At 45.5% G+C, this 42370-nt stretch carries 36 protein-coding genes and 1 pseudogene; 8 read left to right on the top strand and 29 right to left on the bottom strand.

Annotation, left to right across the window (positions count from 1 at the left end; translation table 11 throughout):
* Positions 1 to 149: 149 nt before the first annotated feature.
* Both J2T20_RS23715 and J2T20_RS23710 read left to right on the top strand, forming a co-directional pair.
* Positions 150 to 1082, top strand: coding sequence for a glycosyltransferase family 2 protein (locus tag J2T20_RS23715; protein ID WP_307592179.1), 933 nt, complete (start codon positions 150 to 152; stop codon positions 1080 to 1082).
* 159 nt (positions 1083 to 1241) lie between these two features.
* Positions 1242 to 2360, top strand: coding sequence for an FAD:protein FMN transferase (locus J2T20_RS23710; protein ID WP_307592177.1), 1119 nt, complete (start codon positions 1242 to 1244; stop codon positions 2358 to 2360).
* Between the two features lie 98 nt (positions 2361 to 2458).
* On the opposite strand, the gene J2T20_RS23705 is transcribed toward J2T20_RS23710, so the two are convergent.
* The 9 genes from J2T20_RS23705 to J2T20_RS23665 form a co-directional block, all read right to left on the bottom strand.
* A complete protein-coding gene (locus J2T20_RS23705; RefSeq protein WP_307592175.1) occupies positions 2459 to 3169 on the bottom strand; it encodes an HAD family hydrolase in 711 nt (236 codons plus the stop codon).
* A gap of 18 nt (positions 3170 to 3187) precedes the next feature.
* Positions 3188 to 3649 carry a GNAT family N-acetyltransferase gene (locus tag J2T20_RS23700; protein WP_307592173.1) on the bottom strand — a complete coding sequence of 154 codons (462 nt, stop codon included), beginning with the start codon at positions 3647 to 3649 and terminating at the stop codon, positions 3188 to 3190.
* A gap of 18 nt (positions 3650 to 3667) precedes the next feature.
* Positions 3668 to 4174, bottom strand: a complete 507-nt coding sequence (locus tag J2T20_RS23695) for a metallophosphoesterase family protein (RefSeq protein ID WP_307592171.1) — start codon at positions 4172 to 4174, stop codon at positions 3668 to 3670.
* Between the two features lie 22 nt (positions 4175 to 4196).
* On the bottom strand, positions 4197 to 4457 hold the full coding sequence (locus J2T20_RS23690; RefSeq protein WP_307592170.1) for a YqkE family protein: 261 nt from the start codon (positions 4455 to 4457) through the stop codon (positions 4197 to 4199).
* 29 nt (positions 4458 to 4486) lie between these two features.
* On the bottom strand, positions 4487 to 4990 hold the full coding sequence (locus J2T20_RS23685) for a GNAT family N-acetyltransferase (RefSeq protein ID WP_307592168.1): 504 nt from the start codon (positions 4988 to 4990) through the stop codon (positions 4487 to 4489).
* 110 nt (positions 4991 to 5100) lie between these two features.
* The gene (locus J2T20_RS23680) at positions 5101 to 5943 is read right to left on the bottom strand and encodes an SDR family oxidoreductase (RefSeq protein ID WP_307592166.1); all 843 of its coding nucleotides are present in this window, start codon (positions 5941 to 5943) and stop codon (positions 5101 to 5103) included.
* 183 nt (positions 5944 to 6126) lie between these two features.
* Complete coding sequence (locus J2T20_RS23675) at positions 6127 to 6261, bottom strand: hypothetical protein (RefSeq protein ID WP_307592164.1); 135 nt, start codon at positions 6259 to 6261, stop codon at positions 6127 to 6129.
* A 110-nt stretch (positions 6262 to 6371) separates the two neighbouring features.
* Entirely contained in the window at positions 6372 to 6755 is a 384-nt protein-coding gene (locus J2T20_RS23670; protein WP_307592162.1) for a hypothetical protein, read from the bottom strand.
* Between the two features lie 43 nt (positions 6756 to 6798).
* The gene (locus J2T20_RS23665; RefSeq protein ID WP_307592160.1) at positions 6799 to 10710 is read right to left on the bottom strand and encodes an S-layer homology domain-containing protein; all 3912 of its coding nucleotides are present in this window, start codon (positions 10708 to 10710) and stop codon (positions 6799 to 6801) included.
* A gap of 1485 nt (positions 10711 to 12195) precedes the next feature.
* Here J2T20_RS23665 and J2T20_RS23660 point away from each other — a divergent pair.
* Together J2T20_RS23660 and J2T20_RS23655 are read left to right on the top strand one after the other, a co-directional pair.
* Positions 12196 to 13290 carry a M24 family metallopeptidase gene (locus J2T20_RS23660; protein ID WP_307592159.1) on the top strand — a complete coding sequence of 365 codons (1095 nt, stop codon included), beginning with the start codon at positions 12196 to 12198 and terminating at the stop codon, positions 13288 to 13290.
* Positions 13291 to 13601: 311 nt separating this feature from the next.
* Entirely contained in the window at positions 13602 to 15290 is a 1689-nt protein-coding gene (locus tag J2T20_RS23655; RefSeq protein ID WP_307592157.1) for a methyl-accepting chemotaxis protein, read from the top strand.
* Between the two features lie 77 nt (positions 15291 to 15367).
* Here J2T20_RS23655 and cobS read toward each other — a convergent pair whose 3' ends face one another.
* The 13 genes from cobS to J2T20_RS23595 form a co-directional block, all read right to left on the bottom strand.
* Positions 15368 to 16177: an adenosylcobinamide-GDP ribazoletransferase gene (gene cobS, locus J2T20_RS23650; RefSeq protein ID WP_307592155.1), complete on the bottom strand. Its 810-nt coding sequence runs from the start codon at positions 16175 to 16177 to the stop codon at positions 15368 to 15370.
* The gene (cobU, locus tag J2T20_RS23645) at positions 16174 to 16722 is read right to left on the bottom strand and encodes a bifunctional adenosylcobinamide kinase/adenosylcobinamide-phosphate guanylyltransferase (protein ID WP_307592153.1); all 549 of its coding nucleotides are present in this window, start codon (positions 16720 to 16722) and stop codon (positions 16174 to 16176) included. Before cobU ends, cobS begins: the two co-directional genes overlap by 4 nt.
* A complete protein-coding gene (gene cobT, locus J2T20_RS23640) occupies positions 16719 to 17786 on the bottom strand; it encodes a nicotinate-nucleotide--dimethylbenzimidazole phosphoribosyltransferase (protein ID WP_307592152.1) in 1068 nt (355 codons plus the stop codon). The genes cobU and cobT overlap by 4 nt, the downstream gene beginning before the upstream one ends.
* A gap of 1151 nt (positions 17787 to 18937) precedes the next feature.
* A complete protein-coding gene (gene pdxR, locus J2T20_RS23635) occupies positions 18938 to 20461 on the bottom strand; it encodes a MocR-like pyridoxine biosynthesis transcription factor PdxR (RefSeq protein ID WP_307592151.1) in 1524 nt (507 codons plus the stop codon).
* A 120-nt stretch (positions 20462 to 20581) separates the two neighbouring features.
* A complete protein-coding gene (locus J2T20_RS25875; RefSeq protein WP_373457850.1) occupies positions 20582 to 20857 on the bottom strand; it encodes an AzlD domain-containing protein in 276 nt (91 codons plus the stop codon).
* Positions 20858 to 20874: 17 nt separating this feature from the next.
* Positions 20875 to 21639, bottom strand: coding sequence for an AzlC family ABC transporter permease (locus J2T20_RS23630; RefSeq protein WP_307592150.1), 765 nt, complete (start codon positions 21637 to 21639; stop codon positions 20875 to 20877).
* Positions 21620 to 22411: a B3/B4 domain-containing protein gene (locus tag J2T20_RS23625; protein ID WP_307592148.1), complete on the bottom strand. Its 792-nt coding sequence runs from the start codon at positions 22409 to 22411 to the stop codon at positions 21620 to 21622. Before J2T20_RS23625 ends, J2T20_RS23630 begins: the two co-directional genes overlap by 20 nt.
* A gap of 191 nt (positions 22412 to 22602) precedes the next feature.
* A complete protein-coding gene (locus J2T20_RS23620) occupies positions 22603 to 23784 on the bottom strand; it encodes an aminotransferase class I/II-fold pyridoxal phosphate-dependent enzyme (protein WP_307592180.1) in 1182 nt (393 codons plus the stop codon).
* Between the two features lie 72 nt (positions 23785 to 23856).
* Positions 23857 to 25308 carry an aminotransferase-like domain-containing protein gene (locus J2T20_RS23615; protein ID WP_307592145.1) on the bottom strand — a complete coding sequence of 484 codons (1452 nt, stop codon included), beginning with the start codon at positions 25306 to 25308 and terminating at the stop codon, positions 23857 to 23859.
* A 142-nt stretch (positions 25309 to 25450) separates the two neighbouring features.
* On the bottom strand, positions 25451 to 26095 hold the full coding sequence (locus tag J2T20_RS23610; protein WP_307592143.1) for a histidine phosphatase family protein: 645 nt from the start codon (positions 26093 to 26095) through the stop codon (positions 25451 to 25453).
* An 11-nt stretch (positions 26096 to 26106) separates the two neighbouring features.
* Entirely contained in the window at positions 26107 to 27066 is a 960-nt protein-coding gene (cbiB, locus tag J2T20_RS23605) for an adenosylcobinamide-phosphate synthase CbiB (protein WP_307592142.1), read from the bottom strand.
* 40 nt (positions 27067 to 27106) lie between these two features.
* Positions 27107 to 27853: an adenosylcobinamide amidohydrolase gene (locus tag J2T20_RS23600; RefSeq protein WP_307592140.1), complete on the bottom strand. Its 747-nt coding sequence runs from the start codon at positions 27851 to 27853 to the stop codon at positions 27107 to 27109.
* Entirely contained in the window at positions 27846 to 28979 is a 1134-nt protein-coding gene (locus tag J2T20_RS23595; protein ID WP_307592138.1) for a pyridoxal phosphate-dependent aminotransferase, read from the bottom strand. Before J2T20_RS23595 ends, J2T20_RS23600 begins: the two co-directional genes overlap by 8 nt.
* A gap of 172 nt (positions 28980 to 29151) precedes the next feature.
* On the opposite strand from J2T20_RS23595, the gene J2T20_RS23590 reads away from it, so the two are divergent.
* The gene (locus J2T20_RS23590) at positions 29152 to 30153 is read left to right on the top strand and encodes a lipoate--protein ligase (RefSeq protein ID WP_307592136.1); all 1002 of its coding nucleotides are present in this window, start codon (positions 29152 to 29154) and stop codon (positions 30151 to 30153) included.
* A 76-nt stretch (positions 30154 to 30229) separates the two neighbouring features.
* Here J2T20_RS23590 and J2T20_RS23585 read toward each other — a convergent pair whose 3' ends face one another.
* Positions 30230 to 30943: a metal-dependent hydrolase gene (locus J2T20_RS23585; protein WP_307592135.1), complete on the bottom strand. Its 714-nt coding sequence runs from the start codon at positions 30941 to 30943 to the stop codon at positions 30230 to 30232.
* Positions 30944 to 31171: 228 nt separating this feature from the next.
* Between J2T20_RS23585 and J2T20_RS23580 the strand changes: the two genes are divergently transcribed.
* Together J2T20_RS23580 and J2T20_RS23575 are read left to right on the top strand one after the other, a co-directional pair.
* A complete protein-coding gene (locus tag J2T20_RS23580; protein ID WP_307592133.1) occupies positions 31172 to 32113 on the top strand; it encodes a DMT family transporter in 942 nt (313 codons plus the stop codon).
* Positions 32114 to 32128: 15 nt separating this feature from the next.
* Positions 32129 to 32941 carry a Cof-type HAD-IIB family hydrolase gene (locus tag J2T20_RS23575; RefSeq protein WP_307592132.1) on the top strand — a complete coding sequence of 271 codons (813 nt, stop codon included), beginning with the start codon at positions 32129 to 32131 and terminating at the stop codon, positions 32939 to 32941.
* A gap of 113 nt (positions 32942 to 33054) precedes the next feature.
* Here the strand turns inward: J2T20_RS23575 and J2T20_RS25870 are convergent.
* Together J2T20_RS25870 and J2T20_RS23570 are read right to left on the bottom strand one after the other, a co-directional pair.
* A pseudogene (locus J2T20_RS25870) lies at positions 33055 to 33240 on the bottom strand (isochorismatase family protein); the annotation flags it as partial.
* On the bottom strand, positions 33203 to 33481 hold the full coding sequence (locus tag J2T20_RS23570) for an isochorismatase family protein (RefSeq protein WP_307592131.1): 279 nt from the start codon (positions 33479 to 33481) through the stop codon (positions 33203 to 33205). The gene J2T20_RS23570 and the pseudogene J2T20_RS25870, both read right to left, overlap by 38 nt.
* A 1201-nt stretch (positions 33482 to 34682) precedes the next feature.
* Between J2T20_RS23570 and J2T20_RS23565 the strand changes: the two genes are divergently transcribed.
* Positions 34683 to 38228, top strand: a complete 3546-nt coding sequence (locus J2T20_RS23565) for an alpha-amylase family glycosyl hydrolase (RefSeq protein ID WP_307592129.1) — start codon at positions 34683 to 34685, stop codon at positions 38226 to 38228.
* A 124-nt stretch (positions 38229 to 38352) separates the two neighbouring features.
* Here the strand turns inward: J2T20_RS23565 and J2T20_RS23560 are convergent, their stop codons facing one another.
* The 4 genes from J2T20_RS23560 to J2T20_RS23545 form a co-directional block, all read right to left on the bottom strand.
* Entirely contained in the window at positions 38353 to 39114 is a 762-nt protein-coding gene (locus J2T20_RS23560; RefSeq protein ID WP_307592127.1) for a hypothetical protein, read from the bottom strand.
* A 250-nt stretch (positions 39115 to 39364) separates the two neighbouring features.
* The gene (locus J2T20_RS23555; protein WP_307592125.1) at positions 39365 to 39946 is read right to left on the bottom strand and encodes a GNAT family N-acetyltransferase; all 582 of its coding nucleotides are present in this window, start codon (positions 39944 to 39946) and stop codon (positions 39365 to 39367) included.
* Positions 39947 to 40143: 197 nt separating this feature from the next.
* On the bottom strand, positions 40144 to 40914 hold the full coding sequence (locus J2T20_RS23550) for an MBL fold metallo-hydrolase (RefSeq protein ID WP_307592123.1): 771 nt from the start codon (positions 40912 to 40914) through the stop codon (positions 40144 to 40146).
* Between the two features lie 149 nt (positions 40915 to 41063).
* Positions 41064 to 42134 (bottom strand): sulfate ABC transporter substrate-binding protein, encoded by a 1071-nt coding sequence (locus J2T20_RS23545; protein WP_307592121.1) that lies wholly within the window; start codon positions 42132 to 42134, stop codon positions 41064 to 41066.
* Between the last annotated feature and the right edge of the window lie 236 nt (positions 42135 to 42370).

The raw sequence follows: 42370 nt of genomic DNA, 5'->3' as shown, positions 1-42370 counted from the left end.
CATCACAACAACTGGCAGTATACGATCCAAACTGAGACACGCCCTATTCATCCCCCACCTATAGAGGACGGGGAATTACGGGCAATTTGTTAAAACAATCAACCGAGTGGGAAGTAGCTCTACTTCAGGATATAGAGGGAGGCAGCGGCATGCATGATCTATCTATAGTCATTCCAACGCGAAATCGTATTGACGATCTCACGTTATGCATACAATCCATTGGGAAGCAGACCAAGCTGGAGGATATATCTATAGAACTACTTATCGTAGATGATGGTGATATTCCTGAAGGCTTACTGAACTATTACCGGACCATCCTTGCCGGACTGCCAAACGCGGAGATGCGATATTATAGAAAAACCAAACCCGGTGTCTGGTTATCCCGTTACGAAGCACTTGGACTGATAGACGGAGAAATTCTGCTAACCTTTGATGACGATGCGGAACTCGATGATCGGGAGTACATTCGGACAATGCTGAATACTTATGCGATGGATCATAATATTGTTGGAGTTGGCGGTATTGCCAAAGGCCTTACCAGCAGTCCTACGGGTAAGCTGCTCGGCAGACTTACTTGCCAAATGTCCAGCTCACCAGGCAGGCTATCGGCGAGTACGCTCGCAGGATCTCTGCTTCTATGGGGAGAAACCAAAGACATCTTCGAGACCGATTTTTTCCATGGTTGTAACATGTCGTTCCGACGCTCAGCTCTTCAGGATATGAAGCCCTACCCATGGATGACCAGTTATGCCGTTGCTGATGATATTTATATGTGTCATCTGGCAAGCCGTTACGGCAAGCTTGTGATAAATCCCAATATGAAAATCACTCACCACGAATCTCCAAGCTCCCGTGATAAAGCTGGACGAGTTGCCAGGGCTACCGCTGTTAATCATTATTATTTACTCAATTTACGCAAAGCCCCTGTAAAGAACTACGCCGCATTGCTTTGGACATTGACCTACTTAACGGTTAAAGAAACGCTAAAGCAGAATTTCAACGCCGTAAAGGGATATACTTCCGGTATTTTTTTCGTGCTCAACCCTCGGAAGAATAAATATAACGAGTATATGTTGGACTAGTAGACTTTCTATCCTATTTGTGTCTTTTCAGATCCGCTCCGCACTCCGAGAGCGGATTTTTATTGTCCAAATTTTCATGAATAGGAGTATCCAGCTTATCCTCATCTAGGGTATGATAGTAATGATGTGATCAGAAACTAACTTTATGGATGGTGAAACATGTTTAAGAACAAAAAAACGACGCTTATTCTAGCCGCTATCGTGATCATCATTGCAGCTGTCGGTGCTTGGATGCTTCTTAACAACAAGGACAATGAGAATACTCAAGCCGCGAATGATGACCAAAATGTGGCGCAGGTATCCACAGACGGCGGAACGAGATCGATGTCCCAGACGTTCTACATTTACGATACGGTGGTTAATATTAAGGTGTTTGGTGATACCGTAGCGCAGAAAAATATGGATGATATCCTGCATCTGCTTGAGAAATTGGACCTTCAACTTAGCCGTACCAAAGAAGGCGGCGAAGTGTATGCCGTGAATCAAGCAGCAGGTAAAGAAGCGGTTGTTGTCTCTGACGATACTCTGGATGTGGTTAAGCAATCCCTGAAGTATGCAGTGGAAATGAATGGACTGTTCGATCCTACCATTGGTCCTCTTGTGGATCTTTGGAATATCGGAAGCGGTGGCGAGAAAGTTCCTCCGCAAGCTGACATTGATAAAGCCAAAGCTCTTACCAACTATAAAGATGTGATTATTGATGAAGCTGCAAAGACTGTAAAGCTGGCCAAAGAAGGCATGGTGCTTGATTTAGGCGGAATCGGCAAAGGATATGCAGCGGACCGGGTAGCAGACTATTTGAAAGCCCAAGGTTTGGACAGCGCTATGATTAACCTAGGCGGCAGCAGCATTATCGCCCTGGGTACCAAACCAGACGGCGCCCAGTGGAATATTGGATTGCAGGATCCGGATCAAAGCCGTGGAACCCAGCTGGGGACCATCAAAATCACCGATGAGGTTATCGATGCTTCCGGTGTATATGAACGGTTTTTCATTCAGGATGAGGTTCGCTACCACCATATTCTTGATCCGCGTACAGGCTTCCCGTCCCAAAACGGGCTGAAAAGTATCACGATTATGAGTCCTAATGCTACCGATGCGGATGCCTTGTCTACGGGTGTTTTCCTAATGGGTCTGGAAGAAGGTATGCAATATCTCGAATCACTTCCTGAAAAAATCGAGGCTTTCTTCATTACGGATGACAACAAGATCTATGCTACACCGGGAATTAGAGAGAGGTTGCAGCTAACCGATCCTACGTATAGTTTTGGTAATTAATATATAACAAACTGCGAATAGCAAAAAAGTCTATCCCAACACCCATGTAAAGGGTAGGGATAGACTTTTTTATTTGTCCATCTATAGTGTAATTTAGTCTATAAAATAGGAAGCTCCTTAAACTCATCATATGTGGTGAAGGTATAACTTGGCTCATGGTCTGTGAGCGGCTGTCTGCCTCTAGGGTTGTACCAGCACACTTTCCAGCCTGCCTCCAAGGCCCCGACCACATCGTTACCCCAGGTATCTCCAACATACAGGCAATGATCAGGCGTAGTTTCTGTCTTCCTGTTCACGTAAGCAAAGATTTCCGGGTCCGGCTTAGCGATCCCAACCGCATCAGAGATAAAGATCCGTTCTTCGGGAATAAGTTTGTCTACACCCAAGGCGCGAATTTTCTTCATTTGGTGATCTTCCGGGCCGTTCGTAATAATCCCTACCGTATGACCGCCGGAAATGAATCTCTGAAGCTGCGGAAGCACTCCGTCTATCATCTCGATTTTATATTGACGATCGATGTAAGCGGCTTGTACCTGCGCAGCCGTCTCCCGATTTAAATCCAATCCAAACTCCGCAAAAGCCAGCTCCATCCGCAGCAGCCGCGTTTCCTCAAGTTCAAGCTCACCCTGCAAATATTTAGGCCAGAGCAAATCGCTGTGATGCCTTACCCTATGAAATAAATCTGCTATGTTCACAGTGTTCTCGGTAAGCCCCAGGACTTCCCGCACCCCGTCTCGAAAGGGCACCAAATGATTGTAGAGGGTATCATCCAAATCAAAAAAAATAGCCAGCTTATTAGTCTTTTGCACGTAGTTGCCCCTTCATCCTTAAAAGTAAAGATTATAACTGTAAAAATCACAATCTCTCACGTATCCGCTTGCTTCATACAGACGCTGTGCCCCCGTATTTCCTGTCATGGTTGTCAGAGATAAGCCTTTGGCTCCCGTCGTTACCGCCCATTCGCGGGCAGCATCCAGCAGTAGAGATCCGACACCGCAGCCGCGCGACGAAGTTGTTACAAACAGGTCGTTGAGTATCCATAACCGTTGCATAGATACTGAAGAGAATGAGGGATACAGCTGTGTGAAGCCTACAGCACGCTTATCCTCTAAATCTCCTTCCACAGCTGTGAAAATAATACTTTCGTTCAAATTCAGCCGCTCTAACAGAAAATCTCGGGCAGCCCCGGTATCGGATTGCTGACCATAAAACACCCGGTATTCATCAAAAAGCGGAACGATTAGCTCTATATTCTCCAGACTTACCCGTTCGATTTGAAATCTCTGCATCAGTTAAGCCTCACTTTATTATTTTTTGGAATCGTAGAAGACATGTCGGGCACTGATTTGCCCATTCTCTATATCCATTAATCCAAAAGAATACAGCTTCTCACGCCGTTTATCAGTGGGTGAGCCTGGGTTGAACAATAGGATTCCCTTCTCGTTCCTCATTAAAGGCTGATGAGAGTGTCCGAATAAGATGCAGTCCACCTGTTCATTGGAAAAAGCCTTCAAGGCATTCCCATCGGTTCCCTTACCAGAGTACGGAGTATGGCCGTGAACCATTCCTATACGCAGTCCGTCAAGCTCAATGATTTTGCGTTCTCCAAACCGCCGTATAATGTCCTCGCCGTCATTGTTCCCGGCAATACCTTCTACCGGAGCTAACATTGCCAGCTGTTCATAGATTTCCATGTCCACCCAATCACCTAGATGCAGAATTAGATCAACCTTCCGGAATTCCTCCGTCAGTGCCTGCGGCAGGGCTTTTGACATTCTCGTCATGTGCGTATCCGATACGACTCCTACTCTCAAGACGCCAGCTCCTTAGTTCAGCTTATTTGTATTTATGCCAGTCCTGACTGCTATTCTCCAGCAGATGTTCAAAATCATTCTCCAGCCGCTTCTGCTCGGCGATCCGCTTGTCCTCTACGGCTTTACGAGCAAGCTCTTTGCGGTTATTCTCTTCTGCTTTCAGTTCGTCGCTCTGTGCTTTAAGCTTGCCCAAAACCTCACTGCTAAGCAGATCCTTCAATGTAGCCGGACCCTCAGCAGCAGGGGTGCGAGGTGCACTTGGTGTTTTCTTCTTTTTAGCCATGATTCATTCCTCCTTAGGCTGGTACTGTTTTATAATTTACGGCCGATAATGACCAGATCACGCTCGATACCATCCAGTTCGGCTACCCCGGGCAGCAATCCCCATTGGGTAAAACCGAACTTTTGCAGCAGCCGCAAGCTAGGTTCGTTATGTCCGAATACAAAACCTACAAGGTTCTTAAGACCAAGCCGGGGACTTTCTTCCAGCGCCTTGCTCAGAAGGATACTGCCAGCTCCGATTCCACGAAAGTTCTCACTTACATAAATACTGATCTCTGCTGTTCCGTTATAGGCAGGTCTACCATAGAACGACTGAAAGCTAAGCCACGCGGCGATCTCCCCATCCTTTTTCAATACCCATAATGGACGATGATGACTATTATGTTCATGGAACCATTTCTCTCTATCCTCTACATGAATTGGCTCCAGATCTGCAGTTACGACCCGACCTGATATGGTAGAGTTATAAATATCTACAATTGCCGCCAAATCCCCTAATGCTGCGTCTTCGATTATACTTTGCTGCCACTCCATAATCTTAATTCCTCCATCAAGCTGACCGCTATTCATATAAGAATTTGCGGGAGCATTATTCTATTGTCCAAGTTAATTCATTGTTGCCTGGCAGTCAAATGTAATCTGTATCAATTCATTCCGACCTGTTCTTCGCTCCAATTCCACAGCCGTCTTGCCTCCTGCATGTTCTCTGCTCTGGCAGACAGCTCCTTAACTTTACGACAGTAAAAGTACTGTCCTGTCACTTCAGCAAGCTCCGGTGCGGTAGCAAGATAAATCGCCGTATCTGCTCCCTGAGCGGGTGTTAAAAAGAAATAGGACAGCATCTTTAAGACTGATTGTCCAAAACCCGTTTCACGATTCACACCGATATTGGTGCCTACCGCCCCCGGATGTACGCAATTCACGGTCACACCCGTCCCCTTCAGCCGGACCGCCAGCTCTTTGGTAAACAGAATATTCGCCAGCTTGGACCTTGCATAAGCCTTGGCTGGATTGTAGCCGCGGGAAAGAGTCGGATCCTTATAATGAAGGGCTCCAATCTTGTACGCGCCGGAGGCCACGACTACAATCCGCCCTTGTTCTGCTCTTATCAAAGACTCAAGCAGCAGATTGGTCAGTAGAAAGTGACCCAAGTGATTAACACCCAGATCCAACTCAAAGCCGTCTGCTGTAAGCTGACGCTTGATGGAGACAACACCGGCATTATTAATAAGGACATCCAGTACAGAATATATGTCAGTAAAGTCCCTAACAAAGCTGCGGATGCTCTCCAGAGATGCCAAATCACAGAGCATAAGTTCAATGTCTAAGCTTCCACTCTGCTGTCGGGCTTGAACCAGTGCTTCTTCTCCACGCTGACGGCTGCGGCAAACCATAATTACCTTAGCGCCCCTCCGTGCCAGATCCACCGTAGTAGCCAGTCCCATTCCCGAGTTGCCTCCGGTAACAATCACGATTTTCCCCTTCATAAGGAACCCACTCTCCTGACATAATCGGTCCAATCCTTAGTAGCGCTGGCCTTTTATGATCATTTAATCTAAGATCATGTTACATCATTTAGCAGTTTGGAGAAAACATTAAGTTAGTCTCGTAAGTAAACAGCAAAAAAAGGCAGGGGGAAATTCCCCCTACCCTTACGTTTTCAACAAAAGTTATTGTCCAAAGCCTACACGCGGACGTTCCCGTTCTTTCGTATCAAGACTTATAGCGCGTATAGATGTAATTGGAATGTACAGCACCTGAAAATCGGTACAATACTTAACGAACTTCTCGTCTATCTCTTCCAAAATGCCACCTTTAGCGCTAAATCCATTTAAAAATGCTTCCGGTATATTAGTTCGTATAACAACATCAAGGATTTATAATAAATTATTTCAGATCACTTAAAGTAAGCAGCTTATCGTGTAGCGGTCCTGTTCATCTTTTTCCACAAAAACAATGCAAGCACAATTACCGTGGCTTCCGCTAAAATAATCCAACCCAATTTTATCCATCCTTCTTCGCTGGTAAGGATTTCATCCATATACAAAACAGCTTGACCGTGGAGACATAAAATGAATAGAAAGGATAATATTTGAATAAAAAAGGGATATATAAATTTATTACCGGCCTTAATAATAATGGTTGCTTGCAAAAAAATAATCAGAACTAACAGAATTCGCAAAATTATTTTGTAAAAACCCCAGTATTGGGTAGGAATACCCATGTTTCTCAACTCATTAAGTAATAACAAGAATACAACGTAAATAGCGCCATGTATGATGTTCAATAACACTCTCACAGGATATTCCCCCTTATCGACAACCCATCCGATATTGCATGTATTATTCATTCAGTAACCTTTCAATCAAATCAAAAATGACTGGCTGGTGAGTTATCGTGCTGTGTTCTGAATCCTCCATATGACCAATGTAAACGAAAGCTTTGTCGTATATTATCGCATTGATTTTATCATCTTTGTTTCGCTGCCCATCAGATGGAATACCGAATTGACTCCCGAGGGCAACCACATTATCGCCAAAATGAACCTCGCTAATTCGGGAAGTTTTTGGTTCCGGTAACGTAATGTTAACATGGTTTTCCAGAATAGTTTTGATTTCTTCAAACAAATTGTCGTCGGTCTTAGATGCACTTGCAGAACTGAGTTCTACAAGGATTGGATCAAGGTCCTTTGAATAGTAGTAATCATCAGCCGTCCACAAATCTTTATCCTTTATACCAACCAATCCGCCGATGAAATAATATTTGGTTGCATTCTTATTAGTAAAATTCAAACGTTTAGCACCGTAATCCTTACAAATATTTTTAGGATTTGAGTAAAACAAGTCACTATCTTCTCGGTCCAAATCTTGAAAAACACTACCGCAGATGCCGCCGTTATACGCCTTGTTGGATCCCCAATGTGGGGTATCCACAGTGATAAGCTTTGTGATGCCGGGATCACCCACTTGCGAGTCTTCGATGTATGTTCTCGACACCAGACCCCCAGCGCTGTGGCCCACCAGTGAGTAAGTGATTTCTTGATCATAGCCTTTGGTGACATCAACACCGTTCATCTCAGGTAAATAATCATCGGAAAGTGATTTCAAATATTCTCTCAGAAATCCTGCTGCATAAAGGACGTGATCTACATTTTCCCAGTTAAATACAAAAAGATTTTCGTTGACTTTATAGCCCTTGTTAACAAAATAGGGGAAGATATTGGGAAGGGATTGACTACCCTTCTCAATATTACGAACATATTGTGCATCTGGTTCCCCATATGAAATTTGGTCATTTCCAAATTGAGCATCGCTCTTGTATGCATACCATATTTCATCTTTTTGGAAAATCGAAGTCTTTGAAAAAGTTTGGTCAGAACGGATATCTTTCTTAAACTCTCCTTTATCCTGCATGGCTAGGAAGTTAAGAGGTTGACCGTTATCTAGATAGGAATCCCCTCCCCATACATCCCTTGAATTCGAGCGGATACCATGAATAAATACAACCGGCTCAGTATATGGGATATAATCCCGATCATCTACTTTATCGTTATCTCCATCGAAATCTGAGTCTATTTTATTCGGGTCACTTGTGTTCGGATTCACCGGGACTCCCTCTAACGTTTTACTTCTAACCACATAGACAATACCGGTTTCTGAGTTGTAGTACCAGTTACCAAGTTCCTCCTGATCAAGGATACCGTCACCGTCCGAATCATTATTGTCAAGTTTAGTCGCTTCAATGACAACCCCCAAGGTGTCCTTAACAATGTAACCTTTCTCCTCGACCCAGTCGGGAATTGTGTCTCCGTCTGTATCTTTTGTCAAACCGATTACATCGCCGGCTTGCAGAAAGCGCCCTTGGAGATCTTCGGCCGCGTTCACATGATAAAAATCCCCACCTGTTTCATTAGCGATTTCACGTAGCAATTCGGCATTGAAAGAAGTACCCAACCCCATCGTGTAGATAACAACACCTCTACTTTTGGCGGTTCTTGTTAGATTGTCGCTATAGTCTCCTTCGCCGTCAGTCAGCAGAATGATGATGGGACTCGATTCGGTCCGACCATTTATTTGGATTTCATCTAATGCTTTACTTACACCGATCCCAATGTTAGTTCCTCCGGATGAATCAACCTTATCTGCCGCATCCTTTAGTTTCTGCTTATCGTCGGTAAGCCCTTGAAGAAGAGTAGCATAATAGTCAAAATCAACGATGGCCGCGCGGTCTCCTTCCTGAAGCGAATCGACAACCAATTTCGTACCTTCAATACGGTTATTATTTATATCTTTATTATAATCATCGGTAGGTCCCGCCCCCATACTTCCGGAGCTATCGATGACAAAAACGAGGTCTAGTGGCTTACGTAAAACAGTTCCATTATCTTCTATAAATTCTCCTTTGATCAAGCCATCTCCCCATGTTTGTGCCCATATACTCATATCTGCGAGCATGTATGTAGAAAAGTGAGTTAACGTCGCCGTCACCTGATTGTTTGATGTATCTACTTGCTGATCTTCAACAAGTTCAAGAGCAAGTGTTGTAGGATTATAATAGAACAGTCTTAAGTTTTCCGGGTCCGTGTCACCTAATCCTACTGGTTCATACTTAAATGTTAGTGTAGCTGTATCAAATTTGGAAGTGGAACGTATATCAATCGGCGTGCCTATCAGTCCCTCAGTTCCAGTAATCTGTTGCACAGAGGTGTCTGTAGATACCGTTGTCGTTTTCTCAGCATCACCTGTTGCAGCAAAAGCTATGGAAACTCCCAACGCACTCGCATCAAGCTGTTGTTCACGTTTTTCATAGCCGTCAAGGATGCCATTGTTGTCTGAATCTGGGTTAAGTGGATTTGTTAGGAACTTATTCATTTCACTCTCATCATCAAGAAAGTCATCATCCGTGTCTGTTTTCAAAGGATTTGTCAGATAAGTTTTAATTTCAGCACCATCTAAAATATTATCATTGTCAGAGTCTGAAATAAGTGGATTAGTAAAATTCGTCTGCTCTTCGATGTTGGTCAGACTGTCTGCATCGGGATCCTCTTTGTTATCCGGCGTGCCGTTATTATCCGAATCTGCTGCTTTTGGATCCATTTGAAGAAATAAAACTTCAAAACCGTCGGTTAATCCGTCACTATCACTATCTATTTTTAATGGATCAGTTTCGTATGTCTTGATTTCAATCCAATCTGCAAGTCCGTCGCCATCCGTATCCGTAAAGGTTTCATCGGTAAGATCGTCTGGATTCGGGTTAAGGTTCCCGTCATCATTGACTATCGGAGACGTTCCGATACCGGATTCTGTATTGTTCTGTTTCTTAGGTGATACTGAAATTGATACCGTCTTGTCAAATGAAAGGTTAGCTCCAGTTTTGTCCGTCGTTTCAATAGTAACAGTAATTATATATTTTGCAGTATCGGCCAGAACCGTATTCCAAACTGCCGATGTTTTATTATTATTTATCTGTAGCGTACCTCCCGTAGCACTCCACTTAGCTATGTATGTCGGTGTATCTTTCTGGCTGACCTGAAGATTAAAGGTTACGGAATCCCCAACAACTACATCAGTTTTGTCAGCGTTCAAGGAAAATAATTGATCTGTATCTGCGGGATTTTCTTGTTTTACTTCGTTCAGATACCGTGTAAGGAATAGAACGAAATGCAACCTTGATAGCTCTTGATCAGGTTTAAATGTACCATTCTCATATCCAGTTGTAATACCGTTCGAGGCGAGGATTTGTATGTAAGAATATGCCCAATACTTAGATGATACATCTATGAAATCAATCTTTTTCTGCTGATTTTCCTTAAGATCGTATGCTTCAACCAAAATTTTAGCCATTTGTCCACGCGTTAACTTCCCGTTTGAATCGAACACTCCACCATCTTTTCCATTGATGATACCAGCTTCAGTAGCGGTTGCAATAAGATCGTAACCAATCTCTCCCTTCTTTACGTCCTTGAAATTTGGATCGGGATGACCAGTAATAGATAGTTTCAATTCACGGATTAGCATCGTGACTGCTTCCAATCTAGTGATTGATTTGTACGGTTTGAATGTGTTGTCCGTATATCCTTTGATGATACCCAAATCTACTAATTGGTGTATTTCATTTTGATATTGAGTTACATCAGTAAAGTTTTCGACTTCTTGCTGCGTATTCATTCCTTCAGCTTGCAGATTATATGGGATAAATTGTATAAAAATAAAAATTAATAATATTTTAGGTATTATCCCTTTAAACGTGTTCATTGGTAACAAAACCTCCAGATTTCTATTTTATGTTCTTCAATTAAAATATAATATCTTCCCTTTTAAGATCCCACTCAAAATGATGAGTCATCTACCTTCCTCAATTCATTTATAGAATGATAGTATATGGGACTCCTCCAACAACACTGGTATAAGAAGCACTTACTCTTAAATAATAAGTTCCTGTAGGCAAACCAATACTGCTTTCCGTGATCCCTTTTGCCAACTCACTGTTATCGGTCCACTGATACCAATCAAAGAATTACCCGTGCTATCATATAGTTGGTAATTCCAACCTACCTTTGATTTATTCGCCATGTTGATTGTTATTTTTCCATCAGATGTAGTAGTAAACTTATAAAAGTTAACGTCACTATTAGTACCTAAAACACCTGAATATGTCTCGTTAATATTGATGGTAGTTGCTTTCTCAATGGAATCATCGTTAGCATTTGCAAAAACAGTTACACCTGAGACAAATAAGCTAAAAATTATGAATAATACAAATGAAGATAGACTTTTTTCATACTCATCCTACTTCCTATATTTTGGTAAATTAATAGACATAGTATCATTAGATAAATTTAAATTATATTGTATTTGTCACATTCCACTTCTTTTACATTAGTTATCTCAAAATTGTTTTTTATTGTAAGCGTTAAACAGCTCATACCTTGCGGATGACCATCAACCAATCCTGCTTTACAAGTTAAAACACAAAAAGTAATAACGGATGTTGACCAGGCACTCAGATGGTTAAAAGGTGCAGAAAGAAAGAAATTATTTCAAGTTATTGACGATGGAACAAGCAGCAGAAAAGAATAGATAGAAGTTCACAAGGAATCGAGCAACAACTCATGTATCCCGGCATACGTTCGCTTATGATCTGCTGGAGACGGGGAATTTTCTTTAGAGAGTCGCAGAACTTTTAGGATTTACAAATATTGATAATGTGAGAGCATACACTAAGTCTAGCAGACAAGGAGGAGAGAACCTGTAAAGCACCTATCCTCCGATCAATAAAAGGAGCGATAACATGGAGTTTCAGAAGGTTCATTCGATAACGATGGTCTATCAAATTTCGACCTTAACCTATGCGAGCTATGAAGTGCTGGAGCTTTTAAAACCACTTCCAGAGCTATACAAGAAAATTGGAGTTTGCAGACGATGCCACAAAAAGTAGATCTGCACATTGAGTATGTAGAAGAAAATCAGTATGTCCTTAAATGGTATAGCATTGATGAAACTACGGAAATCGTTCAGAAGAACAGAGGAAAAGAGATGTAATTAGCTTTGAGAGAATGATGTCTAGCGATCGATTATTTCTCATAATTTTGACTAGAAGGCTCTCGGGGCATTCAGCCTGAGGTTAGAATGGCAGCTTAGATCAAACGCCCCGATAACTCCGGTGCGCTCTGCTACATTATGATTTATAATGTAAACATTGTGATTTTCAGCGTACAGGAGAAAGGGGAATATACAACAATGAATGATGCTCTTAAAAGTCTGGAGCAAGGAATGGCGGGCAACGGACTTGACGCTTTGCTTGTAACAGATCCCAAACATGTTTATTATTTAACCGGCTTCGCCAGCAATCCGCATGAACGTTTTCTAGGACTACTGCTCGTACGTGGAGAGGAGCCTGTGCTGATCGTTCCGGCACTGGATGCAGAGGCGGCCCAAGTGGCTTCTTCCGTTTCAAAGATTCTGACCCACAGTGATACGGATAATCCCTATGAACTTCTCTCCAAACAACTTAGCCAATCGAAGTTGGGTACGTTAGGCATCGAGAAAGAACATTTCTCCGTAGCCCGTTACGAACTGCTGAGTACAGCTGTACCCGTGGAGAATATCAGCGATATCGGTCCCCTGCTGCGCAGTATGCGAGCCAAAAAGACACCCGAAGAAGTACAAAAAATGAGGCATGCCGCAGAGCTTGTAGAGGAAGTCCTTCGCCGCGGTCTGAAGCATGTTGCAACAGGGGTCAGTGAGATTGAGCTTGTAGCTGAGCTTGAATATCTGATGAAGAAGGTCGGCGCTTCCGGTCCTTCCTTTGATACGATGGTCCTCTCTGGTCCGAATACAGCTCTCCCCCACGGTGTACCGGGCAACCGCATCATACAGCCGGGTGATTTCATCATGTTCGACCTTGGTGTATATGCCGGGGGTTATGCTTCGGATATTACTCGCACTTTTGCTGTGGAAGAAGCTGACAGTAAGCTAGTCACCATCTATAATACGGTGTTGGCTGCGAATGAAGCCGGTATCGCTGCTTCCAAGACGGGAGCCACGTACGGATCCGTGGACCGTGCAGCGCGTGAAGTGATAGAATCCGCAGGCTTCGGCCCCTACTTCATGCATCGTGTCGGTCACGGACTGGGTATGGACGTACACGAATACCCCTCTCTTCATGGTCTGAATGACGACATGATAGAGAGTGGCAATGTATTTACCGTTGAACCGGGTATCTATGTACCGGGACTTGGCGGCGTGCGTATCGAAGACGATGTGCTTGTAACTGAGGACGGCCCGCAGACACTCACCAGTTTCCCGAAAGAACTCACAGTACTCCATCTGTAATGGAGTCATAGCTAGAAATTTCCTCAAAGGGCGGATCAAGGAACAATCCTTGATCCGCCCTTTTTTGTGCATATGAAATAACCAATAAAGATTCCACACACTAACTTGTCCCTTAGTTTCTTTCATTGAATATAAGGTTGATTTGAAAAAACAGAAATATATATATCATAAACATGATTTTTCTGAAATTTTCAATAAAATGCTACATTCCTCTCTATTCAACCGCGGGTTAATTCTATAGAATAGTTATCAATCGTGTCGTCTGTAATGGCATAGGACAAATGCATCGCTATAGAAAAGGAGAGAAAGTTATGTTTCGGATTAAGCATTCCATAAGTGGAAGGTTCACACGTTTATTGTTTATTGTTCTTTTACTCTCGTCACTGTTGTTAAGTATCAGCTTTTACTTTATTTCAATCGGTACGTTTGACAGCTATGTGCTGCCGCAGATCGACAAATTGCTGACATCCTCTGCTCAGGATATCAATAAGAATCTCAACACTACATTCGCTCAGCAAGCCAGCAATAATAGTGAGTCGGCCGTGATGAATGTTGAGTTTTATTTTCAGGACAAGAGAAAGCAATACGATTTGGAAACCATTTTCCTCGCGGATTTGAAAGAGGGCAAGGCGACGATTATCACCGCTGACCACGGGTCAAAGCTGAAAGCTAAGGAATTGATTCAGGTCCTGCCGGCCATGGAGCAGGCTTCCAAAGGTAAAAACGGTCTAAGTGCAATTTATCAGGATAGTCATGGCGTACATAAAACATCGTTTACAGGAATACCGGGCAGCACACTTGTAGTTGGTGTTAGTGCGGATGTTAGCTTCATTAAAGAAAAAATGGACAGTATTCTCTGGACAAGTGCCGGCATTACCCTGCTGTCCATGATCATAGGCTTATCCTCCGCCATGTATATGAGCCGACGGATTACTAAACCGTTAACTCAGCTTGCTGCTTACAGCAACCGATTGGCAGAGGGAGATTTCACCGAAGAATTAACGATTAAAGGAAAGGATGAGGTTGGGCAGCTCTCGGAAAGCTTCCAAGCTATGACTCAGCATCTCAAAGAGATGATCGGGCAGGTTCTCAATACCTCCGAATCCGTAGTTTCCGATTCGAATGATTTGATGGATCGTGTGGATGTCCTGAATAATATGGCTGGCCGTTCTTCTCTATCCGTGGAGGAAATCGGTATTGGGAGCCGTGCGATTGCTAACAGCGCACTTGATAATTCACGTGCAATGGAAGAGATTAATTTAGGTATTCAACATATTGCCTCCGCTGCCGGTGAAGTCACCGATCAAACGAATGAAGCCTCTTCTGAAGCGGAAGGCGGAAATGTCATTGCCCAAAGTGCAGTAGTACAAATGCGTCAAGTCGAGCTGGCTTCTGAACAAGGGGTGGCGCAATTCCGGGTGATGAACGAGCGTTCACAGAGGATCGGCGAGGTTGTTCAGGGCATAGCAGAAATTACGAAACAGATTCAAATGTTGTCCTTAAATGCTTCCATTGAAGCGGCCCGCGCCGGGGAACACGGACGTGGCTTTGCCGTTGTAGCAGGAGAGGTCCGTAAGCTGTCTGAACAGTCTCGGAACGCTACCGAGCAAATAAGTGAGTTCCTGCTGGGTCTGCAGGAAGATATGAACCGTTCCGCTGCAGAAATGAATCATCTGAACTCTGAGGTTGCTTCAGGAGTAGGCAAAGTAAGAGAGGCTGGTGATGCATTCAATCATCTATTAATCCTTATCCATAGCATTAGCAACAGTGTTCAATCTGTTTCTGCCGCTACTCAAGAAATCTCCGCAGGTACAGAAGAGGTAAGTGCTTCTGTAGAGGAAACTGCCCAAATTACCGCCAAGTCTCAAGCGAGTGCAGGGACACTCACAGAGAACTATGCGCGTCAGCAAGCCGAGCTGGAGGGTCATGCACAAACCGTTGACCATCTGCATGAACAAGCTGTTAAGCTGCAGGAAGCGGTATTGAAGTTTAAGATATAAGTCTATACAAAGGGGCTATTTCTCAAGGGTCTGATTCAGACTCTTAGAAACAGCCCCTTTTTGTTATTTTCTGCGCGCTACTGGATATTATACTGAAGCAGCACCAGCAAGAGCAGCAGCACAGCTTCCAGCAGCTCGTTCAGCGCGCCGTATACGTCGCCGGTGAGTCCACCGAGCCGGCTGCAGATTCGGCGCGCAGCCAGGGTGCCGCAGATCCATGCGGCACCCGGCAGCAGCAGCACGGCCGCCAGCGGGAGCGGCCAGGCTGCTGTGCCGCCGAGCGCCGGCAGCGCGCCGGCGGCAAGCGAGAGAAGCGTGGCGCTGAGCAGCGCGCGCTTCTCGTGCAGGGGCGGCAGGCCGGCGAAGCTGCCGGCCAGGCCTTCCCCGGCGCGGGCGAGCGGCCAGCGTCTCATCGCCCGCACCATGAACCAGCGGCTCCAGATCAACGGGAGCAGCAGTAGCGGCAGCTCGAACCAAGAGCTGCCTTCCAGCAGGGCGGCCAGCAGCGATACCTTCAGCAGGAGCAGCAGCACACAGGCCAACACGCCCATTGCCCCTACTCTGCTGTCCTTCATAATCTCCAACATACGCTCCCGCGGACGGTAGCTGAGAAGCGCATCAGCACTGTCCATCCAACCGTCAAGATGCAGACCTCCGGTGAGACCTACCCACAGAATCAGGGTGATCACCGCAGCAGGCAAGGGCGGCAGCAGAAGTGCAGCGGCGGCAGCACCTCCGGCGGTACAAAGACCAATCGCTGCACCCACCAGCGGATAATAAACAACACTGCGTTTCAACAACTCAGGGGAGAAGTCCGGCTGGCTTCTTACCGGAAAACGCGATAAAAATTGAAAAGCCGCCGCTGCGGCATCCCTGTGCTCCCTCATATCAAGTACTCTCTGGTTTTTAGTTCTATCGCGATGCCGGCTGTGACCAGAAATACCTGATCGGATTGACGGGCAAGACGCTGGTTCATGCGCCCTGCCAGATCCCGGTAGAGCCGGCCAAGAGCATATTCGGGGACTATCCCGTTCCCTACTTCATTAGTGACCATAATAAGAGGTCCCTTAAAGGACATCACGCTTTGCTCCAGACGACTAATTTCCTGCTCAATAATCTCCTGTCTGTTCTCATCATCTTCAACAGATAAAAGAACATTGGACAACCAAAGGGTAAGGCAATCCACGAGTACCGCTTTATTCCCTGAAAGCCGATCCAGAATTCCCGGCAAATCATAAGGCTCCTCAACCGTCTCCCAAGGATATTCCGCATCCGAACGCTGCTGCCGGTGCAGAGCAATTCTTTCTTTCATCTCCTGATCAAAAGCTTGAGCCGTCGCGATATATAGAGCCTGGTCAGCTAGTGACATCGTCAACCTCTCGGCAAAGCTGCTCTTCCCGCTGCGAGCCCCCCCTGTTACTAGGCTTCTCATTGATTTCCAATCTCCGCCCCGGATACTCCCGCACTTTCGAAAGTCGCCATTTCGTTCATGATATGGGATACGGCATCTATTAAATGCAGACACAGAGCCCCTCCGGTTCCTTCACCCAACCGCAATCCCAAATCCAGCAGCGGTTCAAGTCCTAGCCGCTGCAGCATCAAGCGGTGTCCTTGCTCCCCTGAGACGTGTGCTGAAATCATATAACTGATGGATTCAGGTGCTAATGCCCGTGCTACCAATGCCGCCGCCCCGGAGATGAACCCGTCAAGTACAACCGGCACACGGTTGGCGGCGGCGCCCAAAATGACACCCACCAAGCCAGCAATCTCCAGTCCTCCCACCTTGGATAACACATCGAGCGGATCAGCAGCATTAGGCTGATTAATATGTAACGCTTGGCTCACAACTCTGATTTTGTTACGCAACTGGGCGTCATCAATGCCTGTTCCCCTCCCGACCGCCAGCTCAGCAGATACATTCTCAAAGGCACATAGAATCGCAGCACTCGCTGTGGTATTTCCAATCCCCATCTCTCCTGTGATAAACAGTTCAGTCCCATTCTGTACCGCTTCCTCAGCTACCTTCACACCGACCAGCAAAGCCTGAAGCGCTTCATCCCGACTCATTGCCGGTCCAATAGCCATATTATCGGTTCCCATGCGAACCTTCCGAGCGATAAGATCAGGGTGGCTCAGTTCTCCGTTGATGCCGATATCAACAAACTGTACTTCGGCATTGCCCTGACGGGCCAATACGTTCACTGCGGCTCCGCCGGTCAGAAAATTATACGCCATCTGCAACGTTACCTCCTGTGGAAAAGCACTGACTCCCTCGCTGCACACCCCGTGATCGGCAGCCATTACAACTACCGTCCGCTTGGTATAGGATGGTTTTTCAGTAGACGAAATACCTGCAAGCCGGACAGCGAGGGCTTCCAACCGCCCTAAACTTCCCGGCGGTTTAGTAAGATTATTAAGACGAAGAATGGCTTGTTGTGAGGATTTCTCGTCGGGAGCTGTAATTCGACCCGTTATTTCATGAATAGCTGATTGCATTGCAATTCCTCCTGGTTTTTAAGTAGTATTGGGATAATACTGGGGTGATTTATGAGCCAACAGTCAATAGGAAATACCCCGCTCTAAGAAGAGGGGGCATGCAGGTTATATTTCACCTTTCCCTTAGCGGAGCCGGAACCAGCACTATGGAAGGCGCTTAATTCCAGTTTCTTCTATTAAGAATTATAGGTGAAATGCATACAGCTTACAATTATATTTACGGCTCAACACCAAGATCAGTGCTTGACAGCTGAAGAGAAGGACAGAAACTCGTTACGCCCCATAGAGGGGTTTCTTCCTCTATTTCTGTACCCGGCACCCCGTTTGAGCAATTAGAGGGTATTTCGCCCGCTATTTTTGAGAATATTTCTAGGAGCTGAAGACCACTTACACGGTGCAGGAACACGATCTGGCGCTGTCTGCTTTATAACACAGATTAGAGTACAATGAACGTTTGGGTGAACGGGTGATTCGCTGCTTCGGTGATTTAGAGGTAAAGAAGAAACAGCCTAGTTCCCTTGTACCACACCTACAAACAACACCCGAGAAACTACTTCCTACTCTCTTTTACACAAACTTCTTTGACGCTACCAAAACTCAGAGATAATCAGTGAAATAGATGTATTTTGTACACTTATTTCTAGCTTATGACGCTCGGATGGATGGATAGATGTACTTTGTGCAACTAAAAACATGAATATGCCGGTTAAACCTCGGAATACCAAAAAGTAAGTGTATAAAGTGCAATTAAACACCCTAAAGTGTGCTAAGAGAGAAATATAAGTGTACATTGTGCAACTATATATATTGAAAACCATATAGGTAGACGATTTACCGTATTTGTCGCGGATACCTGGGGAGATACTTCTACTCACTCACACAAGTATCTTAACGTTATCTCTTTGGGGCGGTATGCATAAGATTTAGGAATATTCCCCATTTAATCTCAAATTCATGGCGTTTCGTTCAGTATTAGCGGGCATTTTCCTCTCTAATTCGACGATGGACTGGTCCGCAACCCGGATTCGGCTACCAGTAAGGCATAGTTTCCCCAAACCCGGTAAAAACAGCAGGCGAAGTTAGAACGAAATCGTTCCCGGCACAGTGACGTAAACGGAAAGTCAAGCACTGATTTCGAGAAAGGGCCATATTTACTTATTTAAACTTTTATTTTTAACCTTACAAAACCTTTCTGCTTGAGCAAAAATCTGAATGCCAGTTTGTATTTGATTTCTAGTAAGATTAGAGTATCCTAATAAGAAAGTTGGATTATTGGGCTTATCACCAGCAAAATAGTTAGAAGCTGGGTAGACCTTTACACCTTTATGTAAAGCTTGCTTGGCAATCTCCTCTTCAGAGACTTTTGATTCCAGTTCAATTAATAAATGCAGTCCAGCTTCATCTCCAAAGTAGCGAATTCGATCACCAAATTCCTGTTTTAAACTTGCGACTAAACAACTTCTTCTACCCGCATAAAGTTTCCCCATTTTATAGACATGTTTTGCATAGTAGCCTGATTTAATAAATTCCGCTAAGGCCTTTTGTTCTAGTGTAGAAGTCATTCGATCTGTAATCCACTTTATGGCTAAAAAAGGTTCTATAAGTGATTGGGGTAAAATTGCATACCCAATCCGTAGCGCTGGAAATAATGTTTTACTGAAACTTCCTATATAGATCACTCTACCACTTGTATCTAAACCTGCTAGTGCGGAAACTTTCTGACCTACATATCTGTATTCACTATCATAATCATCCTCAATAATTAGAGCATCGTTACTACGCGCCCATCTTAACAGCTCTATTCTCCTATTTAAAGACATAGTGACACCTAACGGGAATTGATGAGAAGGCGTTACATAAACAAGCTTAGTCCGAGGAAGTCCTTTTCTGTTTTCATCATCTTTATTAGGCGTTATTCGGTCTACGCATAGACCCTCGCCATCTACAGCTACTGGTAACACTTCTGCTCCTGAAAAGCTAAAAATTTCTCTTAGTACCGTATGAGAAGGATCTTCTACGACAACCTGCTCACCTTTATGAAGGCATAGACGAGCAAGAATATCTAAAGCTTGGGTGGCACCGGACGTGATAACAATTTGCTCTGGCATCGCCGGTATAGAACGAGTCGAGCGAACTAAACGTGCAATTTCTTCTCTTAGATGGTATGTGCCCTCTGCGGGTCCATAAGTTAACATATCAGGAGTCATATTCCGACACGCTTCTACCACGGACTTTTGCCAACGATCCATTGGGAATGCACTCCAAGCCGGAACTCCGTGACGGAAATCATAAGGCACCGAATGTGTTACACCTAACAATCCTGAATAAGGAGAACTTAATTCTGCCATAAAATCAGGTGCGTTTATGAATTCGTCAAATCCTTCTTCTTCATTCACAACAAGTTTTGAAGCGAATAAACTAGCGGCATTTTCGGCAACAAATGTTCCGGCTCCTTTACGCATTTGAATATAACCTTCAGCTTGCAACTGTTCGTATGCGTTAAGAACGACTGTCCGAGAGACTTCTAGTTGATTGGCCAGCAGTCTTGAAGGAGGAATAGGATCACCTGAATGCAAAAGCCCACTTATAATAGCTGAACGAATTTGCTCGTACACTTGTCTACTTAAAGGAATTGGTGTTCTCTTGCTAAGAGTTATTAATAATTCTTGTCGCACCTGAGTTTTCTCTCCCCTGTACCTTCTATAAAAAGTCTCGGGTTAACCCACCGGAGCCTTACAAAATTATACATCATTTAAATAATATTATGCATAAATTCCATGTAAAAAAAAGGTTTATCAAATAAGTTTGACAATCAATGCGACGAGTACAGATAGGCAAATAACACCAAAAAAAGGCATCTTACCCCATAACACTAAGAGTAGGGCAGTAAGACCAGCAGAGGTTCCAACAAAAGGATCAGTGTCATCTACTTTGAAAATGCCTGGTATAGTCAAAGCACATAGAACAGATAAGGGTAAGAAGTTTATAAATCCATTATTTCCTTGCTCGACCGGCTTTATTTTTAAGAGATATAAAGGGAAAACACGAAGGATAAATGTAATGAATCCCATTAGAATAATTACGATGATTATAATTTCACTTCACCCCTTGGTGTATCTGAAGGATCCATCTTTTCACGCGTTTTTTTGCTTTTTCTTGAAACAAAACTTCCTATACCTGCTCCGATAAGCATTGCAAAGAGGACTGTAGCATTGCCTAGATAGGGAGCTAGCACCCATGAAGACATTGTTGCAGATAAACCTATCATTAGATTTTGTCGAGTTGCTTGCAGCTGTGGCACAATTAGGGCAATCAGCAAAGCGTACAAAGAAGTATTAAGTGCTGGTAGAATAAAACTTGGGATCAGTTCAGCCAGCATAATTCCTATCCAAGTTGCTAATAGTGTAATTACGTAGGGCGGTAATTCAAGACCAATTAAATAGGCGGGAGGATGTTCGCCTTTCAGTTCTTTATTTCTTTTTGACATTACTCCTACAGCATAGACCTCTTCGGTAAGTCCGAACCCAATCAACGATCTTTGAATGACATGTAAAGATTTTGGAACCTTCTGTGAAAAAGACATACTTATAAATAAATATCTTAAATTGATGATAAATGTTACTAATAAAATAACCGGTGCAGCAGCACCCGCAGCTAGAAGTTTTGCACCAATAAATTGACTGGCTCCAGCATAAACAAAAGCAGAAAGTAAAAATACCTCCCAACTTGACAGCGACATTGCTTTTCCAACAAGCCCGAAAGTAAGACATGCCGGGATGTAGCCTATAACGATAGGAATGGAGTCCACTAAACCTTGTCTGAAAAAAGGGGTATTAATCTTCAATATCTGCATTCGCCTCCCGCCCTTCAATTTGCTCCATTCGGAATGGTTGAGAGCGATTTCCGGTATGTATAAAAGCCATTTCATAGCAACCATTTGGAATGAATGGTTGAAGCAGATCTAGCAGTAAGAAAGTAGTTGCTTCTACCAATACCCGCGCTTGTGGATGTACCGCTTCTACAGTAAATAACATCTGTCTGGAGTTTTCTGTAGTTTTGAGTCTGTCACTCTGTCGCCAATTCCAACGACGTGAATGAGCATGGTTTGACTCGTCAGCATAGATCACCTCGCCTTCTTCTGGATAACTCACATCTCCAGCCTTGCCAATCGGTATATACATTTCAGTTCCAGTGGCTCTTCGGATAGTTAATTCTTGGATTCCTTTAATATCACAACTTGCAACCGGTAATCGGCTTTTCAATGAAACTGCATTACATAAATCAACTAGGCTATGAATACGAGGCAAAGAGCCCTGATCTAGCACTCGTTTAATTAAAGATTCAACTGCGCAGGGGTATTTTGCCGGTTTTGCCCCAAATTTGCTATACACTGTTCGCCAAGCCGCAATGGTCGGGACCTCCCCCACCTTATCTTTCGAAAGTCCGGATTCTAATAATTCTGTCTCCATATGTTCTAGAAGCGAAGGTACATTTAACTCCGAAAACGGCTCAATCGTTTCTACCCTTGGAACTACAATTAGTCCAACGTAAAGATCGGGAGCCATAGCAAAAACTTCTGAACTAAATTCAACACGGAATAGATCTCTCTTTTCTTCGTTCTTCATACATCCAATTCTCCTCCTGACTTTATTTCCTGGACACATCATAACTTTTTCATTAAAAGTAAGAAATGACCAATTATGAGTTTTGTAACCATACCAATTTAATAGAAAAAAGCAAAACAATCGCCCCCCCTTAAAGAAGCGCTCGCTTTGCTAATTTGATTTTTAATAACTATTAGGTTACATTCCCTACTTCATGAGGTCATTCTTCTCGCCGGTAGCACCCTCATGAAACGTTCGATTCTATCCAGCGCTTCGGCTAACTTCTGTTGAGAAACGGCATAGCAGCAGCGGATATATCCTTCTCCACCCGCTCCGAACACATGGCCCGGTACAGCAGCTACTCCCGCTTCCGTAAGCAGTTGCAAGCTGAATTCTTCAGAACTCAGGCCGGTTCCAGCAATAGAAGGAAAAGCATAAAAGGCACCCTGTGGTTCATGGCAAGGCAGTCCAATCTCCCTTAACCCATCTATGAAAAAAGCTCTCCGCTGATTATAGCTGGCCTTCATCTCATCCTTCTCCGGGAGGCCGTTCCTTAGGGATTCAATCCCGGCAATTTGACCCAGAACCGGTGCGCACATCGCTGTATATTGATGAATTTTCAGCATGGCCGCCAGCAGTTCCCGATTACCGCAGGCATAGCCGATTCTCCAGCCGGTCATGGCAAAAGCTTTTGAAAAACCGCTGATGACTATCGTCCGCTCCTTCATCCCGGGCAGGGAGGCTATGCTGGTATGCGTATGATTATAAGTAAGCTCAGCATATACTTCATCCGATATGACGATCAAATTGTTAGCTTTGACAATCTCCGCAATCGGCAGCCAGTCTTCGTAGGTCATCACTGCACCTGTCGGGTTGTTCGGAAAGTTCATCATCAGTATCTTGGAGCGTGGAGTGATAGCCTTCTGTAAAGCTTTCGCCGTAAGCTTGAATCCCTCCCGTGCACCAGCTTCAACTTCAACAATAACGCCCCCGTTCAAATGGGTGATCGGTGAGTAAGCAATGTAGCTTGGAGCTGGAATAATTACCTCATCACCGGGAGATATAAAGGCCCGAAGAGCCAAATCTACAGCCTCACTGCTTCCAACCGTAACCATAACCTCATGGGCAGGTTCATAGCGCAGATGAAAGCTATTGTGCAGATATCGGGCGATTTCTTCCCTCAACTCGATTAAGCCTGCGTTCGGGGTATACCCCGTCTCACCGTTGTTCAGTGCACGAATACATGCCGCTCTGACATGCTCCGGCGTTACAAAATCGGGTTCGCCCACCCCGAGTGAAATCACATTCTTATTCCCGGAACTGAGTTCAAAAAAAGCCCGTATACCTGAAGAAGGTATCTCCCGCACACGCGGAGAAATCCGATCATTTAGCATGCTTTCGCCCCCTTGATAGATTTCCTCTGTAATTAGACCACTCCGAACGCCTGCTTTCATGATTAGCACCTCTCATCCCATTAATTGCCGTGCAACCCTGCCAATACACGCGATACCCTTGCGGATGTCCTCGTCAGACACTCTGGAGAAACCAAGCCGCATCGTATGCTGACCCCCGCCATCTGTGAAGAAGATATCACCCGCTGTAAAAATAACCCCCTGCTCGCGGCAAGCTTCCAGCAGCACCCGTACATTAAATCCCTGCGAAAAGGTTACAAAAAGATGCAGTCCACCGTCCCCTGACAAGGTCGTAAAGGGTACATACTCCTTACAGCATTGTAAAGTTAACTCATATTTCCGTTTATACTCCGAACGGGCCCTTTTGAGATATTTTTCCAAATTTCCATTGTACAAATATTGATACAGGATCGATTGATCCAATGTTGAGGTATGAATGCTCTGGGCCCGCTTGATGCTTTCCAAATAATAAATCAGTTCCTGATCGGCCAGAATCCACCCTATGCGCAGTCCGGGAAAAAGAACCTTGGAGAAGCTGCCAAGATACACGACACTGTTGCCCCCGCCTGCCGTTGCAATTAACGGAGCTACATGCGATCCTGAATAGCGCAGCTCCTCGTTGAAACCGTCCTCTATGACCGGTACTCCGTATTGACTCATCAGCTTCATAAGCCCTTGTCTTTTCTCAGGGGACATAACAATCCCGGTCGGATTATGATAGGAAGGGACAAAGTAGGCACAATCATATGCACCTTCAGACAACGCTTTTTCGAGCTGCCCTAAATGAATGCCATCGCGTTCCATGGGGATTCCTGTAATCCCGAAGCCATGTAGCTTGAGATTCTTAATCGCCGTGTGGTGAGTCGGATTCTCGCAGATGACCGTACCGTTCTTCCGGCTTAACGCAGACAATACCAGATTAAAACCCTCCGTAAATCCATTGGTAATTAAAATATCCTTACCCTTCATATCCACGCCTTTATGCTCCATATATTGCTGCAAGTACTCTATCAGAGGCTTATACCCTTTGGCATAACCGTAGTTAAGCAGAATGTTCCCTTCTACTGACATACGGTCCAAAAAGGCCCTCTTTACATTATCCAAGTCGAAAAGGCTCTCGTCGGGTGCAATGCTGGTAAAGGAAATGGTACCCTTTTCCGCACGGATGCCGCGCTTCATAATATCTAGCTCCTCGGCCAACCGCGCATGCCCGTTCATTCGGGATTTCCAATCGATGTTCCAGGAGGAAGCAGCTTCGCTGCCGGGTGAAGTAGAGACTGCATAACTCCCTTGTCCTTGAACTGTATAGGCGAAGCCGTCATCCTCTAGACCCGCGTAAGCAGAAATGACCGAATTACGGCTAACCTTTAACAGTGTGGCGAGCTCTCGTGTTGAGGGGAGCTTCTGATTGTCCTGCAAGGCACCCTTTACTATAAGATTCTTCAAGTAATCCTTCACTTGGATATAGACCGGACGCCCGGTAATGAGCTTGAAATCTTTAAACATTAGAACATCGCCCCCACAACTATCATGGCACAGACCGTCACGTAAAAAAAGAACCACCGCCTCGGATATTTCATCCGGCTGTGGTTCTTTAGGGGAGATTATCTGTTTTCTCTAGTGGATTAGTGAACACAGGTCAAATGCTTCACTCCGAGCATATCCGCTCAGCAGCCCACTGTCCGTTACAGACTGTAAGCTCTATCACCGTTACAATGCCCGGCTGCGGAGCAGGAGCGTTACGGAACGTGAGACCGGGTTGGGTTCGCGCCAAGAGTTGGCGGATGACACCGCCGTGAGTCACAATTAGGACTCGCCGGGAGCATGGCTGTGTGAATGTTGATGTTACGCTCTCCTCTTCTGCAGCTTGAACAAGCTCCAGTAGAAAGCTGTCCACTCGTTCTTCGAACCTCTTCCATGACTCACCGTTAGGCGGTGTAACCGCCTTGGGATCATCCAACCAGTTTCGATACAAGCTACTACCCTTCAACTGATCATAAGTTAGGCCTTCCCAATCCCCGAAGTTCATTTCACGCAGCCGATTGTCGTAGACTGCCATCTCCCTAAGAGCAGGCATACTGCAGGCTAGAGTCTGGCGGCATCTGGTTAAGTCACTGCTATATACGCGCCAAAAGTCTTCCAACCCTTCGGAATTCCCTTCCTGCTGAGCGAATTGCTCCATACTGCCAGGGAGCAGCGGAAGATCTGTATGACCCAAATAACGCCGCTCTACGTTCCATTGGGTGCTTCCATGACGGAGAAGTACCAGTTCAAGCTTTAGGTTAGGTTTCATAATATTTGTAATCAACCTCCGAATCCTATCCATGCTATTGCTGCGCACAAACCAACAAAAATGGAGGAGCAGAGCAGCATCATGCGTGAGGTACGGAGAATATCCTCCGGCTCCAGGGGGCGTGTCGGATCACCCATGTAGGCTCGAAAGGAACGGACACCGTGGTACACATTTTCGCCTCCAAGACGGATGCCAAGAGCCCCCGCTACTGCAGATTCCGGATATCCACTGTTAGGGCTGGGATGAAGACGGGCATCCCTCCTTACCGTTCGGAGAGATCTAACCCAATCATACCGCAGAAGCCGGGAACATAATACGAGCAGCAGCGCCGTAATTCGTGCTGGAATCAGGTTAGCGACATCATCAAGGCGGGCGGATGCCCAACCTAAATCACGATACTTATCATTCTTGTAGCCAACCATCGAATCAAGTGTATTCACCGCTCGATAGGCCATGGCAAGCGGCGCCCCGCCAAGGAGAGCGTAGAACAACGGTGAAGTAATAGCATCTACTATATTTTCCGCTACCGTCTCCACCGTACCGCGAACAATCTCCGGGCTGTCCAACTGGGTAGTATCTCGGCCTACGATCATACCCACTGCTCGACGGGCAGCCGGTAGATCTCCCTTGCGCAGCTCGGAGTAGACTGCCATCCCCGCATCCTTTAAGCCTTTGGAGGCAATGGTTGTAGAGATCAACCAGGCCTCGGCCGCCCACATGAGCCAAGGTGATATCAAAGATAGCAGCCATAGCAGCACCGCTGTTAGTGCCCAAGCGCCACCCACAACGGTTAGCGGAAGCAGGATTCCTGCTGCCCGCAGACTTCGCTGCCGGGTGACGAAGCGGCGAATGACCTTCTCTATGGCAGTGATAGCCTTGCCCATCCCTATGACCGGATGGGGGAGGGAACGAGGGTCGCCTATCCATCGGTCAATCCCATAGGCTGCCAGCAAAATCATAGAGAATATCACAGCTTCTCACCTTGAGATAATCCCTGCTTAACTGTTGTACTCATGAATTGTAGTTCCTTGACTTAACCGATTGAAGGCTTGCCGTCACCGCAGAGTAGACAAGCCGCCCGATAGCGCCCCCCAGATCGGTGGCCGTTCCGGCGTATACATGCTCTGCACGGTATCGATTATTCTGACTCACTCCAAGCACAATCGCATCCGTAGTTGTCCCCGTGGCTACTAGCCCGTTCTCAGGGTCAGTAATACCCAAATCGGCTAATGCAGCAGCCTTAGCTTCGACTGCTGTCATGACAGCATTAACCATCGCTGCCGGTGTCAGGCGCCCATCAATGCCCAGCATGATATTAATAGTGCCTGGGCGATAAACTGCAAGCACATTACGTTTTACACCGGCGCGCGCCGCATTTCCGGCGGCAGCGGTTACGCAACAGAAGATACCGGCAGAGCCTGTGTCTTCTTCGGCTACCGCCGCATGCACCAGGGGCACAGCGGTCATCAGTCCCGCACAACTGGATAACGGATAGCCCCATTCTCCCAGCTTATTTTCCATATCCCGAACAGGATCGCTGCATTCATAATCCCGGTTGACAAATAAATTGACGGCCCGTTTAAGCCTGACCATACCTCCGCCATACACAGCACTTGATAGACCATCCGCCTCTTCCGGAAATTCCAGTTCCAGATGGTCTCCCTTCAGCGTAAGCGTAAGTCCTGACCACACCTTAGAGTGATAAGAAGATAACGTTTCTTTTTCCTTAGGTTCAAACGGTAATATGATTTCACTCATTCCGTACCCCGCCCTCTCTCATTCCTATTCTATCTCCTGTTTCCTCTGCTATAATCTCCCCCATACGCTGGAGCAGACGTGAGCAATCTGCAGCGTTTTTGACAGCAACACGAATATGCCCCTTCCCAAGACCGGGGTACATGGCACAGCTGCGCACTAGAATGCCGCTTCGGCCGAGCAAGGTCTGCATCTTCTCAGCACTCCAGGGTGAGGGCAAACCGCATAGTAAAAAGTTAGCTTCCCCCGGCGGTATCTCGCACCCCAGCTTCAACAATCCCTGCCTCAGCTTGGCACGTTCCGAAATAATCAGGGTGCGTGTGCGCTTCTCATAATCATGTCCGCTCGTAAGGCAGGCTTCTCCTGCCAGGAGCGCCAAGCCGTTCACACTCCAGGTGACCTGTTTGCCCGTCATGGCTGCCGCAAGCTCCGGGTGGGCAATCGTAAACCCAAGTCGCAGTCCGGGAATCGCGTAAAACTTTGTCATCGACCTTATCAGAATCGTATGCCGGTATTGCTCCAGCTCCGGCAGCAATGAATTCCGCTCCGCTTCAGGAATGAAATCGATAAAGGCTTCGTCCACCGCCAGATAGGTTCCACAGCTCTCGGCCTTTTGTGCCAGCAGTCTAAGATCTGCCAAAGAATATTGGATGCCATTAGGATTATTAGGCTGTCCGAGAAACAGCAGCTCTACCTTCTCCAACAGTCCAGAAATCATATCAACATCGGCCCTATAGCCTTGCTCAATTGTGCCGTACACAGACAGCACCTCGGCACCGAACTGCTCTGAGAGCTGTCGATACTCAGAGAAACAAGGTTCCACAATACCTACGGTACGGGGAGTGAGAGCCAGCAGCAGCAAAGCCATAGATTCTGCAGCCCCGTTACCCACCGTTAACCAGCTGCTATCCGTTCCAAGGCTGTCAGCCAGCAGACGCTTTAACCGACGGTGCCCCGGGTCTGGGTAGGCAATAATTGAGGAAAGCGAATTCTGCAACAGTTGCAGTACTTCAGGCGGCGGACCCAGCGGGTTAATATTGGCGCTAAAATCGAGAAATCTGCTATTTTCGTTCCCATAAAGCTCCGCCGCAGTCAATAAATCTCCGCCGTGGCCATATTTTTCAAGCATAACCGCACTCCCTTATCTCCGTACTCATTCATCCTATGTAAAACCATTGCCCTCATTATTGCTTCATTTCCGGAAGTACGTCAATGATTCAGCGCTTCTCTTTTTGTGAATTCAACTCTTTTAGTTTACAATAAATGCTGTATTCAAACATGCTGCAACGGAGGAACTCACTATGATTTTCATTGATAATACAGGGATTACAGACGCATCTATCAATCTGGCAATTGAAGAATACGCGCTTAAGCATTTGCCTATGGACGAAAGCTACCTGCTCTTCTATATCAACAGTCCGTCTATCATCATTGGCAAACATCAAAATACAATCGAAGAGATCAATCAGGAATATGTAAAAGATAATAACATTCAGGTCGTACGGCGCTTATCCGGCGGCGGTGCGGTCTATCATGATCTTGGCAATCTTAACTTCAGCTTCATCACTAAAGACGACGGACAATCGTTCCATAACTTTCTGAAATTTACGCAACCGGTAATCGACTACTTGCAGAGCATGGGAGTAAATGCTGAGCTTAGCGGACGGAATGATCTACAGGTCGGTGAGCAAAAGATTTCCGGGAACGCCCAATTCTCCACGCGCGGACGGATGTTCAGTCACGGAACACTCATGTTCAATCTGAACCTGGATGATGTACAAGCCTCGCTGAATGTAAATCCGGAGAAATTCAAATCCAAAAGCACCAAATCCGTGCGCAGCCGCGTAGCCAACATCAAGGAACTGCTCGGAACCGATATGACAATTGAAGAATTCCGCGAAGGTCTGCTGCGTTCAATCTTTGGCATGGGACCTTCCGAGGTGCCTCAGTATAAGCTAGAAGAAAAAGACTGGGTGAAAATCCACGAGATCTCCGAAGAGCATTATAGGAACTGGGACTGGAACTACGGTCAATCGCCGAAGAGCAACGTGAAGCATATGCGTAAATTCCCGGCTGGGTTAATTGATATTCGGATGGATATTGAGGATGCCAGAATTCAGGATATCAAAATCTATGGTGACTTCTTCGGTGTAGGTGATGTTGCCGATGTGGAAAATGCACTGCGCGGCAAACGTTATGAGCAGCTAGAGGTTAGAGAGGCGTTGTCCGGTCTGGATTTGAAGCATTACTTTGGCCGCATTGAGCCTGAGGATTTTATGGGCTTGGTATTTTTAGAAGAATAGTTCGTTAGCTGAACGAAAAGAGGACTCCTGCGCACCACGCCGGTGTCCTCTTTTATGTAACTCAGGGTTAGTTCAGTTAACGAGAAAGAATAAATACATAGATGACCAGCGCCAATGTGAGCAGAATGCACAATCTCTCCACAGCACTGCCTTTCTTAGTGCCGGTACTCATAAGCTTCAGGCGAAGCTTGAAGGGGAGTGGTGGCAGCGGCGTAATGCCGTGCTGGGTCAGAGAATCCGCAAGCAGATGAAGAGCATAGGACATTCCGCCTGCTATCCATAAGCTGCCTCCATCCACCCTGCCCATTGAGGCGAAATACAAGAGCGCTCCCCAACCGGCAACAGCGTACAGCGTGTGAGTCAGCCCTCGGTGCGGAACCAGTGCAGAGAGAGCAAGCCCACAAGCTGCGATATAGTGCCACGGATCATAAGACTCTCCGAACGCGAACAAGCCTAAGGCTATTAACAGCATGACAAGATGCCTCAGCCTTCTGCCGGGCAGAAAGGAAACACTGCCCACAAGGAGGGCGAGTACGATATTCCACGGTGGAGCAGCAATACCGGCAAAATAAAGGTAAATGGCTCCCCCTAACAAAGCAATCTGCAGCCCTCTCAGCAAAAATTCCGGTATGGCCTTACGTACCAACAGGGAATTGGGCTCATCGATGTCAGGCAGCAGGGAGCTCAGCGTTGCTACGGCAATGACAGGGATCGTGATCTCATGGCCTAGTAAACTCATAGCCGACAGGGTAACCCCGGTGCTGATAATTAAATGGGATTTGCCCATCATAAGGAAACCGCCCCTTTCTTAGATGTAAAAAAACAGGAACAAGTGTGCGGTTATCGAAGTATACCAAGGCCTTCATTTTTTGTCCAGCCTTACAGTGGAATCCCTTTGAATTCATGGCTTTCTCTAAAGCTTTGGCTTGTCCTCCTTCAATTTTTAAGATACAATTTGGACAACTTGACCTTCCCCTCCTTGAAGGATGGGATACGCCAGAGAAAGGATGAACTTCTTGTGAATCGCTCCCGTATGGCCGATTTCAGCCTGCTGCTGGTAGCGATGATGTGGGGATGTACGTTTCTGATTGTGCAGAGTGCCATTAGAGTCCTGCCTCCGCTCGCCTTTAACAGTATTCGTTTTACGGGTGCTACCTTACTGCTGACATTGATTACTTTTATCTTTTATCGAAGTGAATGGAAGAAGTTAAGCTGGGGGATGGTACGACACTCTCTGCTGCTGGGACTGTTTCTGTTCATGGGTTATGGCTTCCAGACCGTTGGCTTGCTGTACACTACCACCTCCAATACCGGATTTATTACCGGACTATCGGTGGTACTGGTTCCATTCCTGTCTCTGGCATTATTGAAACACTCTATTTCGCGGTATACCTGGGTTAGCGCGGGACTGGCAGCTATAGGATTATACCTGCTCACCTTCACAGGTGCTGCGATGTCCCTGAATAAAGGCGATGGGTTCATTCTGCTCTGTGCTGTTGCTTTTGCGCTGCAGATCGCCTATACCGGAGTGTATGCCCCGAGATATCCGGCCCTTCCGCTGGCAACCTTGCAGTTGGCCGTTGTTGGTATGTTCAGCATCATAGGCTCTCTAATCTTCGATGGGCCGGGAACCCTGATTCATGCAGGTCTGCTTATCGGGAAGCCTGATGTACTGTTGGCGCTATTGATATCTATTGGTCCAACCAGTGCTTTTGCCTTCTGGATTCAAACCGCCTGCCAGAAGTACACTACACCTTCACGTGTAGCTATTATTTATGCCATGGAGCCGGTATTCGCTGCACTGACAGGGTTAGCCTTTGGCGGGGAGACCCTTGGCGTATCCGCGCTGCTGGGCTGCCTTTGCATACTTGCCGGTATGCTTCTAGCAGAGCTCACCCCTGATCTGAGCCGTTTTAAGAGTAATTATTTTATGAACTATCGCCTATTTAGAAAGAAATAAGGAGAGAAACCACACATGTACAAATTGATTGCAATCGACATTGACGACACATTGATTAATGATGACAAGGAAGTAACCCCGGCCACACAAATCGCTCTTGAGCAAGCTGTTGCCGCAGGTGTTGTTGTAACACTCGCTACAGGCCGTGCTTATGCATCCGCACAAGCCATCGCCCGCCAGACTGGACTAAATGTACCTATCATCACTTACCAAGGTGCGCTAATCAAGAACCTGCTGGATGAAGAAGTCCTGTATGAGCGTTATGTACCTCAGGACGCTGTACGCAAGCTTTTCACTTACTGTGTAGAGCATGATTTGCACCTGCAAACCTACATCGATGACAAGCTTTATGCCCGCGAAGAGAACCAAAAGCTGATCGACTACACCGCTTTGAACAAAACCCAATATTATGTTGAGCCGGACTGGGAAAAGCTCGTACCTCAAAAAACACCTAAAATGCTAATCATCGATGACCCTGATTTCTTGGATGAATTAACGCCTATCCTCCGCGAACTCCTGGGAGACTCTGTGCACATTACGAAATCCAAACCTTACTTCCTGGAAATTATGCATCACGAGGGTACCAAAGGTCTGGCATTAGAATTTCTAGCCAAGCATTTCGGCTGCGACCTGTCCGAGACCATCGCTGTTGGCGATTCTTGGAACGATCACGAAATGCTGGAAGCCGCTGGCCTTGGTGTAGCGATGGAGAATGCAATTCCTGCACTGAAGAAAATTTCCAATTTCATCACCTTCAGCAACAATGAAGATGGCGTGAAGCATGTTATCGAGAAGTTTATTTTGCAGAATGCTGAGCAGCAAGCGTAAAAAAATAAACCAGTCCAAACACTGAGGAAGTGTCGGGCTGGTTTTTTTATGCGAATTAGGATTGGAATAACGCTGACGAGCTTAGGACTTAAGATTCCTTTTGAAGAAAGTTTCTCTAGTGATACATCCCTTTTCTTATCCGTAGCCCCTGCCACAGCATCTCGAATAATAGTGGTCGTAAAATGGCTGCGAACTGCACCTAGAGCAGTTGCTGCAACACAGCCTTCCGCAAAAAGTCCAGCAATAATCAAATGCTGTATATCAAAAATAATGATTACTAACCACCTGCAAACGTTCATCCAGCTTAGCGCCGATAGTATTTTTTATTGCCGCATTCTTCCGGAACCAGTTTGAAACAAATTGTCTCATCTCGAATTCGTTACCTATATAAACAACAGGTATTTCAGCTTTTTCCGCTTTGCTAATCATGGTATTTATGCTGTTCAGCATAGGTACAACCTGGTGCTTGGCTACAGGCATACGCGCTTGATCACCTACGAAGTCTTTTTGCACATCCAAAATAATCAATGCTGAATTCATAATTAGGCTTCCACCTCCTTACCTTGTAATATCTCTACTAATTGCTGTACTTTAGTTGGACTTGAAAAATCGGTGAAGGCAATCAACTCCTCTTTATGATTTATAATTATTTTTTTAGTAAATGGATTCTCACTTGTAGCAACTAACACTCCGGTTCTGAATAAGTACTCCAAATTAATTGTGCCATTAAGGGTTATGAGAATTTCCTCGTTACTATTCAGATGTTTTTTTATTTTATCTATATAGACTGAACTTTTGATTTACAGGTGAATTCAAAGCCCATCATTAACTTCCAACAGGTTCGTATTGATGCTTCTCATCAACGTAGTAACGTTAATTCGGATACAAGGCGCTTGCTACCGCTCCTATGGTTTTCATATTACCTTTCGTTCCTTCTCGCTCTTTGAATTTTTTCTTCAGCTTATTCAGCTTATTTAGAAGGAATTTTCCCTACTAATTTAAGGATTCAAACCCTTTGGTGTTATTTAGAGGGAATCTCCCCCTCTAATATCAGATTTTAGTACAGTATAGATAATTTTATTGAATTTATAGGGATTTTTTCCCTCTATATGTTGATTAAACGGTTTTATTTATGATTTACAGGGAAGCTTTCCCTCTAAACTTTATTTATGACAGGTACAGAGTCCTCGTAGCAAACTGGTTCTAAAACAAACTTGTAATTATCAGTTACTAGAGAACAAACAAATCTGTGAGTGGTTCTCACCGCTTGGTCCTATATGAACTCCTAAACATCTTCGTAAGGCCTCTCACGGTTGGAAACTCAAAGTCTAAACATACTCCATAGTTACTACTACATTCCCAATTCCCAAGGAGTAAATCTTTAGTACAATTTATCTAGGCTTATTTTCAATTGAATCCCTATCTACTCCATTAACATAATCTATTTCCGTCAGTTTTAATGATAGCGAAACAACATTAGTAATTATAATCCAAAAGATCATTGACCAGGAAAAGTCTGGAGATTATAATCATACCAGGAAAAATTCATTGGACTTGCAGCTAAGGAAGTCAGCAATTTCCTCTCAACTTGTAAACGCATACAATGACTATTTCCATAGGTTTTCAGAGGAGGCGATACATAAAACAAACTTAGAAAAAAGAAGATTTGTATTTTTTTCGCTTTAAATGCAAACGTTTGCGCAATACAATGCTACTAAAATTTGATTAGGAGGTTGTTAATTTGGCTCCAAAAAAATCTAGGAATTTTATCTCTTGGTTAATTATTTTTGCATTATGCTTTAGCTTGTTCGGTTTATCCGGCGGGGTTTCGGCCAGCAACACCGATTATACGGTCACCTATACGAATTCCACAGCAACCGCTGTGACACTGCATTGGACCACTAATAACTGGACGAATAATACGGACACGACCATGTCCAAGAGTGGAACCACCTTTACGGCGAACATCAATGTCCCAGAGGGCTCCACACTAATCTACTGTTATCACATTACGGCGCCAACGGATAGTTGGGATAGTAATGGCGGGAGAAATTGGACGGTCGTTATTCCTGTTGCCGGGAAATACGAAGCCGAGAACGCTGCCTTGTCAGGCGGTGCAAAAATAAATACGAATCACACTGGATATTCAGGAACTGGTTTTATTGATGGATACACAGTCGCTGGCGCAATTACAACTTTCACCGTTCAGACTTCCGCTCTGGCTGACTATAATGCCACTCTTCACTATTCCAATGCGTCCGGCAGCGCCAAGACAGTTTCCATTTACGTTAACGGAACAAAGGTAAAACAGACAACCTTGGCAAGCTTGACGAATTGGGATACATGGGGTGACCAAACAGAAACGATCTCTTTACCGGCGGGAAATAATACGATTGCTTACAAATACGACTCAACTGACAGCGGAAATATTAATATCGACTATATCACCGTCTTGGCTGGAACTTCTCCATCGCCAACCGCATCTTCAACACCCACAGCTACACCAACACCAACACCAACACCAACACCAACACCAACACCAACACCAACACCTACAGCTACACCAACACCCACAGCTACTGCAACACCTACAGCTACTGCAACACCTACAGCTACTGCAACACCAACAGCTACTGTAACACCTACTTCGACGCCCACCGGTTTAACGGTTCACGTTAAGAAACCCTCAAGTTGGAATTCAGCGATGCGAATCCATTACTGGAATCTAAACCCGACAACCGTTCCGACAAGCGGAGTGTGGCCGGGAATTCTCATGAATTCGGACGGGAACGACTGGTACAGCTATACCATTGCCGAAACCACGGCCTCGAGCATAATCTTTAATGACGGCAGCGGCAAACAGACGGCCGACTTGTCGCGCAGTGTAAAGGAGGGCTGGTATTACACAGATAACGTGTGGTATGATGCCAACCCGGAAATCCCAAAAATTCCGGTGATTTCAGTCTCACCTACGCCGAAAACATACGATTCTGCCCAAACGGTTACGCTTTCCAGTACCAATAGCGGCGATAAAATATACTATACGACAGACGGGTCGACACCTACGACATCCTCTTCCTTGTATACCTCCCCAATCCAAGTTGCTACCTCTTTGACTATCAATGCTTTCGGTGTTAACTCCATCGGGCAAGCAGGAAGTGCAGCCTCTTTCGCTTATGTTATTGACCTTAATGCTGATCTGCAAGCTCCAACAATAACAGCAAATTTACCTGTTGGGCATTCCGATTCCGCGGTTACTGTATCCTTTAATATAAAAGACAACAAGGCGGCAACGACTACGGCATACTACACGGAGGATGGAACGGAACCAACCACAAGCTCTACGGTCTATGTCTCTGGCAATGCATTAAACAGCTTACCTGGACCATCGATTCTTATCTCGAAGACTACGACACTGAAATTTCTTGTTATCGACGGGGTAGGAAATCAAACTACACAGAGCTTTGTCTATAACATTGGAAAGACAGGCGATTTCCGAGAAGATACCATTTACTTCGTTATCACATCCAGGTTCTATGATGGCGATCTGAGTAACAACGTACATGCATGGGATGATGCCAAGGCGGGGAACCCGGATTCCGACCCGGCTTGGAGAGGTGACTTTAAGGGGCTAATTCAAAAGCTCGATTACATCAAAGCCCTCGGATTCAGTGCCATATGGATTACACCTGTCGTGCAGAATGCCAGCGGTTATGATTATCATGGCTATCACGCAATAAATTTTGCCAAAATTGATCCAAGGTATGAATCGGCAGGAACCTCTTATCAGGATTTGATCAATGCGGCTCATGCCAAAGGGCTGAAGATTATTCAGGATATCGTCGTCAATCATACCGGTAATTTCGGTGAAGAGAACCTGTTCCCCATATTTAAGAAAGATCCAACTAAACCGGATACCATCACTAACATGTTAAAAATTACAGATAAGTTGCCGACAAACTATGATTCCATGACACCCGATCAGCAATATCAGGCAAGGCTTGCTTTAATGAAGACCGCAGAGACCAATAATAACATTTACCATACGGAGAAAAGTCTTTCGTGGGAATCGTATACGGTGCAGACGGGACAGATTGCAGGAGACTGCGTGGACCTCAATACGGAGAATCCTGTAGTCGACCAATATTTAATTGACTCCTATAACCAGTATATAGACATGGGTGTGGATGCTTTTCGTGTAGATACTGTGAAACATGTGAGCCGGTATATTTTCAATAAATACTTTGTGCCTGCCTGGAAAACTAGAGGCGGTTCAGACTTCTATGTCTTTGGTGAAGTAGCTACCCGCTACAGAGATGTTTGGAACAGTGGGATTCCGGCGATTTCGACGCCATTCTTTACTTGGAAAGATTCGAAATCCTATCCTGGTGATAATACAAATGATTACGCTTCCAATAAGGCTTCAGTTGAGCAAGAGTGGGCAGATAACTCTACTACAGCAGGACAGCCAACCTCGAACAATGCTTTTTTAATTGGCAATACCTATCATGCTCCTGACTATTCAATGAAATCCGGTATGGATGTAATTGATTTCCCGATGCATTGGGCATTCAAGTCAGCGCAAGAAGCATTCAGTATGAGAAGCGGCGACCAGTATTATAATGATGCGACCTGGAATGTAACCTATGTCGACTCTCATGACTATGCACCCGATCAAGCTCCAGAAAATCAAAGATTTGCGGGAACACAGGATACTTGGGCTGAAAATCTTGCTCTGATGTTCACCTTCCGGGGAATACCAGCAATCTTTTATGGTTCTGAAATCGAATTCCAAAAAGGAGCAGTCATCGATCCGGGTCCGAACGCCCCGCTCAGCACAACAGGTCGTGCTTACTACGGCGATCACATGGAAGGCAGCGTTACAGTTCAGGATTACGGTAAATACACGAATGCCACCGGCACACTTGCGGAATCTCTCAATTATCCTCTGGCGAAACATATCAGACAACTCAATTTAATCAGAAGAGCTGTTCCAGCCTTGCAAAAAGGGCAGTATTCTACTGAAAATGTATCAGGCAATTTGGCGTTTAAAAGAAGATTTACCGACAGCGCAAAAGGCATTGACAGCTTTGCATTGGTTACCATTTCAGGAGACGCTACGTTTACTGGAATTCCGAACGGAACCTACGTGGATGCGGTGACAGGCGATACTAAAACCGTTACAAACGGCAGTATTACACTGAACTGCTCTGGTAAAGGAAATGCAAGGGTGTATGTATTGAATGGCACTGGCGGAATTGGAGAGACAGGAACCTACCTGAAGTAAACGACAGCATGTCTTAGTTAAACGAAGAAACCTTAGTCCGGTATTCCACCGTACTAAGGTTTCTTCCTCATGTTGCAGCAAAGGGTGACTGGCAGGCTTGGACACGTTTGAAGCGGTCCCACATTTACTTGGCATATACACGTTTACGTTGTTCCTCAACAAGCGAGGCCAGCTCAGGTGTGGCATATCCAGCAGGAGTGAATGCGGCATATTTGAATCTATAAATAGTTTCCATAGTGGACCCATCCATAAGCTCAATTTGAATCCAGTAATCTCCACCTGCCAAACCTTTTGACTCCTTGTACATCTTATTAAAAGGAACATAAGCCAGCTTAGGGTATTCTTCGGCAAACCTTGCAGCGGCCTCCGGTGTAAAGTCCTTCAGGTGAGTTATGCCGTCATTTCCGTTTACAAATCGAACCGTTTTTATTTTCCCAGCAATGTCTAATAAATCATTTATTGTTTTGGCCTTGGGATTATCGGTTGCTTCATACAGGAAATCACCCGCCCACAACCTTGCTGATGAAGCATATCCCTTTACCTCATAGAGCTCTGTACCTTCCCTCAGAAGCGTGGCATCTCCGTCCTGCATGATATAGCCAAGACAAGCATTGCCTGACATACGGTATTGGATCTTGCCGATATTGCTTCCTTTTACTAAATTGTTGATATCACTCCTGTAATTCTGGCTATAGGTGATACCGTTAAATTTAAGTACCGAAGCATAATCAATATCTGCTTTGTTGTTACAGTTCTTCCCCTCCTGCTTAGCGGTAGGTGAATTCATTGCATTAGAATCTACGGTTGGGGTGCCTTTATCATTAGCCGCTTCAGTACAGCCAGATAAGAGTAACACTGCCACAACAGCGGCCATAATATAACGCATGCAAAATCTGTCCCTCCTCATTCCATTCGCCTCTTGCTCATTTTATATACCAGTATTTTTCCAAGAACGTATAAAGCATTTAATATGATAATTAAAAAAGATAAGATGGAGAACACTCTACTTATCGAAGAAAATGTCAACATTAGTAATGAAAATAGTAGTATGAAGGGACTAGCCTTTAAATAATTTTTGTGAAAAATACCTTGTATAGATCTCGTAAATCTCATGAAGAACCCCATTCCTCTTATAACTAGAACTCAACCCCGCGCACCTTCGCATACACCTTGCTGTCATGCAGTTCCCCATCCATCCCCCGGCAATTGCTGCGTAGAATTCCATCCAGTGTAAAGCCAGCGCGTTCGGCTACCGCAGCACTTTTGAAATTCCTTGCACTACAGCGGATTTCGATCCGGTTAGCCTCAAGTGTATGTATTGCGAACTCCGTGATCCCGTTAACAGCTTCAGTCATATAACCATAGCCGGAGCAAGAGCTTCTAATCCAGTAACCAATTTCAAAATTGCGGGTATCCCAATTGATCTGATGCAGGCCGCTATTGCCGATGAATGAACCGGTGCTTTTGTTAAAAATCCGCATGTGCAGTTTATCACGTTTTAAAAACGCCAACCGTGCCTCACGCGTGAATATCTCCGATTCTTCAAGGGTAGGCATAGTTTGGGCAAAAAGCATCCACGGCTTCACCTCATTGAGACTCTCACCTATTGCTTCATTCAGACTTACACCGTCTCCCCAGAGAGGGGCACGGATAAGAAGACGTTCGGTTTCAAAGCTTTCAGGAAAAGAAATAAGGATCGGATCTATAGGATTAGTCACAATATAACCCTCCGTCTCACAATATTATTGAAATATCTGTAAGTCATCGTGCTTTCCCTTTATAACATGAATAGGTATTTTTTGTAAACCGGAAGAAACGTTCGCCGTCCTCATTGGGACGATATGTAAAAAAAGAGACACTCCCTTGTCATTTCATCATGACTTAATAAGGAAAACGCCTCTTATACAGCTATATTTTATTCCAAAATCAGCTTCATCCCCGTACGCGCCAACGTAACGTTCTCCGGTAAGCTATAATCTTTTATCAGATTAACATCATGCGACATATGGGTATACACTGCCCGGCGAGGCTTCACTGTCTTTAGTAGCTCAGCTGCTTCAGTCATATCGTAGACCGACCGTGTGGAGAGCTCGGCAGCCTCAAAATAAAAGCTCGTCCCCAGCACAAGCAAATCAGCTCCATGCATCCGTTTGGTTTCATCTGGCCCCAGTGAAATGGAGTCCGGGCAATAAACCCAAGAATAACCTTCTTTCTCCAGCCTATAGGCGTAGGAGTAGCCGTTTTTGCCATGACAGACCTTCCAAGTATCTATTTTCCAGCCATCAAGCGTAATGCCGTCATCGCAAGGAATCATGTCAATATGGCTGCGAAGCCAAGGGTATTGACGCTCGATAATCGGAATGACTTCAGCAGGGGCGTACATTTCACCTCTATATCCCATCCAGCGACAAGCATCAGCCCACTCCGGCAAGCCGCCAATATGGTCAAAATGGGCATGGGTAATCAACAGCCTTCGCATATTGCGAATTCCCTGTGCTTCCATTTGCCGCCGCCAATCCGGGCCGCAATCGATAACTAGAATATCATTGCCATTATCTATAAGCACAGAAGATCGCAGCCGGACGTTGACTCCGCCCGTTCTCGCTTCAGTGCAGGTTTCGCAACTGCAATAGACCCGGGGTACACCCATGGCATCTCCTGTTCCCAAAAAAACCAATGTATCCATACGTTTCTCTCCTCCTCTATAATTCCACTCACGGAAGTCTTTAACCCATTATAGAATAAGAGGCTGTGGCATTGCACGCTAGCCGTAAGACAAACAAAGAGCAGGCACCCATCATAGGGGTGTGCCTGCTCTTTTCCAGTAACTTTTCTTTAAATACCTGCAAGCACTTGATACCATATCCCCCGTTTGGAATATAATGTGCCCCGCACTTCATCCCAGCCGCCCAGATAATTAATGTCGAATAACCCGGCTGGAACCGGATAACGGCTCTCATTCTCTGCATAGACCTGCTTATTTACCGGACGGAAGCCATGTTTGGCAAATACCTTTTGTGCTTCGGGTGTCACCAAATAATTAACCAGTGCTTCAGATGCCTCACGTGTTCCGCGGGCATCGACGTATTTGTCGACAACCGCGGCTGGATTTTCGATTAGAATGGTATTCTTAGGTATAATGACCTCGTATTTGACGCCTTTGGCAATGCGTGCGAGCAGTTCGTTCTCATAGGTAACGATGACATCCCCTACTCCATACTCGAAGGCAGCCATAGATGCGCGTCCGCTTTTGTCCAGAGACTCTACATTTGCGTGTACGCTCTCCAAGAACGCTTTTGCTATCGCAGGGTCTTTAGCTCCCTTTAGTTCCTCAGACTGCTTCAGGCCCGCTCCATAGATTGCATTAATATCCCACTGCGCTCCACCGGAGGTCTTCGGATTAGGATATAGCACCTTAACCCCTGGCTTTGCCAGATCATCGAAATCGTGAATTCCCTTTGGATTGCCTTCGCGGGTACCCAGTGCGACCACGGAGCGTGTCACCATTCCGCCCTCGCCGTGTTCCTTCCAATTCGGCTGAACCAGGCCGGCTTTGACCAGCTTTTCGATATCACCCTCCATCGCCAGCAGCGTTACATCCGCTTCGAATCCCCCAGCAATAGCTCTAGCCTGAGTTCCAGAAGCTTCATAAGACTGCTGAAAGACTAGGGTCTGTCCGGTGTCAGCCTTCCATTTCGCTGCAAACAACGGCAATATTTCCTCCACGGCATCCTTCGCCACACTATAAGCCCCAACGACTAGCGTTAGATCACCTTGCTTCGGAGCGAAAGCCTCCGTAGTACTCTCCTTATCACTGGTGCAACCCATTACTGTCAGCGCAGAAAGGGTAAGCATCAGAATGACAAGCCATACGTGCAGTTGTCTGCTCCCTTTAAAAAGCCTCATTACGGCCCACATCCTTCGAGGTATGAAGTTTAAAAGTCCGGTGTCTCGATCGTGCCTGCGTGGAATGTTTGGGCTTCCGATCGCTGTTATGCTCTAATTTCTTGAATTTGAACCGCATTGCGGTTGAAATTAGACCATAGTGTACTAGAGTAAAGGACTGGTGTGTGGCCAGCCCCTCCTCATCAAACCGTACGTGAGGTTTTCCCTCATACGGCTTTCCGATGTTCGTCACTCAT

It is taken from the genome of Paenibacillus wynnii (assembly GCF_030812855.1).
Taxonomy (GTDB): Bacteria; Bacillota; Bacilli; order Paenibacillales; family Paenibacillaceae; genus Paenibacillus_AQ; species Paenibacillus_AQ wynnii_A.
This window is presented reverse-complemented; position numbering and strand designations above follow the sequence as displayed.

Coding starts and splice junctions, on each gene's coding strand:
- J2T20_RS23550 (WP_307592123.1), bottom strand. CDS start 40,914: ATGGATACATTGGTTTTTTTGGGAACAGGAGATGCCATGGGTGTACCC.
- J2T20_RS23595 (WP_307592138.1), bottom strand. CDS start 28,979: ATGCTTGAAAAATATGGCCACGGCGGAGATTTATTGACTGCGGCGGAG.
- J2T20_RS23685 (WP_307592168.1), bottom strand. CDS start 4,990: ATGGAGTGGCAGCAAAGTATAATCGAAGACGCAGCATTAGGGGATTTG.
- J2T20_RS23610 (WP_307592143.1), bottom strand. CDS start 26,095: ATGAAACCTAACCTAAAGCTTGAACTGGTACTTCTCCGTCATGGAAGC.
- J2T20_RS23690 (WP_307592170.1), bottom strand. CDS start 4,457: ATGGCTAAAAAGAAGAAAACACCAAGTGCACCTCGCACCCCTGCTGCT.
- J2T20_RS23660 (WP_307592159.1), top strand. CDS start 12,196: ATGAATGATGCTCTTAAAAGTCTGGAGCAAGGAATGGCGGGCAACGGA.
- J2T20_RS23590 (WP_307592136.1), top strand. CDS start 29,152: ATGATTTTCATTGATAATACAGGGATTACAGACGCATCTATCAATCTG.
- J2T20_RS23600 (WP_307592140.1), bottom strand. CDS start 27,853: ATGAGTGAAATCATATTACCGTTTGAACCTAAGGAAAAAGAAACGTTA.
- J2T20_RS23655 (WP_307592157.1), top strand. CDS start 13,602: ATGTTTCGGATTAAGCATTCCATAAGTGGAAGGTTCACACGTTTATTG.
- J2T20_RS23575 (WP_307592132.1), top strand. CDS start 32,129: ATGTACAAATTGATTGCAATCGACATTGACGACACATTGATTAATGAT.
- cobU (WP_307592153.1), bottom strand. CDS start 16,722: ATGAGAAGCCTAGTAACAGGGGGGGCTCGCAGCGGGAAGAGCAGCTTT.
- cobS (WP_307592155.1), bottom strand. CDS start 16,177: ATGAGGGAGCACAGGGATGCCGCAGCGGCGGCTTTTCAATTTTTATCG.
- J2T20_RS23630 (WP_307592150.1), bottom strand. CDS start 21,639: ATGCAGATATTGAAGATTAATACCCCTTTTTTCAGACAAGGTTTAGTG.
- J2T20_RS23680 (WP_307592166.1), bottom strand. CDS start 5,943: ATGAAGGGGAAAATCGTGATTGTTACCGGAGGCAACTCGGGAATGGGA.
- J2T20_RS25875 (WP_373457850.1), bottom strand. CDS start 20,857: ATGGGATTCATTACATTTATCCTTCGTGTTTTCCCTTTATATCTCTTA.
- J2T20_RS23620 (WP_307592180.1), bottom strand. CDS start 23,784: ATGCTAAATGATCGGATTTCTCCGCGTGTGCGGGAGATACCTTCTTCA.
- J2T20_RS23560 (WP_307592127.1), bottom strand. CDS start 39,114: ATGCGTTATATTATGGCCGCTGTTGTGGCAGTGTTACTCTTATCTGGC.
- J2T20_RS23665 (WP_307592160.1), bottom strand. CDS start 10,710: ATGAACACGTTTAAAGGGATAATACCTAAAATATTATTAATTTTTATT.
- cobT (WP_307592152.1), bottom strand. CDS start 17,786: ATGCAATCAGCTATTCATGAAATAACGGGTCGAATTACAGCTCCCGAC.
- J2T20_RS23585 (WP_307592135.1), bottom strand. CDS start 30,943: ATGATGGGCAAATCCCATTTAATTATCAGCACCGGGGTTACCCTGTCG.
- J2T20_RS23615 (WP_307592145.1), bottom strand. CDS start 25,308: ATGTTTAAAGATTTCAAGCTCATTACCGGGCGTCCGGTCTATATCCAA.
- J2T20_RS23700 (WP_307592173.1), bottom strand. CDS start 3,649: ATGCAGAGATTTCAAATCGAACGGGTAAGTCTGGAGAATATAGAGCTA.
- J2T20_RS23710 (WP_307592177.1), top strand. CDS start 1,242: ATGTTTAAGAACAAAAAAACGACGCTTATTCTAGCCGCTATCGTGATC.
- J2T20_RS23715 (WP_307592179.1), top strand. CDS start 150: ATGCATGATCTATCTATAGTCATTCCAACGCGAAATCGTATTGACGAT.
- J2T20_RS23570 (WP_307592131.1), bottom strand. CDS start 33,481: ATGAATTCAGCATTGATTATTTTGGATGTGCAAAAAGACTTCGTAGGT.
- J2T20_RS23545 (WP_307592121.1), bottom strand. CDS start 42,134: ATGAGGCTTTTTAAAGGGAGCAGACAACTGCACGTATGGCTTGTCATT.
- J2T20_RS23625 (WP_307592148.1), bottom strand. CDS start 22,411: ATGAAGAACGAAGAAAAGAGAGATCTATTCCGTGTTGAATTTAGTTCA.